This window comes from Paenibacillus sp. FSL H8-0283 (assembly GCF_045040675.1).
Lineage (GTDB): Bacteria > Bacillota > Bacilli > Paenibacillales > Paenibacillaceae > Paenibacillus > Paenibacillus amylolyticus.
This window is the reverse complement of record NZ_CP150295.1, coordinates 865,071-922,741: the sequence shown is the minus strand read 5'-3', so window position 1 is coordinate 922,741 and position 57,671 is coordinate 865,071. Positions and strand designations below refer to the sequence as shown.

Below are 57,671 nucleotides of genomic sequence, written 5' to 3'. Positions count from 1 at the left end.
TAAATTCTGAAAATGGTAGAGAATATTGTCTGTATTCTGTAATATCATCAACCGTATATATTTCCTCGTTCGTAAGATTGAAGCCATAGACAAAAACAGGGTGCAGTCCATGTTTTTTGTTATAGTAAAAGTCTCTCCCGCGTTGATAAAATAAATCAATAAATATGGAAATCGGATGACCACTTGAAATAGAGTTTATGATCTCATCTTGTAACGTATCTAGTTCAGGGGATTTTTTACGAATAGAGATCCCCATTTCCTCAAGGATCTGATCTCCCTCCTCAAGATCCAACACCTTTAACTTGAAATATCCTCTTGTTTGTATTTTTTGTTTATCAAATCTATAAATACTAATAACATTATTCAAAATCGGCAACTCATCTTTTTTAAAATATCTGGCAAGCGTTAACAACAAGTTGTAGCCGCAATTGAAATAAGGAAAATTATGATGAGGATACATTTTTGTCATGCCGTCGAAGGGCTGAAAGGTGTCCAGGGAAATAATTTCTTCCATAAAATATTTCTCCTATACTAAAATTATTGTTGATATTACGGCTATATTACCTCTTAACAAGGTTCATCATACGGTATTGCCGCGTTCCAGCCTTCATCTCTTCATATTTCTTCGAGCCGGGCAATGCGATGAATTCATTGATATCTCCAATATTCGTGCTCGCTTTGGCATTGCTCGCAATCCCTTGTGTGCCAGTACGCTGCTTCGCACTCTCATCACATGATAGAAGAACATTCGAAGTCACATCCTGATTGCGGATTACAGACAGGCCTGCTTCCTCTAACAGCCTGATGTTATGCGCTACCTGATCTCCCAGCATCAGCTCCGTATACAGAAATACGCCGCCAACTCTCATTATCCGGTACACCTCTTCATAGAATCGAGATCGGTTCGGATAGGCATGTGCGGATTCTATATTTAACACCACATCGAAGCTCTCGTCTGCAAACGGTATATTCTCCGCATCGCCGACGAGATACAAAGATTCACCCCCTCGGGATTTGGCATTGCAATAGGCAATATTCGCCGGGCAGATGTCGAGACCGACAATAGACAGCGGCTTGAAATATTTAGACAGAGCTGCTATGTTCCCTCCCCTGCCGCATCCGATGTCGATCACCTGCCGCTCCCGAATCACCGTCCTGCCCACTGTCTCAAGCAGCAGCTTGACCGAGTTTCTATTCCATGCATCGTCGGGCTCGATCACCGCATGTTGCTCATTCCCGTGCGGGACGTAACCATAATTTAAGAAGGTGGCGAATCGGCCTATACCGGACAGCGCAAGGGAGTGCGAAATCTCGCTATAATCTCGAATTTCAGCCTCTTTCCGGTTCCATTCGGAAGGGTGAACAAACTGCTCACGCCGATCGAGCATCGATACATAACGGTCATCGTTCGTATATACCGCATCGCAGCTGCAGCATTGCAGCAATGCCTCCGACTGGACCAGCACGCCCTTGCAGCTGGAGCATACCAACCTTGCATGTAGATGTTGTAGCATGACTATCACCCAGCCGACGTATGCATTTGATTCAACGCGTACACATTATAGTAATTTGGGATATTCAAATCTTCGTAGTAATCGATCACGGCATAGAAGCAGTTGGTTTGGAAGATGTTCTCGAGCCTGCTGATCTGCTCTCCGTCCAGTCCGTGTACCTCCATTACAATTTGCCTGATTTTGCCCCAATCTTCCGGTTGGATTCCTTCCAGCACCTCGAACTCACTTTTTTCCACGTCGATTTTGAGCAGATCAATTTGGTTCAGATCATAAAAACGGATCATTTCGGAGATCGTAGTTAGCTTGCAACGATAGATTTGTTCATTCAGAAGCTTCGGCGACATAAGATGATCGACAAAGCGGTTTAGCATTCGCCGGTCAGCGAAATTATCTTCGTAATGGTTGATTAACCCGTATCGGAGATCTTGATCGTGGTTCTCCCTGTATTTGATCTGGACAGAGTCCGTGGACATCGTAGGAAAATAGGCAAACTCCGCTTCCTTGATCTCATTGGAAAGCCCGACGTTAACCGTCGTTACGCGAGGCAGCGAGCTCGTATTCATCTTCAAGAGTTTAAACGTCGGAGGCAGTGGCTCAAAGGCATACACCCTGCAGTCGCTCTTGCTGCTGACATATAGGCTAAACATGCCGATATTAGCCCCGACGTCCAGGACCGTGCCATGATCCGGAAGCGTAATCCCGTGCTTGAAATACATCTCCTTGTGGAAAATCTCGTTGTAGAGAAACTCGGTCTCTCCTTCGTTGTTTTGATAGATTTCAATCCCGTTGTGCAGCCGTTTCTTTGTAATGGCGTCTGTCTGCAATGGATGACGCTCATGCTCCGTCTTGCTCATTCAATTCACCTTCTCAACAATTTGTTTGTAGGGCATTTCTCTAACTGCTGGCGCTTTCATAGCGTTTGACGGCCAGCTTCCAGAACAGCCTGACCACTAGAAGCGATATAACGGGAGCTACAAAAATCCATATCCCAAGGAACAAGTCCAATCGATCAATCAAATAAACCGACGGCATGTTGGTGATGAACAAGATCGGCACGACATACAACCCAATTCTTCGCAGCCATTTGGGGTATATGTACATCGGCATATTGTTTAAATCCCAACATTTGTCAAGTATTTCGAAGATCGAACCGGACTTCACCGTCCAGAAGGCAAGGATTTGCGGAAGTAGAAGCACCGAATAGGTCACGATCGTGCTACTCAAGATCACGCCGATATATCCGGCCACATGGATCAAGCTTGGCTCGATGTCAAGACGCCGCCAAGCCAGTACGATCATCGTGATCCCGGCGATCAGGTTCGGGATCGGAAACGCGAAGTTAACATGCCGGAACGAAATCATGAACTGCAGCGAAAGCGGCTTCGTCATATACAAGTCCAGCGTCCCGTTGCGGATATGGCCGGCGAATCTATAAAAGTTATCCATAAACAGTCCTGTATAGATTGCGATCATAATCGTATAGGTCCCTGTGAAGATCAACATCTGGTCAGGAGAAATGCCATTGATTTCGATCCCGAGCTGGAAAACGAACAAGATATAGATCAGCTTGGAAAACAGAAATACGGTCTCCATGATCAAACCGGAGTAGAAATTCGCTTTGTATTCCATGTAACCGACCAAGCTGTTCTTTGCGAAAATAAAGAACATACGTACATGCTTCCGAAACTCCGTCAAGCTGATACTCACAGATCTAACCTCCAACGGCTACATATTTCCTCATCCCGGAATCCCACGACAACTTCGAAATCATCATAAGCACAATTACCCAGACCGCTTGTAAGAGGAGTCCGCGCACGATTTCATGAATCGCCATGCTCCCATTGATGATGTTAACCGGGAAGAATACGACATATTGAAACGGTAAATAGCTGGAGATTCTGGCAAACGTATCTCCGAAAATATTAAGCGGAAAGATGGCACCACTTAGCAAATAGACGCCTTGATTGAACGCGATATAAACGCCCCAAACCTCGGTAATGATGAACGCGAGAGCGCTAATCGAATAAAAAAGCAGGAAGTTGATGAGCAGTCCGAACAGAATGCTGACCAGGAACATAACGATCTGCACCCCTCTAAGCTGAAACCCCCAAATCTGAGTAAAAACGATCATCAGTATGACGAATAAGACAAGGACGACCCCGATCTGAACCGTTTTCCCACCGAAAAAATTGCATATCCGATAGCTGAAATAATGAATGGGCTGAGCGATAAATTTGCTCAGTCCACCCGTCTTGATATCATTCGCGATTTCCCCTTCGAAGCCGGCAGAAACCAGCTTGGAGACGACGCCGGACAACACGGAATAAATGATGATCTGTGAATAAGTATAGCCATTAATAATCTCTTGCGGCGAACTGCGAAACACAGCCGTCCAGAGGAAGCATTGGACGAGAATGATGAAGCCGCCGCTGATGATACTCATAAAGAAATCGGTCCGATACTCCATCGCATTCTGAAGCGCAAGGATGTACGTCCTTTTATACTTCTGTAAGGCTTTCATGTCTGACCCCATCTTTCTGATACAAGCTTTCGATGCCTCGCTCGACAGGTATATCTTCAACTGTGAAATCAAGGATCGGGAACCGGTCCAGCATCATCTTGGAAAGCCGCTGGAGGTCATGCTTATCGATCTCCATGACGGCATTCATGCCGTCATGTTGCATGATAGCGCCATACTCGCTTAGCGCTTGCCTCGGCACTTCGTCCGTAAATTGCAACTTGATGATCTTTTTTGCATGAAACAGCTCGTTCACACGCCGAAGATCGCCGTCGTATACGATCTTCCCTTGATTGATGATGATTGTTCGTTTGCATAAATCCTCAATATCCGCCATATAGTGGCTTGTCAGAATGACCGTTGCTTTTGTCTGCTGGTTATAATACTTCAGGAACTCCCGAATGCGCTTCTGCGAAATCAGATCGAGTCCGATTGTAGGCTCATCCAGAAAAATTACCTTAGGCCGGTGGATGAGCGACGCAATTAGCTCCATCTTCATCCGTTCCCCCAGCGAAAGCCTACGTACCTGAATATTGAGCAGATCTTTAACATCAAGCATCTCCGTAAGCTCATCCAGGACAAGGTTGTAGGGCTTATCCTCGACCTCATAAATGCATTTGTTCAGGTACAACGATTCGTTCGCCGGTAAATCCCACCACAACTGCGATTTCTGCCCCATCACGATCGAGAACTGCATCTTGAATTCTTTTTTTCGCTCCCAAGGGACATAGCCTAATACCGTCGCTTGCCCGCTTGTCGGATACAAGATGCCGGACAGCATCTTAAGCGTAGTTGTTTTGCCGGAACCGTTCGGGCCTAAGAACCCGACCATCTCGCCTTGCTCGATTACAAGTGATATCTCGCTAACCGCTTCTTTGATCAGTGATTTCCGCTTCACTAAATTTTTTAGCGATTTTTTGAACCCCAATTCTTTTTCGTAGTAATTGAAGCTTTTGGATAAGCGTTCCACTTGGATAATACTCACTGGTTCACCTCATTTATGCTCATGTAGAATAGTTAAACACCGTGCAAATGCAAGACACTGCACTTGGAACATGCCGGTGTCAGTCGTTCATCCATCATTTCCCTTATCCTTCTGTAGGTCATGCCGTGCCATAATTCCTGTACGGACGCTTCATTTAATTTGCCGATCTCGAACTCTTTGAAAAATTTGCACGCAACAATCGTTCCATCGGGCGTAATATCCATCCGGTTCGAGAGAGCCAGGCACTTCTTGTTCATCGTGCCTTTACTCTTCACCTCTTTGCCGAGCACGAAATCTTCGATCTGGTCATAATCCAGATTCGGCTGGTAGCGTAAACGCATTTTCCAGACCCGATTATTCACCCGGTCCAACTCGCTCATCAAAGCAGGGATACGCTCCGGATCGAGCTTGTAGTTAAAGGCGTGCCAGCTTCGTTCGCCCTTGTGCTCGCTCGCCGCAAGGAAGTCGAACTTCTGGTCAAAGTAATCGTCCATTCCCTGCGTGCACTCGTCCGAGATGTACCACGGGAAACAGACCATGACCATATCTACACCGACGCCCTCCAGAAAGTCCAACAGATCGTACAGCTTGTCGGTCATAGCATCGTTAACGACGGTATGGATCGTAATTTTGCCCTTGAATCGGTTTTCCTTGCGCAGCTCGACTAGCATCCGAATAGCATCTATCGCCTTGTTGAATACCCCTTTGCCGCGAAGCGCATCATTCTCTTCTTCGAATCCATCAAGTGCAATGAGCAGCTCCAGGTTGTCGGAGATTCTCAGCAAGGCGTCCAGCTTTCGCTCGATCAGCATCGCGTTCGTGCAGATCGTCGTCTCGCGAGGATGGGCTTCAAGCAAATCGGCCAAACGGTCGAAATGGCTGTATACGAGCGGCTCGCCGCCCCAGATATAGAGTCTCGACTTGGCTGGTTCCGTCTCGAGGATCAGCTTCTCCAGCAGCCCGTAGTCGAGCTGTTCCCGCTGCTGCTCCGGTGTCATAAAGTGATGATAGCCGGTGTCGTTCCATTGATAGCAATGCTTGCAGCGCAAGTTGCATTGGTTCGTCAGTTTAATCCCGACCGACTCTGGCAACGGTGTCGCGTAACCCGCTATTTTCTCCATGTTCCGCTTGGTTTCCACCGTATTCTTGATAGTACGTTTCAATATTTGCAAATCCTTTGGGGAACGTTTAATCTCTGATTTCGGATTCATATCAACACCACCCTTCTTAAACCTATTAGGTCATTCACATGAATCAATAGATATAATACCTTGAACAAGCCGTACAAATCGGAAGCATATTTTTTTTCATATACGCGCGATAATCTTTGTACTTGTCACTACTCCAGATATCCAGCAAACTCTCTTCGTTCACGTTGCCAAAGGTCAGATCATAGAAGGCATGGCAGGGAGAAACGTCGCCCCTTGCCGTAATCTCCGCATAAACCCATGGAAGGGAGCACCGATTCCGTTTATCAGCCATCTGATGGAATTGCCCCGAGAAATAGTTGCTCAAATTTTGTTCATCTATCGTCTTCGGATAGGTGATCACATGGATGCTGTTTTTCAAGCAATACGCTTTAACATTATTGAGCTGTCTCGTCAATTCCGGAATATCGATCTGGCTGAACGAACTGGTGTCCCGCCAGACCATCCCCTTGGCATAAGGAGCTTCATGCACGTCGAATTTGTCACTAAGAACCTCCACATATTGGGCATACTGCTCTTCCGTTGCATAGAGCTGCACTTCCATGCTGATATGGTCCAACATCGACAAGTCGATATGCTTAAAGAAAAATTCCTCAACGTACATATAGTTCAAGGGCGTAATGATAAAGGATACACCCATTTTCGGAAATTGCTTGCCCTTGCTTTCCCGAAGCTCATAAAGCTTCTCGATCCCCTTGATTACTTTCTTGAATACGCCTTTGCCTCTCTGCTTATCGTTGATTTCCTCAGGGCCGTCGAGCGACATCCAGATCTTATTTGGAGCAGTCTCGACAAGCATCTCGGCATGCTGCTCAAGCAATGTGCCGTTCGTGGGGAAGTCCGCTTTACTTCCATAGTGATTGATCATGGCGAGAATGTCGCTCAGCCAAGGGTACATCAGCGGCTCGCCGCCGAAGAAATCGTAATACGGCTTGCCCGGGCTGCACTCGACGATGATCTTTTTAATGAGATCCGGATCCAGATGCGCTAACGTTTTTTTGCTTTTGTAGGGCCCTTCGAGTCCCCACTCATAGCACATCTTGCATCGTAAATTACACTCCTCCAACAGCTGCATGACGATCCATCTCGGATAGCTTGTCTTTGTCTTATCTTGGGCGACACTCAATTTGTTTACGCTCATCGCATAACCCCTTCTGCCATTGAAATCTTACCCCTTCGTTAACGCGACTCTCGCACAATAATGATCCACATAATTCGTCCGTTCTCTGGGTCTGTTCATGATCGCTTGATGCATCTCCCTAAGGACCTCTACGGAAAAATCCATTTCCCGCCACTTCTCGTAGCGTATTCCGAACCCCAGTGATTCCCACAATTCCAAATTGCTAAGCTCGTGACTTCCGAACGGCTCCAGCAGAATAAGAGGGGTTTCGGATGCAAGCGAGTCGATTAATGTGCCCGCTCCCGGCTTGGCCACGATAGCCATCGCCTCCGAAGCGATATCGAATAACCAATGATGATCAACCTCAGCGGCGTATGACTTCGTGTCTTCTCCCGTTATTTCGATGTATGGCGGAAACTCGTGCAGGCCGTTCGCACTCTTCACCCATGCACACCATTCCGGATCATTCATCCAATATCGGTGATCGGGATCGGGCTTCGCTTCCTTCCAATCGTAAGCTACGATATCAAGCCCATAGTTATGGGAGGCAAGCTCTGGAATTGTACTTTGATAAGTGCCCATCCCCCAGCCGCCGCCATGAACAACAAGCCGCCGCTTCCTTGAGTCGAAGGGCAGTGCCGTACGATGAAGAATCGGGATTTCGCATCGAATCTCCATCTTGTCGGTGTCATAGAGACAAGCATTGTAATAATACTCGTCATAGCTAGGATGAAACTTCTTCAAGCTCTTCCAAGACGGGGCCAGATCTGAATCGACGTAGAGCAGGTCTACATGAATTTGATTCGGCAGCATCTTCTCCCTATACAAATCCAGAATATAGATCCAGTGTCCGGATAACGATATGAATTCGTACCGCTCTTCCGCTTTCCACGCCTCCAGCAATAGCTCGACCTGGGCATAATCAATGCTGCCCCGGATATCCATCGGCATTCGGGCCGATAAATTGGCAAGTGCGAAATTATTGTGGTAAGCCTTTCTGCTGTCTACAATATGATCCATCTTGTCTTGCTCTAAATAGCTTTCGAACACGAGCACTTCCGTCGCGATATCCCTTTTCTCGAAATCACTTGCAGCTAACAGGCCGGGAATATAGAAACCCAGACCGAAACCCGAGCATAGAATCGTCACTTTCCGCTCACCCATAAAATTTCTTCCTCCATTCATGGCTTCAAGCGCTTCGGACTGCATCAGCGGGCGATCTTGAAGGATAACGACGACAGCACCTCATTAACCTTAGTGGTCAATCGTTCGTTATCCCATTCCCCTTCGATCAACGAATAATATAATCTGCCTTTCACCTGCTTATTCCGGATCCCCTTGCACTCGCTGACGACTTTGTTAATAAAGAGCGTATTCGCGCTTAAAGGTAAAATACCGAATCCTCGATCAGGCTTATATAGAACACCCTCGCGGTCCAGCGATTCAAGCAATTGATCGAATGATACATCGCATGCAAACTGTAAAGTCGCATGTGTCATGCTCCCGGCCGTGTCGTGCTTCTTCAGGTAGCGGTCAACGTAATGCTTGATCAGACTCATCGATCTTCTTGCATTCACCTCAACAATCGGAACGATGCGGCCGTCTGTCAACAGCATAGAATCGACGCATACGTCGCCGTGATAACCCGACCGATAAAGCTCGCGAGCCGCCCGTTTCATTACATCAAAATACTTCGCTTCCTGCAGCATATGAAGCAACCTATCGTCTGCTGTATAGGAGCCTTGGTAAGCGAAATTGTGATTGACCAACTGCTGCACTGAGATATGTCGGTAAGTGCCGTCCGGATCGATGTGGAATTGGCAAGAAAAATCCAATTTCTTGCGGAGGAACGGCTCAATAATAAACCGAACCGTTTTTCCCTTGCTGCACTGATCGGCGACATAGGATGTGACTCGCCGCAAAATCGCTTCCGACTCGATCAGCAAATTGCCTTTCCCCGATACCCCAAACTCATCTTTGATCAGGAAGGGTCCTTGATTCAGCAAAGTCAAGCCGCTTGCCAGCAGCTCTTCGGGAGAATAGACCGTCTGGCTGTCACACCGAAGATCAAGGCGACGGTTCAATTCGGTTGAATACAGCTTCGAATTGACAGTCTGAACCGTTTCGATAGCTGGAAAATCCTGTTCCAGCCCGTAACGCGTTGCAGTACGATCCACCCCCGGAATGACGGCAAAGGGCGACAACCGGGCGCCGTCCAGCAAGTAGAGATCCATGTCACCCATTCGATCGGCTGATGTGAGCAGGTCGAATATATTGGCGGTTCTGCCTACGCTTCCTACATCAGGACTCTCGAGATCGGTTGAATTGGAAAGAAATTTAAATCCGATCTCATGCAAATACTCTTTATGGCAAACGTTCATTCGATAGCGAGTAATGAGCTTATCCTGCGCCTCGCAAAATGGGAAGAGCAGCTCATCCATGGCCATCACGATATTCTCCATTTCAGGATCGTGAAACGACGGCAGTTTGGCTAGATTAGGGTCGCGCCAGAAGCGTTCCGCGTCAAATGTCCCGATAATGAGCTCGAACTTGCGTCTATCGTTCATACAGGCGCTGTTTTCTGCAGCTCCGAGATATAATTGCAGAAGGTCGTGACCGACTCCATAAGATTGAAGTCGAATTGTTCAAAATCGATTTCAATACCGAAACGCTCTTCCACCTGTAGTACAAAAGTAATTAGCTGTAAAGAGTCCAATCCCCCGTCTTCCATGATGTTCGAATGCTCGTTCAAACTGTTTGCCAGTTGGGCGTCTTCCTTGATTTCGCATATCATCGCTATGATCTGTTCTTGCATAGGTACCTCCCGTTTAATGGATATATTGACCCTGGTAATAATGGATCGTTCTAGCGAGTGCATCATGCAAACTGATCGCCGGTTCCCAGTCCATAATCGTCCTTGAAATGGTAATATCCGGCTTCCTTCTCCTTGGATCGTCTTCCGGCAGCGGGAGAAACTCTAACTGCGCGTTGGACTTCATTAGCTCCTTCAATATTTGGGCGACTTCAAGTATGGTGACTTCCTCCGGATTCCCCAAATTGACTGGCTGTTCATACGTGGTGCTCAGCAGTCTCACAATCCCTTCCAGCAAATCGTCGATATACTGAAAGCTTCTCGTCTGTCTGCCGTCGCCATAAATCGTAAGGTTTTGCTTGGACATGATTTCATTAATGAAATTGGTAATGACGCGTCCGTCATTTAAATCCATCTTCGGGCCGAATGTATTGAAGATCCGAATGACCCTTACCGGTATACCGTATTTCCTGTTCATCCAGTAGGTGATCGCCTCTGCATACCGCTTCGCTTCGTTGTAGCAGCTTCTTGCTCCAACCGAATTTACGTTGCCATAGTAGGTCTCCGGCTGAGGGTGAACAGTTGGGTTACCGTAGATCTCGCTTGTTGAAGCCAAGAAGAAAGCAGCCTGCTTTTCTTTGGCCAGATACAGCAGATGCATCGTCCCTTCGCTGTTGACCCTCATCGTTTCGATCGGATAGGACAAATATTTAGGCGGACTGGCAGGACTTGCAAAATGCATCACCCAATCGACAGGGCCTTCAATTGCGAGCGGATAAATGACGTCATGCTCGATAAACTTGAAATTGGGCGACCGTAAGAGATTGTCTATATTGACAGTAGACCCGGTCAGAAAATTATCGACGCCGATAACGGTATGGCCTTCCCGCAGCAGCCTCTCGGCAAGGTTGGAACCGATGAAGCCTGCGACTCCTGTTAATACAATGAATATTATGATCCCCACCCTTACTTAAGGTTTGTGAAGCCACTATTAATTCAATCGAACAGGTATGGTTCTATGCATGAATCACAAGTTGTCGGGTCAAATAACAGGAGAGATTCTTGAGGTGAGTGGATTCGCTGTGGTTGTGCCGGAAAAAGCGCTTGAAGCAATGCGGATCGTTGAAAGACAAGAAGGCAATAGGCTGTCAGCAAACGGATCTTTAAGACAAGAGCAACGGTTTGGCTTAATCAATACGCTGTATCGCAACGATTATAATCCCGGCATCACTCCCTCCATAAATATGCCCGGATCACCACCGGCTTCGGGCTAAGGCTTCTATTCAGGTACAAGAAGAGATATCCACAACTGACATCATCTGCTCCCTCAACATTACTGAATGCCTACCTTCTTCAGCCATCGTTCAAGGAATATGGATTCTTCATTTTCTATATTCGTAATCAGCGTTTGTACGCTTTCGGAAATACTCGTATCCCTAGTCAAATTATATTTAATCGCTACATTCACAAGTATCCTTGCCTGAAGTTCTATGGCTGTGAATTCATCTATATGCTCTTGATTTAATTCAATTAAATGCCGATTATGGTACAAGTACTTGAGTCTTAGCGTCATCATCTTCTTATGATCATAAAGTAAATGAAAGGGTCTTATATCAAGCATAGCCTTATGTTCCGATGTTTCTTTCACATAATTAAATAGAGTTGTGTATATTTGCATGCCGAAGTCAAGATTATCCTTGTCACCCCCGTAGTTGAACATCTCCCAATACTCCGGCGTTTGCTTAGTGAAATAATTTCTTATAGAATTCAATAGGGTATCTGCACTGAATTTATCCTGATTTTGATCATTGAATGTATACAGATAAACCATTTCTCTAAGGTAATCATGATTGGTTGTTAGATGATTTGTATCGAACGCAAGATTGAAATCATTAAATGATATCTCAGCCTGACTATACACCCCGTTCTTAAAAAAATCGGAAACATACAACATCTCTCTATCCAAATCATAGCCATAAACAAATATGTCATGATGCAATTGAAGTTTATTGTAGCGATCGCTTAGGGGCACGTAGAAATAATTGATCATGGTGTGGACATAGTTATTAGCATTAATATTTTCTACAATAAAATGAATAACAGAGTCCCATTTAGTTGTTACAGTATCTCTATGTATCTTTTGAGTAGTAATCCATTTGCACGCATCCGAAGGCCGTAGCTCATAAGTCACAGGAAAATAAAAATCTCCCCAATGATGTTTATAATCTTTGTTAATAAACAATTGGATATAATTGCTAAATATCCATGGGTGTGCGCACTCGTAATGGGTAAGTATGGACAAGAGATGAGCATGTTGCGTATAGGTTGTAATCATCGGATAACTGACCGGCAATATTTTTCTGCCTAACGTTTGAGTTGAATTCTTCAACCTTTCGTTCACCCCTGGTTATTTGGTTAAATAGCTTAAGGATTTCGAATCAGTATATCTCATTTAGCAATAAGCGCTTCGTGCTTGCCCTGTCCAGTTTTCCTGTTTTTGTTTTTGGAATGTTATCGATAATCCTCCATTGTCTAGGCACTTTATACGTTGACAAATGCAAGTTGCAATGTCGTGTCAGTGCATCTATATCAATCAGGCATTCATTAAAAACTTTCAGAAATGCGATAGGCACTTCGCCTAACAGATCATCGTGTACACCAACAACCATGACCTCCTCCACTTCTTTCAAGCCGTACAAAAATTCCTCGATTTCTTCCGGATAGATATTGATACCGCCGGATATAATGATATTCTTCTTTCGGCCTGTGAGTATAAGACACCCTGATTCATTCCAATATCCCAAATCTCCTGTCTTTAACCAACCCTCAACAATGGTAGCGTTCGTTAACTCCGGGTTTTTGTAATAACCGAGCATCACATTCGGGCCCTTTACCCAAATTTCTCCGATAGCAGCTCCTTCTACCTCATTCTCTTCTTCGTCAACAAGACGAATAGAAACGTCATTTATGGGTGATCCACAGGATAAGTAGCGCTCTCCCCGTTCCATCATGCTTACCCGAGGAGAAGCTTCGGTCAATCCATAGGTTTGAATAATGTCCGCATGAGGAAATACAGTCTGAAGATGGTCTACTAATTTCGCGGGAGTCGCCGCACCGCTAATTACAATAAATTCAATGGAATCAAAGGCACTCCAGTTCTTTGTCTGATGGAAATCGGAAACAAAGTGCATCAATTGCGTAGGCACCGCTGAGAATGCCGTGACCGCCTTATTCTGAAACAGTTTAAACGCGGTGCGCGGCAGAAAGGGCAAGCTGATAAGTTTAATTCGGGTTCCATATAACATACAAGAAATTAATTGCGTGACAATCGTAGAACTGAAATGAACGGGCATAGTTACAAGAAACGAATCTTGATCCGTATACCCCACCTTTCCGCCATGTGCCAACGCATTCGTTAATACATTCCAATGGGATAACATAACGATTTTAGATTTTCCGGTTGTGCCCGATGTAGGAAGGAGAATCGCACATTGATTGGGATCGGACTGATTGGTTAACGAGATCGATTCGAACGAAGGCATTGGTTCTTGCGATAAATCCTGAGCGGTAACCCAGGGAATGTCGCAATTTAAATGCGCAGGTTGTGCATATTTGCTGATAACCAATTTGGCGTCACTGGCATTTAAAATATTTTCAATTTCAGTATTGGATGCCGAATAAGGAACCGGTACTAACACATAACCGCAGAATTGAATGCCCAGCGCCGCAAAAATGAACAAGGGCTCATTATTTGTGTATAATGCAAGATGGCTTCCGGACTCAAGCTCAAAATTCTTGTGGATATATAGAGCAATCAAGTAAGCTTCTGTCATCACTTCTGCGTAAGTCCATTGCTGCTTTAGATCTTCAAGGATAATATGATCTTGGCGATCAGAGGCCTCCAGAAATAGACGCTGAATGATCGTCATCATAGCGTTTTCACAGTCAAATAATTAAGGATTAATCCAGCCGTGGAGAACTTCTCAAATAACAGATCTTCATCAGGGATCGAGATGTTAAACTTCGATTCCATTAAAACAATAAGCTTGATGAAGCCTACTGAATCGATCCCTTGGTCCAACAAACGGGTATCGTGGCCTTCTGGATACTCGATGTCCAGCTCAGCAAAAATTTCATCTCTCAAGATAGATTCTATTGATTTAGACATCATATTCCCCCGTTAGATAATCTTTAGAAAGGCTGATTAAAGAGGATAGTATACGTGATGAGCAAGTGAAAGTGATTTTGAAAAAGAATAAGTTCATAATGATGGACAAGGTGAATTTGCACTGAAAGAGTTGTTTGCAGAGATGCTGCAATTCATGCTGGAGGTGGAATATGAGACGGTGCAGGACATAAAAAGCTTGACGCGATGAGTACAACGACAGAAATACTTGAGGGTTCCCTCGTCAACATCGCAAAGCCTAAAAAAAAAAAAAAGCATTTCCCAAGCAATGAAGCGTTGCTGAAAATGCTCTACAAAACTACGATGAATGTCACTCGTAAATGGACAGAGTGTATATAAAACTGGGAGTAAGTCCCCAATCAACTCTCCATTTTCTTCCTCGACGGGATCGAACTATACTGCGTAAAGTTTTGCTTGGAGAGCGTTTACAATAGTAGATTTACAGCACCAAGCGCTCGATATATTAAATATAATTACATATATGCCAATTGTCAACAGTTTTGAAAAAGCCCGTTGATGCCAAGGAGACGTTCAACGCACGCTGTTGGTCTGTCAAGAACGAACGTCAATTATTTAAGGAGAACGGCTCGACTTCAAACTGGAATCGCTCATGAACACGATACAGAATCACGTGTATCAGCGTCCAAAGCTGAGTTAATGAAGTTTGCCTCGCTTTGACGTCCAATCGAAATCAGTTATAACTCTAGCACATGGGTAAACACGGTTTCCAGTAACCTCTTTCATCCGTTCGGAAAGAAAGAGGTTACTGGTACGAAAGTATGGCTGTTGGCCAGCGGCGAGCCAAGCGGCAATCCACATGAAGATGATATTTTCACGAACCGCCCTACAAGGCTTCTCTACCCACATTTGGCTACAAGCGTGATGATAAGAAGCTTCTACTTGATGAGATCTATGCCCCTATAGTTCAAGAAATTTCACCTCTATCTGTATTAGGTTTAGGGTGGGTACAAAATCAGTAATTACTTTATTATTACAGGTACAAAAAAAGACACGGAAGAACAACTCCGTGCCTATATAAAGCAATTATCCCGCTTCACCGAACTTCAAATTGAAGTTATTAAAGACGGTTCAATCAAAGCCATACATTATATATTTCCCGTCCTCAATCCATAAGGAAGTTGGAACAACGAGAGGCGTAGGAATTAATCCTGCCCCTTCCATTTTAACATCGCCACCGATTCCACATGCACCGTATGCGGGAACATATCCACCGGCGTTACCTCCACGGTGCGATAGCCGCCATCTTCCAACACACGAAGATCACGTGCCAGCGTACTCGGATTACAACTCACGTAAACCACGCGTTCCGGCTTCATCTCCAGGATGGTATCGAGCAAACGCGGGTCGCAGCCTTTTCGTGGTGGGTCGACAACGATGACGTCAGCTTCGATGCCTTGTTCTTTCCAGCGCGGGATGACGTCCTCAGAGGCACCAACTTCGAACTTGACGTTGCGCATCTCGTTCAATAGAGCATTGCTCCGCGCATCCTCGATCGCTTCAGGCACGATCTCTACCCCATACACCTGATCTGCATGTTGCGCCAGGAAAAGAGAGATCGTTCCGATGCCGCAATAGGCATCAATTACGGTTTCTTTGCCGGTCAGTCCGGCGTACTCTACAGTTTTCCCGTACAGCACTTCCGTCTGCACCGGATTCACTTGGTAGAACGAACGCGGAGAGATCGCAAACTGCACATCGCCAATAAAGTCATAGATTACATCACGTCCCCAGAGAACGCGGGTCTCATCGCCAAAGATAACGTTGGTCTGTTTTTTGTTCACGTTCTGGCAGATGCTCGCCACATGCGGAATGGCTTCACGGATACTGCCAATCCATTCGTCTTTGTACGGAATGTCTCGACCATTCGTAACCAGAACAAGCATCATCTCGCCTGTACGGAACGCCTTCTTCACAACCACATGGCGCAGCAGGCCGCGACCTGTCTCTTCGTTATAGGCACTGATTCCAAAATGACTGCCGATCTCTTTCACCTTCGCAACCACTTCGTCATTGTGCTCATGCTGAATAAGACAGCTCTCCATATCGATGATCCGATGGCTTCCTTTAGCGTAAAATCCACCTACCAAGCCACCCTCGGCTGCACCGATAGGTACCTGTGCCTTATTCCGATAGCGCCATGGCTCGTCCATACCCATCGTAGGCAGTACGCGAATCGCGTGTTCTGTATCTTCTGCATCCTCCACCATCACGTTCAATTTGCCAATCCGCTGCAAATTATCGACCACCAACTGGCGTTTCCATGCAAGCTGTCCAGCATAGCTCATATGCTGGATCTGACAGCCGCCGCACTGATCGTAGATTGGGCATGGCGCAGACACACGATCCGGGCTTGCCTTCACGATCTCCAGCATTTTGGCATAGCCATACTGCTTCTTGGTCTTCAATACGCGCACACGTACGGTTTCACCTGGAAGCGCACCCTGCACAAAGAGCGTGTATCCATTCGCACGACCTACACCCTCACCGTCATGGTTCATGCCAATGATGTCGATGACGGTCTCTTCATTTTTGCTAACGGGCAGACCTTCGATTGGTGCAGATTCACGCGCTCTCCCCTTAGGACGAACGGCAGAAAGAGATGCGCCTTGTGGCCGCACCTCTTTTCCTTGCTGACGTGGTGATGGACGAGATGATTGACTTGGCTGACGGGACGCTGAAGCGTTCCCTTGCCCCTGAGAGGCAGCCGAATTCCGGCGGTTTTTTCCACGACCGCTGCGGTTCGTATTAGACAACGTACATTCACTTCTTTCTTCTTATATGGTATCACATCAAAAATAACGTTCCGAATTTCTAATGAACTTCAGAAACGTTATAACATCCTCGGATGGTGTTTTACGACCTTATTAGATCATTTCCTCCAAAATAACGACGTTGAAATTCGTTAGATTCGCAGCTTAGGCGATTTAGCCACATTAAGGCTTCCTGAGTTCGTTAAGCTCAGACGCATGTTGCCACATGAGATTATACGCGATCCCACCATACACGGCAACTGGAAAATCCACTTCCATCTCACCTTACCGCAGAGCTGAATCCAACTCTCCTCAACAGTTATGCGATACTGTGCAACCACCGCTGCAGCATCATAGCTTTTCTGAAGCGATCAACATTGCTTTTCGCAAGCGACCCACACTGCCCCCAGCACCCACATTTTCAACGATACAATTGCAGATGATGCTTGAGGTTCGTAAATGTGGCTGGCAGCGTGCCGCCCAACTCTCCATCAAGGTTCAGTTGCACATAGCCTGGCGAGGTAACTTCCATATGACTCGTCTGGAAATGAACCACTTTCTTGTCGTTCAGATGCTCCCCACGCAGCGCGAGCGTTACGAGTCGGATCATGTCAGCCAGATTACATTTGCGGACACCGATCACATCGAACAGACCATCGTCAATGGTTGCACCTGGAGCCAACTTCTCAAAGCCTCCAACTGAATTGGTATTGGCGATGAGGAATAACATGAATTCATCATGAATCTCTTCCTGACCGTCGGCGCGAATAATCAGCTCCTGAGGAGACAGGCTCGCCATTTTCTCAATACCCTTCATATAATAGGCCAGTTGCCCAATCATCGTTTTCAGACGACTCGGTACTTCGTAGGTCAGTTCAGTTAATGATCCGCCACCGGCGATGTTGATAAAATATTTATCATTCGCTTTGCCCAGATCGAGCGGACGAAGCTGCTGGTTAATGACCAGATCCACGTAATCTTCCCACTGTCTCGGAATGCCGAGTGCACGCGCAAAATCATTCGTTGTTCCCAAAGGAAACACACCCAGCGGAGGACGGTTCTCCCGTTCGGCCATACCGTTGATCACTTCGTACAACGTACCATCGCCACCAGCAGCAATAATCATGTCATAGCCGCGTTCAATCGCGAGTTCAGCTTCGCGGGTTGCATCACCTTCACCTGTTGTTGCATGACATGAAGCTTCAATACCACCTTGATCCAAACGCTGCAAAATATCAGCCAGACGTTTCTTCATTTCTTCCCGGCCTGAGGTCGGATTATATATTAAGCGAGCTTTTTTCATCTCATACGCCACCTATTCCACATTATCCATGAGTCTATATGACCTCATAATCTTACCTTGCATCAGTCCACCAAAGGGCATATTTTTAACACAACAATGAACTTCCGTTCATTCTGCTCTAATCTTTCGTCTTACTTATATCTATGCATCAGGAATTCCGTCTCATTCCAAAGCCTTTATCTCCTATCATATCATCAAATGTAAAGATGTCCTAGCCTTTGACACTCCCATCCCTAAAGGGGCAAGATCACTAAAGTGATTGGGATTCTTAGCTAAGCTTAACGTCCTCATTTCATTTCTGCTTTGGACAGATGCTAAGATTAGGGTATGCCATTACCCCTCCTAAGACAGTGCATATAGCACCTTAGGCTGATTGACTGTTACCGCCAATCACAGTTGCGTAGCGAATATTCATCGCCCCAACGATATCACGATGTTTTTTGAATCCACATGGGCACTTATATCTTCTATCTTGCGCCTTGTTCTTTTTTGAACATTCTGGACAGGTTTGACTTGAATATGCAGGGTTCACATATTCCACTTTGATCCCTGCCATATTTGCTTTGTATTCAATGAATTGTGCCAAACGGTAGAATGACCAACTGTGTAGATTCTTTTCGTTTTTACGACTTGTTCTTGTCGTCTGCCTTATATTCGTTAGTTGCTCTAAGCGAATGACAGAAGTCTTATTTTCGACTGCGAAATTAACGATTTCACGACTGACTTTGTGGTCTTTGTCTTTCATCCATCGTTGTTCTTTATCATCTAACTTGCGAATAGCGTCCACTTTCTTTTGTTTTCCTAGCTTTTGACGAACACTACGAAACTTCCGTTTCTTGTATTTGTTTTCTCGCCCATTCCCAAAGAAGCGAGCGTGATCATTATCTGTGATGGCTACGGCAGGGACTTTCAGCCCTAAATCAACGCCCAAAATCCGCATACCCGTTTTTTCAGTTGTTGGCATGGTGACAGCAATTTGGGCTATCCACTTACCTGAGCTTTTCGTGACACGGAGCGTACCAAGTTTATGCTTCAAAAGGTCAACGTTTCGATGATCTTTGTCGATGAACAATGCACGAATTTTTAAACGCTTAGATTTTCCCTCTACCATGAATGGAATGGAAATGTGCGTGAAGTCAAGAGAATAGTTTTGGTTATTCCATACGCAAATCGGTTTCTTTAGGATCGGTATGATTGCGTATTTACTTTTCTTAACTTTGTTAGAGAAGACACTATTCGCATCTTTAATCGCTTGATTTTTTACTGCACTTGGTAGATTAGCAGGAATGTCTTTTGTTGTCTTCTTCAACCTTTTCTTTTCTTCTACCATCTCGGCTACGAGTGTATTAACAACTCGGATATATTCATGACTACTTTGTTGCAATAGTTGGATCTGCTCTTTAGTCGGCAGTAGCTTTACCTTAACCGTTAGGGTCTGAGACATATACTTCACCCCCTTGTCTTTTGTTGTTCAACATAACGCTTAATGGTCTCACTTGATACATTTCCAGCGGTAGAAACAAAATAGGAACGTGTCCACAAACTGGGCAAATGCAGAAGGTGTGGAAACTCTTCTCGTAGTTTTTTTGATGTGACTCCTTTTATTTTTGCCATGATATCAGCAGGGCTTAATGTTGGAAGTGCATTGAGAAACATATGTGTATGGTCTTTGTCGCACTCCATGGCAACAATCACAATTTTAAGCTCTGCACATACCTCATGCACCAGTTCCTTGAAGCGCTGTTCTACCTCTAATTTGAGAAATATCTTTCTTCTGTATCGTGGGCAGAACACAAAATGATAGTTCAACAAAGATACGGTTGTGTTTGTTCTTCTATATTCATTCATATCTATATTGTATCAGTTCAATAGATGAATTGAAACAAGCTGAAAAAATTAAGAACGCAGACATTTCGGATACTTGAAGCATCACAATAGTGATACTCCGTATCCGACCTCACTTTCATCCCACATCTAAAGAATTGGGCTTTCTCGTTCGGGAATTCTGTAATCTATAAGTATATTTTTTCATATATGTATTCACTAAACCATCCATTACCCAATAAACCTCACGCACCGATCCTGAATCTTCTCCACTACCTTTTATGTAAAATAGTCTCATTAATCAACCATTCTGCCCGCTTGGACAGGAATTAGTCTTCGATTTCGATGATCTTTATATGATTATGACATAGATATGCTACAAATTTACAAATCTTAAGATGAAAAGATAAATAACATAAACCTTTTTCCAATATAGTTTTAGTGAACCCTCGACTTAGCACTACATCATACCCTTGAAGGAGATGTGTAAATGAAAAAAATCATGTTAATGCTCCTGGTCTTTCTTATGGCATGTATTCCTTGGCTCACCGTTGTTGAAGCAGCAGAAATCAATCATGATCAGGTTGTCGGATTTCAGGAAGTCTCCCCAGTCACCGTAATGCAACAAGCAGCCAAGCGTTTTCAGCCATTTCTAAAAGTCTATCATGGTTGTGTACCTTTTCCCGCAGTGGATCAACAGGGCAATACCAGCGCTGGCTTGAATACGTCCGGGTCATCGAATGGGAACTGTAGCTCAAATACAGGGCAGATCTACTCCCGCTCCGCATGGCACAATGGGGTGTGGGCTATCATGTATTCGTGGTATTTCCCCAAAGACTCCCCTTCCTCTGGACTCGGCCATCGTCATGATTGGGAAGGAATCGTCGTGTGGGTCGATAATCCGGCAGCTGCCAATTCCAAAATCCTCTCTATCGCATATTCCGGTCACGGCCAGTTTACCAAAGTTACACCGAGCAATAACAATACACAAGGTAACCATCCGTTGATTTCCTATAATAGTACCTGGCCGCTGAACCATGAGCTCGGGGTCACCAACGCTGTTGGCGGAACTCAGCCTTTAATCGGATGGGACGATCTGACTTCTGCGGCACGAAATGCACTCAACACGACAAACTTTGGTAGCGCCAACGTGCCTTTCAACGATAACAATTTTACCAACAATTTAAATAAGGCCTGGTTCAGATAAAAAAAAATCCCCTTCAAGTGGCAGCTCACTTGAGGGGGATTTCGTTATGAAGTTATCGTAGTATCCCGGATACCTGTATCACTTTTTCAACCAACCTCAAAATCCGATTTTTCTGCCTGCACGCAGCTGTTTATACAAGAAATAGACGGTGCAGCCTACACAATAACCCAGCAGCGCCGCGCTTGCAGCCGCGAGAAGCATGACGGAGAATACATAACCTGCGGCTACCCAGCCAAGCGAGAACGAGATGAGTGCCAGAGACAGGAAGAGCACGGCCAGAATATTGTTGAATCGCTGCAGCTCCACCGCCTGCGTCTCTGTACCTTTACCAGTCAACACAGCTTTCCCAATCTGCACAAACAGATTAAGCTTGCCACTGGAAGCCAGACCAACCACCTGAATGCTCCAGAGCGCTCCCAGAACTACAATTGGATTGAACACAAACGAGAGTAAAACAAACAATACAATACCGACCTGATTTGCTTTCACATAACGCATGGGCACTTCCCGCATCTGTATATCTCCTTATCCCCATTTTATTAGTTGGTTTTATTGTAGTCGGTATTGGGTTAATGAGCAACACTTCATTTAAGGATAGTAAAATCTCTTTTCAGCACGTCCCAATGGGGAGTCGGGATGCCTGTTGTCTTTTTCCAATCGGTAAATGCATTATTTAACGCCTCAATCTCTCCAAAAGAACCCGCAATCAGCTTATGAATTGGTAGCACACTATAGATCTTCAACAGAAGGTACAACATCCGTTGATGCTTGCGGATCATTTTAGCCTGAATCTCCGGTATAATCGTTATGCCCATAGCCTCAAGTACGCTAAAGCCTTCATCCATCGCCCTAATCATATGTTGGATTTGCTTTCTATTCCCGTCCAACTTGATCAACTCACGCTCCTCATTAAAGCTCACCGCATTAAGCATCAGAATGGGGATGATATGGCTTTTCAGCCAGGCATCAATATCGCTCAGAACATTTAACCTGTATTTCACATGTTGGAAAGCTTGATCCAGCAAAGGTTTAAAGCCTATTTCACCGTCCAGACTACCGATCACCATTTGTCCGTTGCCTCCACCGACCGATAACATGCGGTCCTTTTCCCGCTTCCCTGCACTCACATGAAATCCAAACGCGACCTTTTTTGGTGCCCGGCTGTTTTCCTCCAAAAAGTTTTGCATGCTTCGTGCATCTGCGTTGTTTCCCACAATCACAATATTACTGCTCTGATTGTCTGCCAGGACAGGCAAGACTGAAGGAAAATCGTTATATTTCATGACAACAAAAATCAGATCATATTGGTCATCCACTTCCAACGTTCTAGCTACCCGAACCTGATCAACTGTCGTTTTGAATTGAAAAATATGCCGGATGACGATTCCATCCTTCTCCAGCTCCTCTGCCCGCTTCCCTCTAGCCAGAATAGTAACATCATTGCCGCCGCGCACCAGAACCTGTGCCAGTTGACTGCCCAAAACACCTGCACCATACACTAATATCTTCATTGGTTATCCCTCAATTTCATGGTTTATAAATAATCGTTGTTTTATCAACATTTGTTGATAAAATAAGAGTAACAAAGCACCTACTGTGCTTCAATCGTTAAAATATCCGTTTTTGTTGAATAATCAACGAATGATTCCTTATTGTTGAAAACCATCATAGGAGGGGCCATGGACAGACGAGTACTCAAGACACGAAAGGCGATAATCGAGGCTTTTGTGGGGTTACTGGAAGAACGGGATTTCGAGCAAATTACGATAAACGATATTGCTGATCGGGCTAATGTAAACCGAGGAACAATCTATTTGCATTACGCTGACAAGTTCGACCTGTTGGATCAATGCATTGAGACCTATTTGCAGCGGTTGTTGGATGCCTGTATGATCGAAAGCCCTACTACAACACCCGTTACGGCCAAGGATGCGCTGCTCAGAACTTTCCGTTATCTGGAACAGCATGCCTCTACCTATACCACACTTCTAACCAAAAAAGGTATTCCGGCATTCCGTAGTAAGTTGATGACATTGTTGGTCCAGGGAGTGGAGGAACAGATGGATGCCTGTGGCATCCAGGAAGGTATGAAAAAAGAGATCACCATACAGTTTCTTGCTTCCGCTGCTGTGGGCCTCCTGGAGTGGTGGATTATGAATTCCATGCCTTATCCGGCCGAGGAGATCGTTGACCAATTAATAAATTTACTGGAGCTACATCTGCAATTGCACGCACCCATTAATGGATAACTGAATCCTCGCTCAAGTGATCTACAACAAACAAAAACCACGTCCTTCGACGTGGTTTGATTGTTTATGAAGCTATGGAGTTCAAATCAATTGATACTACATTACTACGAGCGATGCGATCACACACCTATGCCAAAGCGATCACTTCAAGAAGAAGCTTTAACTTCATTACATCTCTCCAGCAAAATCTGGATCTGGCGCTCCAGCCACTGCCCAAGCAATGGATGTGGCAACAATGTCTCACCGCTGTACACATAGTTCAGTTCTTGCAACCGACCCGGAATCACCTTTCTCGTGAAATAACCGGCACTCAAAAACAGCGGCGCCACAATGACTCGGTTCCCCCGCTCTTCGCTCCAGTACTTCACTTTGTCGTACACACTCTCCGGATTCAGCAATGCATAATCCGTATGGGCTACATCACTAACTTCCTGCACACGCTCTGCAAGGGAAGAAATTCCGGCTTCCCAACGCTCGCGAAAACCATCATGAATACTCCCATGGCCAACCAGCAGAATCGTTTCTTCCTCCGGTTGCTGCGACAGTACTCGGACTTTGTCCCACACCATCACGGCAATATCCGGATCGTTATCCACCGGATAACCGAAGTGAACCCGAGCCTTTACATCGAACGGTTCCAGATCCGTTTCGCGATCAGGTGTTTCCTTTGCACCAATGGCATATTCAATTTCATCCACATGTGTACTCCCGGACGAAACAAATAGAGGTACGACCAGAATATCGGTTACGCCTTGTGCTTCCAGTCGGTCGATACCGTCCTGGATCAGGCGTCCTTCCACAAGTTCAAGAAAACCGGCTTCAACCGGTAATGGAACAGGCAGATTCAACCGGGAGATCGCGTCATCGACGGATTCCACCCAGGTCTGCTCCTGTGAACCGTGACTGATGATGAGTACACCCGGCTTCTTCATGTTAGCGTCCCAGGCGTTCCAGCGTCATTTTATAACCATCATTACCGTAATTCAGGCAGCGTTTCACACGTGAAATTGTAGCTGTACTCGCACCTGTCTCTGCTTCAATCTGGTTATACGTATTGCCTTTACCCAACATACGAGCCACTTCCAGCCGCTGGGACATGGATTGGATCTCGTTAACTGTGCAGAGGTCATCAAAGAAAACATAACACTCTTCAATATCTTTTAGCGTCAAAATAGCCTCGAATAGTTGTTCAATGCTTTTATCATTTAGCTTTTTCAGCTGCATTTCATCATCATCCCCTAGCGGTTACTGTGTACCTACATTGTACTCACCCTGAGTTGGTATTTCAAGCGTTACCGATTTCACGCACTACAGAATAAAAATACATGTTACCGCTTACAAAAGGTACTATTGTCCTCCCCTCGTGTACATCGGGCGAAATTTCCGCGCTTTTTCCCAGTTTTCACCTGTATATATCCGATTACTTATGTAGGATTTCAATCCTCCTAAATGTTACAATTTTGTGTCTAAACTTCATTTTACTCTTCGTGAACCTGCCATCTTACATGCGCCCAAATCCGCAAATATCCCGTTTTCCGGGATACCCGCCTACGCCGTCTCTCCGCGAATGACATACAGTATAACAAAAGGGAGTTCCACAAGGGTCTATGATGTACATCTGTCATGCAACTCATGGAACGCAATTCCGAAATCCAATAGAAGGAACGTGATTGTTCATGCCACAGCATTATTATCACCGCCAGCCAGCACCAGGGCAGCGTCCGTCTTCTCATGCTCATCGGCAGGCACATACTTCTGCCTATATGCCGCCCGGTGTGGTTCCGAGGTCTTTAAATGAAACTCAGATTCAACCGATGTATCCTGGAGTAGAGCCCCATTACCCGGGCTTTGGTGAAGTCGAAGCTTCTGCAGTCGTACCCTATGGGCAAGGTGTGGCTGGAGGGAACTTTTATGGAGGTGCAGCTCAGGTTCTTCCCCCAGCTCCGGTACCGGCGCCTGCTACTGGCAGTTCCGGCTTTTCATTAGCCAACATCGGTGAGTTAAAAGGAATGATCGACCGCTTCGGCGGTATTGATGGAATCATGACTGGAATAGGCAAAATGCAAAAGGTCGTCGGTGGTATCCAGCAGATGGCTCCGATGATGAAACTCGTTATGGGCATTCTGCCTTTTGGAAAAGGAAAAACGGATAACAGCGCGGCCGATGCAGACTATGAAGAATATAAGCCGTCCCGCAAACGCAAAAACAAACGTCGGAACAAAGCAACGAATGTTCCACGTCGCCGTAATACGACTCCAACCCGTCGCAAATCCAATTCCACGAAGCGCCGTCCCAAAAGTCGCAAAGGTTAAGAAAATCCAGGCACCCCCATACAGAAGGTGGGTGCCTTAACACCGTTCATCCGTATAGAAATAAATTTCAGGAACTCACGTTCTTATTTCTGTAATTTGAGGTATACTGGATAGTAACTAAAGGAGGCGGACCATGGAACTTATCAAAGACAAATACACTCCCGCATTAATCGATCGGACCGGCGAACATTTGCGTCAATTCTACCCGAAGCTGGATACACAGCAATTTCATGAATTGGTTTTCGCTGAAGGCTGGGAACAGTTGGAATTCAAAGCGCGCATTCGCAGAATCACATTGGCTTTGACCCAGGTACTGCCGGACAATTATGAGGAAGCATTACATATTATCGAACAAGCCGCCCCTACGATGAGAGGCGTTGAATATCTGTTTGTACCGGATTTTATCGAAGTGAACGGACTTGACCCAGAGGATTACGAGTTATCCATGAAGTATCTGACCCTCTTCACACCTTATTCCAGCTCGGAGTTCGCGGTACGCCCGTTTATTGAACATTATCCAATCCAAACGATGAAACATATGATGGCGTGGGCAGAGAGCAACAACGAGCATATCCGCAGACTTGCCAGTGAGGGCAGCCGGCCACGTTTGCCCTGGGGCGCGAAACTCCAGAACTTTATCACTGATCCAACACCTGTACTTCCGATTCTGCATGCATTGAAACAGGACGAGTCCCTCTATGTTCGCAAAAGTGTCGCCAATCATCTGAATGACATCTCCAAGGACCACCCTGAACTGGTTATGGATCTGGCCACGACCTGGTACGGACAACATGCACACACAGACTGGATTGTCCGGCATGCCAGCAGGTCATTACTGAAGAAAGGACATAGCAAAGCACTGAGTCTTTTTGGTTATAACGAGCAGGATTCGATTCACATTGAGCAGCTTCAGCTTGTCCAGGATACGATTAGCATTGGCGAGGATCTCCATTTTTCGTTCGATGTCGTTAATGAGAGCGGCGAGTCCCAGATGCTGCGAATTGAATATGAGATGGGTTATATGAAGGCAAACGGCAAGCAGGCCCCCAAACGGTTCAAATGCTCCGATAAAATGTACCCGACAGGCAGAACCAAGGTAGCCACCAAACAATCCTTCAAAGTCATCACAACGAGAAAATATTATGCCGGTCTGCATACGCTTACCATTCTTGTGAATGGCAAAGAAGCAGCTACAACTTCTTTTGTTCTTGAAATGGAGTAAAAGGAAGTCATCATAAGTTATACACAGCTTGTTGAAGCGGAATAGTTATTCACATGTGGATACATTTTTTCAAAACTTCTAATAGAAGAATCAGAAAGGCCACCTGGCAAACATCATCTCCCGACATTTATTACTGCCCGAGATCATGGCCCAGTGGCCTTCTTCATATGTAGTTCAAACTGCAATTCCCCTTACCCACCCTCACCGCTATCCAAAGACCTGCATATGGTCGTAACAATTAGAAAGATACACGATACATCCATGCTGCGCATTCTTGTAACAATATTGGGCTAAATGATAATATGGGTTAGACATGGCCCAGCGTCTACCAGGTTTCCAACTTCCCGTTGGTGGGTTATGCTCGCTTCATTTGGATAGGGTTACCGACGCAGTTTTATTCCTCGATTAAGTCTATGGTCCAGTTCTTCTCCTGAATTTTAAAATCCAGTTCCCGGTAGGATTTCGAAAGGCTATCCACTTTTTGTTGAATATCTGCTATGTTCACGGTTCGCTCATACTTCACTTCAGAACGACTGTACCGATCCTGACGAATGGACGCATGCTGCAAAACCTCGTTAAACGATGCTCTTTCTTGCATGATTCCATCCCGCTCTGCAAGGGCATCAGCAAGCGTAACTCCAGCTGTGAAGTCAGTCTGTGCATTGGTCTTATTAATTTTCTTAACCAATACCGTCAGGCTCCGGATCGTGTTCTCCAGGTCAATCATAAGCAACTGTGGGTCCTCTGCTGGCTGTTCACCTTCCTGAACTTTAACTACGCGTTCCAGACGTTGCTTGAGCTGAGCTATCTTCTTCTGCTCATCTGCACGCAGTACAAGAGCCTCTGCCAATCTCATCGTATCCCATCCTTCCACAATGATATGTATGGATAATTCATCCAGAATCTATTCACATATCGTTATATTTTACCTGTGGATACACGTTATTACAAGTTTATGTTACTAACATCTGATTACACTCGTTCTCACTTAAACCAGCCCCGTTTTACAAACCAGGCCACCATGCTTCCGCCAAGCACAAACATCAACAGCAGCACCGCACCATACCCAAACTTCCATTGAAGCTCAGGCATATAGGCAAAGTTCATGCCATAAATACCCGCGATCAGTGTGAGCGGCATAAATACAGTCGTAATCACCGTGAGTGTCTTCATGATCTGATTCATCCGGTTCGAGTTCAGGGAAATATAACTGTCGCGCAGGTCAGCGGTCATCTCCCGATCGGCTTCAATCATGTCCGTCAGCTTCAATAAATGGTCATAGATATCGGTAAAATAAGCCGTATGTTCACCTGTTCGCTGCACATGCTGGGAGTTCACCACCCGATAGAGCAGGTCCCGCATCGGTACTACGGTTCTTCTAAGCTTCAGCAATCGAGTCCGCAGATCAAACACCTGGTTCATCAAGTCTTCCACCGATTCTTGTCCACCCCGGTTCTCCAGTTCAGCCAGTTCATCCTCAATCGCAAATAGAGACGGAAAATAATGATCGACCAGCTTGTCCATCACCGTATAGGCTGCTGCCACCGGACCTCGCGCCCAGATGGTTCGTTCATGTGCATGGTGCAACAAGCGTTCCCACGCTTCATCCACTTCCTCCAATACGCCATGATGAAAAGACACTAGGAAGTTTGATCCGAGAAACAAGTCAACCTCCTCGGCTTCCAGTGTGGACGGGTTCAGTGCATGGAGCACAAGAAACTGAAGATTATCATAATAATCGAGCTTAGGCCGTTGCAATACATGCAGACAGTCCTCAATAGCTAAAGGGTGAAAATGAAAATATGTATCCAGCAAACGGCTTTCCTCTTCCGTAGGCTGGTTAAAATCTGCCCATACCCAGGCATAATCGTTCAGATCCAGCTGTGTAAGTGGTACGTTAACGGAGACTTGATGTTCTCGTGTAATGGCGAGTGTACGAATCATAAATTAGACCACGTCCTTGTCCTGTATCTTTACGTCATTGTACAACTTTAACCATAGGTACGTCTCCCACGTGTCCAAAATATCCACAGACGCATTCAAACTCGACAACAAAAAAAGCCAACCCTGTTGGCTTCTCTCATTTCCCTATCCACAGTTCCCTGTATCCACAGGAATATCTTCTTTTGGTTTATCATTCCACGGATGGCTATCCACATATCCAGCCTGTCCACACGTTCATGCACAGGCGTCTCTTGATTTTGGTTGTATAATTGTCCACATATCCCGATATTCACACAGTTATGAACAGATGGTCTGGTAACCCCGAATTCGTTCGGGATAACTTCTCTTTTTAGAAAATAATCCAGTAGAGCAATCCTGCCAGTCCCGCAGTAATCGGAATCGTAATGAACCACGTAATAATGATACGTCCAGCAAGTCCCCATTTCACAGCAGAGAAACGTTTCGCGGAACCCACACCCAGAATAGCTGAGGTGATCGCGTGCGTTGTACTAACTGGAAGGTGAAGCAACGTTGCTGTGAAAATAACGGAAGCAGCTGAAATATCCGCGGCAAAACCATTAATCGGTTCAATTTTAAAGATTTTGGTACCCATCGTTTTGATGATTTTCCAACCACCGATGGACGTACCCAGAGCCATCGCTGTTGCCGCTGAAATTTTAACCCACAGCGGAACATCCAGATTATCCTGCACACCTGCTGCAACCAAAGCAAACGTAATAATACCCATCGCTTTCTGTGCATCATTCGTACCATGCGTGAATGCTTGCAGTGCTGCCGTGAAAATCTGTACCGTACGGAAACCTTTGTTCACGTTATGCGGACTGCGTTTGGCGAAAATATATTTGAGAATCGTCATGACCACATAACCGATGGCAAATGCGATCAGAGGTGATAATAGCAAACCTCCGACGATATCAATGAATCCGCTCCATTTCACTTTATCAGATCCTGCGCCAACGAGTACGGCACCTGCAAGGGCTCCAATAAGTGCATGTGAGGAAGAAGACGGAATACCAAACCACCATGTAACCAGGTTCCAGATAATCGCTGATATCAAGGTGACTATGACGACCTCTATCCCGTTATCCAGCGTGGTGGGGTCGGTCACACTCCCCCCAATCGTCTTCGCAACACCTGTGAACATCATCGCACCGACAAAGTTCATCACCGCTGCCATAAGAATAGCTCGACGCGGCGTCAGTGCTCGAGTTGAGACCGAAGTCGCAATGGCATTGGCCGTGTCGTGAAAACCGTTGATGAAGTCAAACGCCAGTGCAAGGAAGACGACTATACCCAATACCCAAATCGTTGTTTCCATTATTCTCTGGCTCCTTAAGAATTACGCATAATGATGGATTCAAGCACGTTCGCCACGTCTTCACAAGCATCCGTTGTTGTCTCAAGACGTTCGTAAATTTCCTTACGCTTGATCAGTTCAATCGGATCAGACACGGTAGCGAAGAGATGTTTGATACACATGCGTAGCACTTCGTCGCCTTGGTTTTCCAGATCATTCAAACGAATGGTATACTCACGGATCGCGAGCAATTTTTTCTGGGACAGCAGATGGATCGCCTTCTGAATTTCGTAAGCCGATTGGCGCAAAATTTCAGCAAACTGTATGACGAACTCATCATCTGGATCTGTCAGTTGGTACATATAGAAACGGGAAGCCGTTGCTTCAAGTCCGTCCAATACGTCATCAAGTGTTGTTGTCAGCTCCATAATATCATCGCGTTCGATCGGCGTGATAAATGTTTTGTTGAGTTCTGTAATGATCGTATGCACGTAATCATCACATTTCGACTCGTACTTCTTCATTTCATTAGCAAAAAGAGTCACATCCTGAAGGTTGGAAACATGCTGGGAGAAATAATCTGCCGCTTGAACAACCGTATCTGCCATATTCTCCAGTGTCTCAAAAAATATATCCTTCTTCTTCTTAAGCTTCATAGCTCTATCCCCTTTACGAGAAAAATTGCCGACAACCGATGAAACATGAAATGACAACCTTTGATATCTTATCATATTTGTTTCATGGTTTGTACAAAAGGTGTGATCCTTTTTTATATTCTTATCACATTAATCTGAAATGAATCTTAATTATTTGGAATAATGGTAAATTCAAGTCAAGATTTTACACTGCGTTTACAATTCGACATCAAAATTCAAAATCGACACGATTCTACTTTTCACGCTAAGGACAAATATAATGCCTTTTCGACAACAAAATGAATACATGTTTCATTGTTTTCTTTCATTACATCCTTTTATTGCTGCGCAGCCAGCTTCACATGACTGGAAAATTCCGGTTGATTGGGAACAATGCTGATAAAGGTTTTACCCGGTACAAGAGCAACTTCACTGCCACCTTGAACAAAACGTATAATATCCCCCTGCTTCTTCACCCACTGCCCACGAATCATCTTGCCCTTCTGAAAAAGCATGGCTTCCCCGCCCTGTTCCAAATTAACGGACAACCGACCTACACTATCGAGCACCTTGTGATCTGCACCTGCCACAATGATGTTCGCTGCACCAAGTTGAGTCCCATTATCCAGATCCTGATCTGCCTTGCCATTCACCATTCTCATATATCGTCCGCTAACTTCATCATAATCATACGTCACCAGGTAACTATCCAATAAATAATGGATATCGAATTGCTTTACTGCCTCTCCTGCGGATGTCGCGCCTTCTTCGTTATAATTGTATACCGGCGACTTGAAATCATGGCTGTAACCCTTGATATCTGACCCTTCTCTCAGCTTGTCCGCTGAAGTATACAGATTATGTGGGGCTTTACGATCCGAGGAACGCCAGAAGTAAGGTCCACCATTCGAGATTTCATCCATATGCTGTTTCTGCTGCCTTTGCAAAATGGAATACGCCTCCGGACTGCCTCCGGCGTGAACAAGTACCCCATCATAACTCTCGCCGAGCTCAATTAGATATGGACGTATACTGCGAACGGGTCCAACCGTCTCAGCACCGCCTCCACTCTGGAAGATGGCTATGAAACGGGTAATGCCTCCCTCAGCGAGAACTTCAAGAATGATATCGGCTGAACTTAGACCTGATTGGGGCCGAGCTGCGGGTGCATTATTAATCATTACGGCGAGTGGTCGACGCGTAATCGCTTCATCTACAGGCAGACCCGTCAGAGGTGCTGTATAGAGAGACGTGTTGGTTTCCTCCACGTGTTCTTCTTGTACAGGTGCAGGTGTCGGTTCTGGCTGAACTGGCATCTGCGCCACCTCCTGGTTTTGGCAGGCAACAAGACTTAATGAGAGAATAAACAGAGATGCAACCGATGCTGCTTTGTTCCATTTAAAAAGCTTCAATATAGGACCTCCTGAACGATATGGCCTGGTTCTAAGTTGTGATATATGTCTCATGTGGGCAACCATTTCACGTATTTCTTTCCATTTAATCACACCCCATCCGATTTGTCTGCGCCTAGAAGGCCTTGATACAGCTTGAAATTCACATTTGAAACAGCATATAGCTAGAAAAATATGTCCTAAATGTGAACTTCTCAAACCTTACTTAAAATTTGAACTAGATTGTGATTTTAATCACAAACAAAACGACTTTTGAACTATACAATAAAGACATCAAAGGTGATCACTTAGAAAAACAAAAACAACACACACTAGATTCCATGAAGGAGTGGTTCATATGTTCAGCACAAACCAATGGCTTAGAGAAAACAAAGTAGCAATGTGGATTTTGACAGTACTTCGGGTGTATATCGGTTATGATTGGATGACTCATGGATGGAGCAAATTGACTGGCGGATTCCAAGCTGGCGGGTTCTTGGCCGGTGCGGTAGAAAAAGCAACAGGTGATCACCCGGCTGTTCAAGCTTGGTGGGCAACGTTCCTCGAGAAATTCGCAGTACCAAACGCAGGACTGTTCGACTTCGTTATCCCATTGGGTGAATTCCTTGTAGGTTTGGGTCTCATCCTCGGTTGCTTCACTACACTAGCAGCACTGATGGCTATGGTCATGAACTTCGCGTTCCTCTTCTCGGGAACAGTAAGCACGAATGCTCAACTGGTTGTAATGGAAATCTTCCTTGTCGTTGCTGGTGCAAATGCAGGTAAAATCGGTCTGGATCACTGGGTACTGCCTTACCTTCGCGGATTGTTTACTCGTAACAACAAAGGCAATCTTCCTAAAGACACACCAACGATTAGCCCTACTCAAAAAACAGCTTAAGCGATCATTCATAGAATTCTCGGCCCTGCTCCCAATCCCCCTGGAGAGCAGGGCTTTTTACTTTTCAAAATCAGCCTGAATGCCTGACTGACTTGCCCATCCACAGAAAATCGTATTATGATGAAATAAAGTTGAACTTCAAAGGAGTACACGATATGCCGACCCAGCGACGTCTCGAGACCGATGCGGACTTCCAGGAAGCCATGAATATGAAGTATAAGGTTCGAGTTTTTAAAGATAATCACCAGATTGACTCCGGTGGCATCATTATCCGTTTTGACAGCAACACCGTAGTAGTACAATCCAGTGTCAGTGAGCTCGCTTATCATTCGCGTACAGACTGTGAATTGTTCGAAATCCGCAAATAAAGATCTATTGCATGAATAAGTCCTCATATTGAAAAAAGGTTACTGTAGCCCTTCAAGGGTGTACAGTAACCTTCTTTTGTTTATATATTGTAATTGTATGCATTAATACACGTTATGTTATCCGTACCAAACTGGCTTCAAGCACCATAATCAGGCTGTTGTCTGTTCCAAGTTACACGCCGTCTCCAAACTGCCAGCAGTTCAAACTGAGCGTTCCGTAAGGGTAAGACTGGAATAGACGCTTCGCTGATCGGGACATATCCGCTGTACCCATGGCGTAGAACAAAGGTGCAATGTGTTCTGTACCATACGACGGAACCGCCGTACGTGCATGAGGAGCTTTTTTCTCATATTGAAACAGTTCTCTTGTGTTCCACTGTTGCAAGCGCTCCCCGATCCAGTTATCAAATTCCACCGCCCACTCTTGCGGTTCATCCGTATTGCCCAGCAATCGCAAATTGTGAACCGTTCCACCGCTGCCAATGATTAACACATCATCATGACGTAGCTGTTCCAGCATTCGGCCAATATCATACTGTTCCTGCGGCGTACGCAGCGAGTCTACAGATACAGCAATCACAGGAATGTTAGCCTCGGGATACATATGGAGCAACGGTACCCATACGCCATGATCCAGCCCTCGGCCTCGAATCGGCTGATGTGCCAGATTGCTACGGGTGAACAAAGCACATATCTCGTTCGCTAAATCCGGCTGCCCAGATGCAGGGTATTCCATCGTATACATCGTAGAAGGAAATCCGTAAAAATCATGCAAGGTCTGATGTGTATCATCCATCGTCACGGACGGTTCAGGACAATCCCAATGCGCCGTAAATACGACAATGGCTTTCGGAGCCGGCAGCCTGTCTCCAAGCTGGTTCAAGAAGTGAGTGTAGTCATTGCTCTCCACCGCCAGAGCGGGAGAACCATGCGCAATGAAAAGTGCGGGTAATGTCATTGCTGCCAACCTCCAGACACGGATAGAATGCTTACTCCTCTATTTTACCCTTAAGAAGGCGCTTTTCCAAGCTGACATCCCCAAACAGTTGTAATCCTGCCACTTATATCATCCAGTGTTGCCAATCCTGCTCGATCTTCTGACGTTCACCCAGCCACTCTCTGGTACGCGTAATCAGCTGTTCCCGCTCTTTACCTGAAGAGAAGGTGTGATCACCCTGGAAGATGATCTCCTTGTCGCAACGGCCTTCCTGGCGCATCCAGAATACCTTTTGATACAGGAATGCATAGTCTACAGGGATAATCTCATCTGACGTGCCGTGCACGACTAGAACATCGCCGCTAAACTTGACTGCTTCCTGGAATGGCTGTTGTTCAGCGAGAGATTCGAAAAAGGTCGGTGTGAATTTGTATCCCAGATAATCAGCCGCACCCAGTTTCACGCCTTCATCGTATACTTCCCGCCCCGTAATCTTCACGATATCATTGAATGGATAACCCACGGAGGACCACATAACCAGGTTTTTGACACGTTTGTCGCGCACAGCAGTTAGTAATGCAACGGCACCACCCAGACTATGACCAATTAGTGTAACACGCGTAGGATCTACATCACTGCAATTCACCGCGTAATCCAGCACCGAACGGGTCTGCAGCACCATGGACTCCAGTCCCTCCGCTCCGTACTCCCCACTGCTCTCTCCGCAACCGATATAATCGAAACGCAAGACCAGATAACCGTCTTCAGCCAGCTCCCGTGCAGTCTTTACAAACAAACGATCCACGCCGATCCGGCTACCAACGAAGCCGTGGCAGATGACCGCCAGAGGGACCCGTTGCTGACTCTTCTCCTCCTTGATATCTTTCACGACCGGATAATGAATCGTGGCTGTTAATTCTTCCTGTCCATGACGGATACTGATCTGACGTTCCATACCGATTTCCCCTTTCCACCCTTAGCCTGTTAACTTCCATTTATTAAATATATATATAATCCGATAAGTTTAGTGTGTATTAAGATGTTATTCATATATTATCATCCCGTAACCTTCAAGTCAACGTAAGTAAGAACCCTTTCTGCGTCGACTACCAATCTACAGTTTATCGGATAATAAGCGCAAAAAAATGAGCCACGCTGATGACAGCTGGCCCAGATATCATTTGGAATTCAAACCAAGTGTTGCAGGATCGTTATTCGTAGCTTCTACGGAACATCTCGTGAGTCTCCACCCGTCCATTCCACTCATGCTCATGACCCGAATCAGTATTGTCCCAGAAACTTCTTCCCTTCAAATTGCCATCTGTCAGTTCTTCTGCATACTCCGTATCCTCCAGATTCTCCTCAAAGGATACAACCTCGTCCACGACTCCACGGGAGTTGCTGTTCAGTAGCAGCTTCCGGGTCAATTCTGTTTGTTTATCCATAACAAGCACACTCCAATCTTGGATTTCTGTTGGAAATGCTACTATTGTGATGGAATCGGCTGCTCTTTATGCATACTTCACACAATCGTTAGATCTGGGAGGCGTGAGGGTATTTTTTTACATGAACGGGGGAAAATAAACGAACAAACATAGGTAGCATATGCCTCGGAATCCTTCTGCCGAAAGGAATGAATTCATGGAACATCTACTGGAATGGATTCAACATCACGGTAAACTGGTGCTGTTATGCACCTGTGTTATACTGGCCTGTGTATGGATATGGGTCCACCATGAGCAGCTTTTTTATAAGGAATGACTTTGCGAAACGAGAGCCCTTCCCGTATACTAAAATACCGTCAGGGTCTTCAGTCAATTGGAAGATCAGAACGTGTGTAGACAGGGGGAGCAATCATTGGGGATTTCCTATAAGAAGCTTAAAGAAATACAGAATCGGCAAATAACTGAGATGAGTCGAATGACACCTGAACATGTGAAATTGTATGACGAGATCAGCACAATTGCGCGTCATGCGCCAGCGGACGAGAGAACACAGGAAGAGTGGATACTCTCCGCCGGAAAAGCAATCGTACAGGCTCAGCGGGATAACAAACCAGCTCGCGAGTTATACGGACCTGATCTGGAACAAGACATCCATGCACAGCTCGGGATTACAAATACAGCACCGGAGAAGTCGGCTGCCGTTGAGGTGGGTAAATCCAGCCCAACCCGTGATAATAGTTCAACAGCTTCATCGAAAAAGAATGCCAACGCTGTAGAACCACAGCCAACTGAGAATCCAGAGCCTGTGAAACGGACACCAAAGTGGTATGCCATGATCGCTTGGGCGGCTTTGTCTTTTGTCATGTTGATTCAAGGATGTGTGGGATTGTTCGTGGGTTGGACTGGCGGAGATACGGAGCCGTTCCAACACATCAGTCTGTTCTCTCTGATCGTTGCGGCAGTTGGCGGTATTGCATTGGTGGAGATGCTTCGCCGTCTTGCTGAGCGACCAGACGATGAAGGAGCGGACAAGAACACCGTACCTAAGGTTAACCTTAAGGGAATCATCATTTACATCGTCATCGTGGTCCTTGTGCTCTTTGTAGGGTATCCACTGCGTGATAAACTTCCGGTATTTGCACTGGCTCCGTGGGTGAGTGCAGTGATCGGAGTTGTGGGACTTGCAACGGTAAGGCCTTTATTTGGACAAAAGAAAACAGCATAACACGTTATATAAGCGATTAAGGGGCTTCACGAATCCGTGAGGTCTTTTTCCATTTGGAGCTGGTTCCGATGTTTGATTCCTTTGCCCGGTGTCTCTCCAAACTCCCGCTTGAACATCCGGATAAAATAGTTCACTTCCATCCCTACGGTCTCTGCCGCCTCTCGCACACTTGCTCGTGGATGCTTGTCCATCCAGTCCGAAGCCTTCTGCAAACGTAATCGTTGCATATATTGATGTCCTGTCACGTCATAATGCTGGTGAAATAATCGGTTGAGATGCTGCACCGAATAGCCCACTGCGTCAGCGACATGCTTCAATAACAGATCGTCCTGATAGTGCGTATGCATCAATGCTACTGCTCGGATGAGTGCATCCTTGCTCGGATCGGGCTCCCGATTAGAGTGTTTTACAGTGCCATCCTGTGCCCTAGATGTTCCAATACCTCCTATGCCGACATCAGATGGTATTTTCGATTGTGCTATATCTAAAATAAGCTGGTAGATAAGGGCTGATGTGTTCCACATCTCCGTTGCTCCTCGATCCAACGCGTGCCAGAGATTGGTCATGCGTGACCAGATGATTTCAAAACCGGAGATATGGCACGGCTCGTTCTGAAGCAAACCCGTGGATTGTAGTACCGATCCAGCCGATGTACCGCCAATACCGATATAACCCAGTTCCCCTTTGGATTTGTAATGAGGCACATACTCATGCGCAACCTCGGGTTCCACGATGAATAACTGCCCTGCTCCTATCGTCCATGTCCCTTTTCCCGTTATCTTGAACTGCCCTTCACCACCGCGTGACAAAAACAACTGATACACCGGAAATCCATCCGGTCTATGCAGAACTTTCTCTTCCTGTGTCCCCACACAATACAGGTACAGCGGCAACCGGGAATCCGGCAGGCCTGTCAAACGAAATGCAAGCATTCCATCATTCCTTTCGGCTCATAGGCTTCTAGCTTATTCCTTCTATTATCCATTTGTTTGTCCTGTTCCAGCAATGGTCTAAGGGACCTTTTTGGCGACAAGATTTTCATAAAGCGAGTTGCCGCCAAAATGTTAAGAGGTGTCTACTAGGGAATGTTAAAAACTCCCTTTCCGTATGGAAGGGAGTTAATTGATTCGAATTCCTAAAATTCAATTATCCATTATGAATTTCTTTCAACCACGTTTTCCTATCTTAATACATGAACCCTGTATAGAGGATGGCTCGTAATGGCAGTTCACTGACCAGTCCCAGAAGGAGCCGGTAAAATCTCAAATGCTTCTGATGTACTGACGGAAGTATATTTCGTCGGCTCACTTACCACTGAGACTACCAAAACTTTGTATTTTCCTACTCCAAAAGTTGCATCATCTGAATCCTTGGCGGAAATTCCAATATCCACTGTTGCTAAAGGATTACCACCCGTACTAACATCTTTTAAAGCTTTCCCAGTAGTTCCTGAGCTTCCCTCTTCTTTAACGATATACACATCGTAGCGAGCAATGCCTGCTTCATTTGGTTTAGTGAAACTTACACTAATGGAAGAAGCACTTACAGTTGCTTTTAGATCTTTTACACTCTCAACAGGCGTAATTGTCTGTTTCTTCGCATTAATCGTGAATGTAGATGAAGCCAAACTTGATTCACGATTATTGTCGTTTGATTCAGATAAAATATACACCGTGTATGATTTGCCTGCTTCAATTTTTTGACCATTGATATCAGACAGTACACCCGGAAGTATGGCATTTCCACCAGATGTTTCCACGTATTTTATTGTAGTGGAATTGTTTTCTTTCGCTATATTCTTCGCTACATTGAGCCCAAATGCGCTTCCTGTCGGAGCAACCATAACAACATAACGTCCAATGCCTGCTTTGGAAGCTGGTTCCGTATATCTCAAAGTCACATCCGTTACATCACCAGCTGCTTGCTCTTCTTTCTTAACTTCAACGTTAGTAATTGTAACTACTCCTACTGCACTAGTTACCGACAATTTAACATCTGCATAGGCCGTTGACAGCACATTGGATGAATTACCTGTATTACTTACCGCAAGTACAAATATGCGATAGTTCTCATCATTGCGAATAGTTGTACTATCTGTTGCCTTGGTATCGTCTAAAGTCACCGTGTAATCTCCGCTTCCTCCAGCTTTATTTACCACCTTAAAGTTGGAGTTCCGATTAGCTTCCGACAAATCAAATCCACTCAAGTTGGAAGTTTTGACTACAAATACACGGTAATGGTACACGTTCGTCTCATTCGACGATCGATTAAATGTCACACGCAAATCACGTCCATCTCCGTTATCCGCGATGTCCTTCGCAGTCACACTGGTGGGAGCGGTAACAGCCGTGTTCGCAGTCAGTGTGATCTGAGAAGAATATGAAGACAACGCATTTTGACTTGAGTTTCCGCTATTGCTTACTGACATAACGAATACACGATAGGAAACGTTATTGGAAATAAGGGAACCGCTTGTATCATATGCATTCGGAAGCGTAACGGACAGGTTACCACCCGTTTTGTTCACCTGCGTATAGTAGTTCGACGCATTAGCTACACTTAGTGTGAAGTTGCCCGCATTACCGGAGCGAACAACGTATACTCGATATCCAGAGATTCTGGATTCATCCGCGGCCTTGTTGAAAGACACCCGTAGATCACGCCCATCACCGTTGTCACCAATATCCGCAACAGCCAGGTTGCTAATGACTCCCGCGTTACCGGTCGTTGTCAGTCTCAGAGCTGTGGAGGAAGCTGACAGCGCATTGGTGTATCCATTTTGCTGATTGCCCACCGCCATCACAAAGATGCGATAATCTTGCAGATTCGTTACATTATAACCACTTGTGTCCTTCATGGATGAAGGTAATGTCGTTGTAATGTTGTTGCCTGTTTTATTCACCGTATAGTACAGACTGGAGGACAGGTTACTCGCCGTTGTCAGATTGAAGTTGCTGGCAACCGAGTTGCGCACCACAAAGACGCGATAATTCGCCACCTTGGACTCATCTGATGAACGGTTGAAGCTCACCTGAATGTCACGACCATCTCCATAATCCGAGTTATCCTTCACCTGCGTAATTACTGGAGACGTTGCTGTGTTCACGGACAGCGTAAGTGAAGATGATGCTGCGGACAGCTTGCTGTCTGTTGTTGTATTAGTGCTTACCGACAAGATGTAGACCACATACGCTGTGCCACTTTTAATCATTTCGCCAGACGTATCCCGTGTCGAAGAAGTCAGCTGGCTTTTCACTGCGGTACTGTTTCCTTTGTATATGATCGTGGAGTTTGCACTGGACACTTTATTCGCTGCAGTCAGATTGAACGCAGAAGAGTCCTTCGCTTTGACTACAAAAGCACGATAATACGTAATGTTCGATGTTGTGCTCGGCTGCGTGAAGTTAATCTCCAGATCGCGGCCATCGCCATAGTCACTAATATCTGCGGCACGCAGACTTGTAACCGCCTGTACTGTGGATTTCACATTATTGAGCTTCAATGCTTGGGAAGACCAGTTCAATGCATTTTTATAATTATTGCTGCTGTTACCAACAGTCAGTACATACAGACGATACGTTTCATTACTATTGAGCAAATCCCCGTTTACGTCACGCGTCTGTGCATTAAGTGTCAGTTTCGGGTTGTTGCCATTCGGTGTAACAGATGTATAGTTTGCAGAAGGTACGGCCGTGGCTGAGGACTCCGTAAAGCTATTCACATCGCGAGTTTTTACCAGCATAATCCGGTAAGCAGATACCGCCTTCTCTGAAGTTGGACGTGTGAAGCTCACGGTCAAGTCACGACCATCTCCGTTACTTCCGGATACCGAACCATAGATGTTCCATGCAGCATATTGTGTCTCATCCACTGGAGGTGTTGCCGTTGTCTTGATATCTACACGCTGATTGCGTGAGTTCCAGAACACTTTTTCTCCAAAAGCTTCACTGACAAAACGAATTGGAACCATCGTGTTGCCCTTAATCGTGTTTGCAGGTACATCCAGCGATATCGCTTCCCCGTTGATGTATGCCGTTTTGGAACCAAGTTTCAAAGTAACTTCCTGATCATCGCGAGTTGCAACAATCGTTTTGGTTCTGTTCGTGTATTGTACCTTCGCATCCAATCCTTCAAAAATCGACCGAAGCGGAACGAGTACGCGTCCACCTTTCATGACAGGTGCCTGAGCAGATGATAACTCTGCATCATTGATGTATATGCTGATTCTCGCGGCTGCATCCATAACCGACGTTGGAAGTGCGGACATCAGCATCGCCGATACAGCCAGCGCTGACATTACCTTCTTCACTTGTTTTCCTCCCGCTTTCCTCATATCCCATATCCCCATTCTCGCATTTAGTTAACATCGAAATAGATTCGCTGTTCTTTTCATTAATTCCTGTATTTACCTATGCACAACTAAGACGTTCCGATCGGCTCAAAAGTTTCCAGTTGTACAAAAAATATTTTCTCAGAAATCTTCCTCTATCTTCCACCCTCCAAAAGTTAAAAATAACAGAAGAATTTGTCACCATTCCGCAACCACATCCTGCACCAATTGGGTTAATGTATAGTGACTAGTGAACAACACCTATCATTTTCTCAACTACGGGAGGTTCATATCTATGACATCATCGTTCCAATCTGCCAAACGTAAAGGCATGCGCACCTTCATTACAGCCACCGCCATCCTCATGCTGCTCCAAACGGCTGTCGCTCCATTATCCGGAGTCGCTGCTGCCGCTTCTTCCAGTACAGATACCAAAGTCACAACTGCCAGTTCAACAACGATATATAAAACATTTCAGCCCATGCTCTACAAAAAGAACGACTTGCCTGCCGCGGATACTTATCTCGAATCTCATATCAATCAAGTCACCACTTATCATGCAACTCTGATGGTCTTACAACTGGAGAATGCCCGCAACAAGGCGTTAACAGCCATGACGGACCGTCTACTGGTGCCTAATGTTCAAGACAAGATGATCAAAGCCTACAAGTGGAATGATAGCTTCACCCAACTGATGAGCCGCACCAACGACACCAGTCTGCGTGCGTTGCTCCAGCAAGCACGGGATAGCGGTTATCGCCTGGTTATGCTGGAAGGTTCCCTCTATCCGATCATGAATTATATGGCTTTTCAGAAATATATCTCGTACGTGAAACCAGACATCAAACAATACATTAATATTATGGCAGTTGAAACCAGCAACCTTGCCGCCGATGATGGTGCACTGGTCATTGGCTATCAGGAGATACTCAATCGCGCTCTGAATCAGGAACGATTCCTGAACGAATATCCGAAGTCCAATCGGGTACAACAGGTGAAGAACCTGATGAATAACTATACCTTGTATACCTTTTATGGCCTGAATAATACGCCTTTATTTGACTATGAAACGAACAAAATGACAGCCAATGCCCAGAAAGGTTACAAAGCTGTCTTACAACGTAACTCATCCGAAGACAGTGCCTTCCTGACCAAACTCGAAAAGTTCATGGACATCGTAACCGAAGCCAAATTCGAGAAAACGACTGCTGTCGAGAAATGGCTGGAGCAGAATGTGCCGGTCAGCGACTACGCGAATTATTGAGTTAATCCGCTTCCATGGTTAATATCCTGTTCGAATTCAGGCTAAATCCCAACAGATAACCACAACAAAAACCGCGACAGGGTTTGCTCCTGTTGCGGTTTCTTTTTGCTTCTATAGTCAAAACTGACTCAACCCGTCAGCTCCCTGCACTATTGAATCGGTTTGACCATATGATTATACTCATGTCCTGCGATGACAATCACATCGTCTTTGACATATCCCTGCCGTTCATAGAGCATTAGCGCACGGCCGTTGTCCCGTTCTACAATCAGGGATACCTGTGAGTGACCCAGATTTCTGCCCTGCTGCTCAAAAGCAGCCATCAGTGCCCGGCCGATACCCTGCCCCTGATATGCTTCACTTACCGAGAGAGTATCCAGATAATACTCCCCCGGACGGGTCTCTTTGACCAATGCATACTTCTCATCCCGGCTTCGTCCAGGTCGATCCAGAATCGGCTGGTCCAGACGATCTGCTTCTCCGCCATCATAGGCCACAAGAATCCCCGCGATCAGCCCATCCTGCTCCATCACTGTCACATGACGATAGCTAATCCGGTTGTCTTCCTGTACATAGAACTCCTGCAAAATCTGCATCGCCTTCTCATGATCCGCCTCACCCGCAAGCGCGTATGCAATGTCCCCGATCGCCTGATACAGTAAAGGAATGACCTGATCAGCATCTTCTATGCGTGCAGGTCTGATCAGAGGAGATGTTTCGTGGTGATCTGACGGCATACTGGTATGTTTCATCAGATTAACATGTTGAACAGATTTAGATTTTTGTTCAGTTCGGTATAGGCGATACCTTTGCGGTTCATGCGTTCAATGAGCGGGTGGTAATCTTCCTTGTACATCAGCTCGATACCCACCAAGGCAGGACCATTTTCCTTATCATGCTTTTTCGTATATTCAAACCGGGTGATATCATCATTCTTCCCTAGAACTTCCTCCAGGAATTCACGTAAAGCTCCTGCACGCTGCGGGAAATTAACCATGAAATAATACTTCAGACCTTCATAGATCAGGGAACGTTCCTTGATCTCCTGCATCCGGTCGATATCGTTGTTCCCGCCACTAATAACACAGACCACCGTCTTGCCCACGATTTGCTCACGATATTGCTCAAGCGCCGCAACAGCCAAGGAACCGGCAGGCTCGACAACGATCGCATTTTCATTATAGAGTTCCAGAATAGTTGTGCAGGCTTTGCCTTCTGGCACTTTCACAATGTCATCAAGTATACTGTTGCAGATATCAAAGGTGAGATCGCCAACCCGTTTCACCGCTGCACCATCCACGAATTTATCAATATCATCCAACGTCACAACCTGTTTGCGGAACATCGCCTCACTCATGGAAGCTGCCCCAAGTGGCTCAACTCCAATGATGCGTGTCTCTGGACTCACGGTCTTCATGTAGGTTCCCACGCCGGCTGCCAGCCCTCCGCCACCAATTGTCACGAACACATAGTCGGCATTCTCATCGAGACTTTCCATGATTTCCATCGCTACCGTACCATTACCTGCAATTATCTTCGGTTGATCAAAAGGATGGATAAACGTCATGCCCTGTTCGTCACATGCACGCATCGCTTCAGCATAAGCGTCATCATACGTATCCCCGATCAGCACCACTTCAACGTTGTTTCCACCAAAGCGACGCACCTGCTTCACCTTCTGGTTCGGTGTTGTACTCGGCATGAAGATTTTGCCGTTAATTCCAAGGGCATTACAGCTAAAAGCAACACCCTGAGCATGGTTGCCCGCACTTGCACAGACAATACCCTTCTCCATCTCGGCTGGTGTCAGACTGCGAATCATATTATAGGCGCCCCGAATTTTGAACGAACGCACCACTTGAAGGTCTTCCCTTTTCAGATACACATTACAGTTATATTTGGCCGACAATACAGCATCCCGCTGTAACGGCGTTCTTACAATGACCTCACGCAGCACATGATGTGCGCGTACGATATCTTCCATGCCAACACTGGCACGACCGGGACTTGTGGTTCCCGTTGGTTCTTGTTCAACTGGTTTCATGTTGTCTCCACACTCCGCTTTTATTGTCTAGCAATGTCGCGCACTGCTTTTCTTTGTATTGTATCACTTTTGATCTATTCTTGCGCCTGAGCTCTCATCATTTATCATTCGTAAAATCTCATCAATAATGACCTGAGGGTCTGTATACATAACCATATGTCCCGATTGATCGGCTCCAATCCATCTCGCATTGGACAGCTTGCTCACCGTCTGACGATGCGCCGTAATGAGGGCAGGTCTGATTTTCCCCTCTCCCTTGCCCGGTTTCGTACCCGAGATCACGCTAACTTCCAGATCACCCAGAGCCGGAGGATGTTCCAGCAACGCTGCCATGTCATCCAGAAATGTTTTGCCTTCTGCAAGCATCGTGCTGGCTGCCCGTACAGTGAAATCCTCCTTGAGGTGATCCGCTGCCACATCGTCAGGCTGAACACTTCCAGCTTTGCTGCCAAGCATCTTATATAAGCCAGTCCGCGCCATGATTGGAATAATGAAACCATTGATGGCAAAGCTCTTTTTAGTAAGCTTGGAAAAATACATTTCGCAATGCTCGTCTGATGGATCTACCAGAATAATGCCACGTAATCGAGATAGATGTGCAGCTGCCGCAGCCCGTACAATCGGACCACCCCAGCTATGTCCAACCAGAATGAATGGGCCCGGGCCCAGAGCTGTCAGCAGTTCTCCAAGATCCCCTGCAATGCGTTCAAGGCTGCGGGGAGCCGAGTCGACATCACTTCGTCCCGCCCCTGCCCTGTCATACACAACTGCACGTGCATGCTCAGCAATGGCTGGTGCAACCAGTCCCCAGTTTGATCTGGAGACGCCCATACCGGACTCAAATACAACCGTCAGTTCTCCTGTTCCCCTGGACATATAATGTAGTTTGCGACCATCGCGGGTCTGAACAAACGCACTTGAACCAAATGTATGTAAGCTAGGGTTAGGATTCATATTCCCCTCCTGATTACGTGCATAATCATCTATCACCGAATCTAATTGAAAATGATTATCAATTACTTCATTATAGATTAATCCATCCTTTACGACAACCATGTTGCTTCAGCAAGTTACAGCAGTCCTGTCACCTCTGTCACGTTGCTAGAGTCATCCTCCATCCCACCGTCCCGTTAACCCTCCTTTTTCCTTATGCAAAAAGAAAACCCGATCCATGATCGGATCGGGTAACTGTCCCAGCCACTGTGCCGCTGAACCTCACAAACACCTTCTTGTTGCTTCGTGCGCAGTTCCTGCACGTATCGCTTAATCGTAATCGCTTAATCCAAGGATGGACGAATACTCGGTTTAAGGGCTCAGCCCCTTATCCCCGAATACCATGATCCTTGTTGTTCAACTGCTCCAGAAGTTCATTCATCGCATCTTCCGTCATGGCCCCACCACTAAACGCAACAAGTGCACGCAGTGGCATATATTTCATCATCGCATCCATCATATCTGCGTGACCCCCGGCATCATCACCGCCAAACCCACTGGCTTCCTGGAATTGTTGCAAAGCCTGGTCCAACAGCTGTTTGTGAGTAGGATCACGCTGGATATCCCCCAATGTACTATTACGCGTATAGGTTGGCAGGAATGTCGCTGTAGACTCTACATTCACACGTGTGTACACATGAATGTCCCGTGAGGAGCTGCCTACCTGAATCTCGAACTCTCCGGTTTCCACATGCCAGTCCTTCATATCTACGTTGTAATAGGCGAATGAACGTTTGTTTAGTGTGAAGCTCACCACTTTGGACTCTCCAGGTTCAAGGGCCACCTTCGCAAATCCTTTCAATTCTCTTACAGGACGAATAACTGTGCTCTCTATGTCGCTTACATACAACTGTACAATCTCCTTGCCCGCTCTGTCACCGGTATTGGTGACCCTTACTTGCACATTCACCTCATCCTGATCCGTCAATTCTGTGCGATCTACCTTCAGATCAGCATATTCAAATGTCGTATAACTCAGTCCATAGCCAAACGGGAACAGCGGCTCCAGCTCTTTTTTGTCATAATAGCGGTAACCAACAAAAATACCTTCCCGGTAATCAACTCGATCCCCTTCACCCGGAAAATTTAGATAAGATGGATTATCGCTGAGTTTGGCAGGGAATGTCTCTGCCAGTTTACCGGACGGATTCACCTCACCATACAGCAGATCAGCTATCGCTCCACCAACCGCCTGTCCACCAAGATAAGCTTCAAGTACCGCTTGCACCTGCGGCAGCCAAGGCATCTCCACTGGAGATCCGTTGCTCAGCACCACGACGACACGTGATTGGACTTTTGCAATCTCTTCGATCAGACGAATATGATTGTCAGGCAGACGCAAATGGGCACGATCATAACCTTCGGATTCATAACGATCTGGCAATCCAACAAACACAACAGCGGTATCCGCCGACTGCGCTACCTGCACAGCCTCATGCATTAATGTCTCATCCACATCATCCGCTTCAATCCGATAACCTGGGGCATACGAGAAGGTTACACCTTCGCCAGCCACCTGGGTCATCTCTTCCACAATATCATCCACTTTGGTCGGATTAATATGGGAACTGCCGCCGCCCTGGAAGCGAGGTTTGCGCGCAAATGCCCCGATTAACGCCACTTCGCCTTCACGTCCCAGCGGCAGGAGACCTTCTTCATTTTTCAGCAAAACCATACTCTCGGCTGCCACCTTGCGCGCAAGTTGGTGATGCTCATCCTTGTTATATGTAGCCCCTTCTTGCTTTTGATCAACGGTATTAAAGATCAGCGTAAGCAGACGCTCCACCGCCCGATCCAGCTTGTCCAGCGGCAGTTGTCCGCTCTCTACGGCATCAATCACTTTACGCTCACCGATTCCACCGCTTGTTGGCATCTCCAGTTCCAGTCCTGCTGCAAGGGCGTCTGCACGTTCATTGACCGCACCCCAGTCTGATACCACAAGACCTTCGTGACCCCATTCGTCTTTCAGAATATCCGTAAGCAACCATTCATTCTCACCTGCATACGTACCGTTCACCTTATTGTAAGAACACATCACCGTCCACGGCTGTCCATCCTTCACTGCACCTTCGAAGCTCGCCAGATAAATCTCACGCAGCGTCCGTTCATCCACCACCGCATCAATCGACATGCGCCGTTCTTCCTGATTATTAACTGCAAAGTGTTTGAGAGACGTACCTACACCCTGGCTCTGCACACCCTGAATATGACCGGTAGCCATCTGCGTAGATAACAACGGATCTTCGGAAAAGTATTCAAAATTACGTCCGCCCAGCGGGGAACGTTTAATATTTACACCCGGTCCAAGTAATACCGCTACATCCTCGGCCTGACATTCCTCTCCCAGAGCCACCCCGACCTGACGCGCCAGCTCCTTGTCCCATGAACTAGCCAATCCTGCCGCAGACGGGAAACAGGTTGCAGGCACACTCGACGTTAGTCCAAGATGATCCGCACTCCCATCCTGCTTGCGTAGTCCATGAGGTCCGTCCGTCACCATGATGGATGGAATGCCAAGACGCTCCACCCCTTTCAGATGCCAAAAGTTCAGTCCCGAGCACATGCCCGCTTTTTCTTCCAGTGTCATCCGCTGTACCAGTTCCTTGATGTTACGTTCCACATTAACCCCTCCAGTTCATGATGTTGATACATAGCTATATCAATAAGCATACAAGGTTATCTACCACACATTCAAATGTTTACCCGGTTAGTAACGGTTACATAACACCAGTCATTCCGATTATAGGTCTATATTACTGATAACTCAGAAGACTAATACTTTAAGACTATTAAAATCATTGTCATACCATGTCTAAAGTAATATAATTACAATGAAATCATATATTTACTTTAGGAGGAAGAAATTGTGAAGAAAAAGTTTATTATTGCGTTATCTAGCTTTACACTTCTTGGAGGTATGGCTATCGGCGCCGGAGCTGCACCAATCTTGGAGAAAATCACGGCCAATCTGAATTGGGGAATCAATTATAACATTTCAGGTAAAGCATGGAGCCCAGTAGATCAAAATGGTAAGAAATTAGCTGCAATTACATATAACAGCACGACATACCTACCTGTTCGTTCAGTAGGCGAAGCACTTGGAGTAGCGGTAGATTATAACGGCAGTAGCCAAACTCTTATGCTTGGTGAGAAATCAGATAGGACACCTATAACATCCGAGAAAATTGTAACTGAATATAGTTCCTATGTTACGAAGGATAAACAATTCACTGTTCAACAAGGGAGAGATTATCTCTCTGGAGTTGTTATAAAGGAAATTAATAGTGCTGATAAAGGCTTCAATATTTCTACCGAAGGAAAATATCAAAAACTTGAAGTTTCTGTATTCCCAGTTGATGTAAAGACAGATATTAGTGTTAGAATTTTAGATGGAGATGTGTTGCTTAAAGAGATTATTATTGGTACATCTGATAAAATTCAAACTGCTTCATTCGACATTGGAGCAGCTAAAAAGCTGACTGTCGAAGCTGAAACTCTCAACATAACCGGTTCTGAAAGTTCTATTTTTGTTACTGGTAATCTAAATTAGAAATAAAATTTCAAATCTAGAAAAAAAACGTTACTCAAATGAGTAACGTTTTTTTCTTATAGAGACATTAAAATAATTTATCATTTGAATAGAGGATGTCTATCCACCCAATTTACGCCTGAGTCTTAAACCAAGCTGCCGCAGCTTCTGCCTCAGTACGAGTCAACTGATGACCCTGACGCTCCCAATGCGTGTTTACATCGGCACCTGCACCGCTGAGCAGCGAAGCAAGTTCCTCGGTTTCACGTCTTGGTACAATCGGATCGTTCTCGCCCGCACCAATGAACACAGGCAGACCTTTCAGATCCGGCAGTTCGAGTCCGCGCAACGGTACCATCGGGTGATGCAGAATTGCACCTTTGAATACATCTGCTTGATGGAAGATCAAGCTTGCCGCAATGTTGGCACCGTTAGAGTAACCCAGTGCATACACGTTGGACCGATCAAAACCATATTCCACCGCAGCTGCATCGACAAAAGATCCCAGCTCTGCCGTACGAGCAATCAGATCTTCTTCATCAAAAATGCCTTCGGCCAGGCGGCGGAAGAAACGGGGCATCCCGTTCTCCGATACATTACCCCGCACCCCAAGTATGCCAGCTCCTGGTGCGATCATCTCCGCCAGACCGATCAGATCATTCTCGGTTCCGCCTGTGCCATGAAGCAACAGGATTGTTGGCGCATCCGGCTGAGCACCTGCTTTATAGATATGTTTCATTGTATTGGTTGTGGTCATGATTTGGACTCTCCTTTCCATTCACGTACTTCAATTCGTGGCAACAATTGTTCAATCTGCTCACGCTGTGGTTCATACCATTCAGGCAACATCAGTTTCTCACCCATGCTCTCTGCTGGTTCATCCCGTGCAAATCCCGGAGGATCCGTAGCCAGTTCGAACAGTATACCACCCGGCTCCCGGAAATACACAGCGTTGAAGTATTGACGGTCAATGACTGGCGTTGGATGATATCCGGATTGTTCAAGATCCTGCTGAATTTGTTCATGTTCCGCGTAATCTTTGGCACGCCATGCAATATGGTGAACCGTTCCGGCTCCGCCAATCCCGCGTTGGATACCTGTGGACTGAATATCGATGATCTGACCAATATCGCCGCTTGCCTGAAGACGAAGGAGTCCGTTCTCTTCACCGACTTGCTCCAGACCCAGTTTGCTCACCAAGACGTCCATGGTTTTCTCAGGAACGTGGCTGAACAATACGGCTCCGCCAAATCCTTTGATGGCATGCTCCGGTGTCACACCGTTGAAACTCCAGTTGCTTGGCTGACCGCCTTCACGCTCAACCAGTTCAAGCAACAGACCGCCTTTGTCGAAGAAACGAATGTACTGCTCACCAAATCTGGTTTTATTTTCATATGGAATATCGAAGGAAGCAAGACGTTCTTTCCAGAAAGGCAGGCTTCCTACAGGAACCGCATATACGGTAACTCCAGTCTGACCTGACCCAATGACACCTCTTCTTGAATTCTGCTGTGGGAAAAAGGTAATGATTGTGCCCGGTGCACCCTGCTCATTCCCGTAATACAAGTGATACACGTCCGGTGCATCAAAGTTTATTGTTTTTTTCACCAGTCTGAGCGCCAACACACCTGCATAAAAATCAACGTTTTTCTGCGCATCGTCAACAAAAGCTGTAATATGATGAATTCCTGAAGTTCTGAACATAATCTCCACTCCCTTGGTTTATTTACACAGACACTACGATGACAGAATAACCTTCCAATCGCTGTTATCCCCAGATTTTTTTGATTTCTTTTCCTAAGGGAAAATCCGGGGATAAAGGCAAACGCTTCGCTTTTTCAGGTTTTTTCTGTCCTCTTCGTTACGTGTAAGTTATTAGTTCGACTTATTTTGCTTCTTTTATTTATTGGTTTCTGTTATTTATCTTTAAATTAAGATTCTTTAAATTTATATTAATCCATTGGACCTCAATATGCAAGCTTTTATTTTAAAATTAAGATTTAATGCAAAAAGCAGGCCCCGATCACTCCGGGAACCTGCTTAGCGTTATAACGATTGATTAGGTTGCTTCTTATTCCTGTATTACTTTTGTATTACTGCTTCTTAGACCAGTTTCATTCTTTTTGGTGGATTCACCAAATCTTTATGCTCGTATTCATCCTTGATATCTCCGACAATCTCTTCAAGGATATCCTCCATCGTAACCATACCTACCGTAGCACCTGCCTCGTTTTTCACGGTTGCAATGTGTACACGGCTTTGTTGCATCTGGATCAGTACATCCTTGATTGGAGAACGCTCGGAGAAACTCGGCGTATTGTGAACAAATGTCTCCATATTGAAATCTCTACCCGCAGCCACACTCGTCAGCATTTCTTTTGTATTAATAAAGCCAACAAAATGAGCCTGATCCCCATTTGCAATAACAGGGTATCGCGTGTATTCATGTCGATTTAGCGTCTCAATGATCTGATCAATCGGCATTTCCTTATTCAGAGTAACAATTTTATCTCGTGGAATCATAATCTCCTGAAGCAGACGCTCATCAAAAGCAAAAATGTTTTTGAGATAGTCCAGCTCCGTCTGGTTGATCTCGCCACTCTCGTAGCTCTGTGCCATAATCAGCTTCAGCTCTTCTTCGGAGTGAACGGTATCATGCCCGGCAGGTTTTACACCAAATATGCCAAGCAACAGACGAGCAGCTCCATTTAGCGCGTAGATGAATGGATTCATGATTTTACCGAACCAATACAGTGGTGGTGCCAGCAACAGCGTCATTCTCTCTGCAAACTGAATCGCCAGGGTTTTCGGTGCCAATTCACCAATAACCACGTGCAGGAACGTAATGATCGCCAGAGCAATACCATAGGAAAGCACGGTAGACAATGCCGCTGGTACTTCCATGCGCTCAAAGAGCGGATGCAGCATTTTCTCAACAGTAGGTTCACCCAAGGCTCCCAATACCAGCGCCGTGATGGTAATCCCCAATTGACACGCCGACAGATAATAATCCAGGTTGTGCGCCACTTTTTTGGCCAGTACTGCCTTTTTGTTCCCTTCCGAGATCAATTGATCGATTCGGGACATCCGTACTTTAAGAATTGCAAATTCGGCTCCAACGAAAAAGGCTGTCAGACCTATAAATACGGCTACTAAAAATAAATTCAAGGCTATTATTCCGTCCAATGATTTCCCTCAGGTTGAGGGATTCACCTCCAAATAAAATTTATATTAAGGTTGCACAGACCACTCCGATGACAAAATAACCTTCCGACCGCTGTTATCACCAGATTTTTTTATTCCTTATATAAAAGGGGAAAATCCGGTGATAAAGGCGGACGCTTCGCTTCTTCAGTCTATTCTGTCCTCTCCGTTATCGCAAAAATATTTAAATTTTTAAAAGATTTCCGGACAAGATCACGCCAGATCGCTAGTAGCTTCCTCAACCTGTGCGCCGCTCACTCGTTCCAGAAGAACTTGTTTGATGTGATAGTTCTCGGTATCCACAACGGTCCAGACATAATCGCCGTGTTCTACCGTGTCGCCTTTTTCCACACCTACACCCTTCTGGTACTGGATCCATCCAGCAACGGTATCCATCTCTTCATTACCTTCAAAGCTAAGTCCGAACTGCCGCTCCACTTCATCCAAAAGTACCCGGCCATTAATGAGATATTGATTCTCTCCGGTTTCCTGGATATCAGCCACCTCATCGGCATCGAATTCATCGCGAATCTCACCAACTAGCTCCTCCAGAATATCCTCCATCGTAATGATACCCGAGGTACCCCCATATTCATCCACGACCACGGCCATGTGTACACGTTCCTGCTGCATTTTAATCATCGCATCCTGGATACTTGTAACTTCGGAAACAAATGGGATCTCACGAACGAATTCGCTTAGTTGATATGATCTTGCGGCTACCATGTCAGGCAAAATCTTTTTCACATTCACAACGCCGATAATGCGGTCCTTGTCCCCATCCTCGATGACAGGGTAACGTGAATAGTTATGTTCATCCAATATAGGAATAATATCGTCATAAGTCATATCCTGATCTAATGTCACCAGTTCCGTACGCGGCACCATGATGTCTTTGGCATCACGTTCGTCGAACACAAATACATTTTCCAGATACGAAAGCTTGGTCTTGTTGTTCTCGTCACCTTCGTAACTCTGGTTCATGATGATTTTGATCTCATCCTCCGAGTAGGCTTGATCATGTTTGGCAGGCTTTACACCGAATCCTCGCAGAAGAACACGTGAAGTTCCATTAAGCGCCCAGATGAACGGATACATGATTTTACCAAACCAGTATAGCGATGGGGCGAGCATTAATGTCAGTTTTTCTGAGAATTGAATCGCCAACGTTTTCGGTGCCATCTCACCAACAACCACGTGCAAGAACGTGACGAGGATAAAGGCAATCGCATAGGAAGCAATCGACGAGATTGAAGCAGGTACATCTAAATAATTGAATACCGGATATAACAATCTCTCAACCGTCGGTTTTCCGAGCGCTCCCAGTCCCAGAGCAGTGACCGTAATACCGAGCTGACAGGCTGACAGATAATAATCCAAGTCCGAGACAACTTTTTTAGCCAATACGGCCTTTTTATTGCCCTCCGCGACCAGTTGATCCACTCTTGATGTACGAATTTTGACTACAGCAAATTCCGATGCTACGAAAAATGCAGTCAATGCAATCAAGATAATAAGTAAAACGATATTCAATATGGTAATTATGTCCAATGATTTCCCCGGTTCTCAGGGATTCACCTCCAGAGATAGTTACAGCGTGATCCGTTAACTGTGTTAACCATTCATCAACTGTTAGTCTTTCAACACGACGTCTGCCTTATATAAAATTGATTTCAATGATATCTTTTGTATAAGTCTTACGTTTGACCTTGTAAAATTACAAAACAGGAATTCAAGATGAAGTCAATGACTTGCAGAAACTTCTTCATTCAAATCGGGTTACCCCTCATGCTGTCAATTGTTCCTCGCTTAACTCCACCTAGATTCGCCATTTGGACAATTTACAATATCGCCTACCCAATAGATATCCACCTCCCCTCGTACTCATTCCTGTTTCCGAAAAGTATACCATGTTTCCCGCTCAACCATCCAGTTGCACGTTATGGTTTGCCACAAGCTTACAGTATAATGTTCACAAATTAGTCTCTATGTATGTTACATACTTTATATAATATGATTGATATTACCTCGTAATGTGATATTGTTCACATGTTTAGTATAGTCCAATTTATAAAAATACTACCCCTTACTTTAGGGCATTAAACATGCCGGATCTCCCTGATTTAATCCCGTTTTGAATCTTCCCCATATTCTTTCCCGTTTGGACAAGTCCGGCCTTATGCACAAGATACATCTATATACGTATCAAAGAGCCCGCAAGATGCAAATACCTTTCCGGTATACATCTTTACGGGCTCTTATATTCATTCTATACGAGTGCTTTGGCAGCAATATCCGTTCGCTGATGTTTACCATCAAAGTGGATACGCTCCGCCTGTTCATAAGCTTTGTTTCTAGCTTCGGCAATATCCGCACCAAGGCCAACTACACCCAGGATCCGTCCACCATTCGTAACCCAGTCTCCTGCTTCACTACGTGCTGTACCTGCGTGGAATACCACGGCATCTTGCACTTGATCCAGTCCTTCAATGACTACACCTTTGGCATAAGGACCCGGATAACCTCCTGAAGCAAGCACCACACATACTGCGGCTTCATCACTCCATTCAATCTCAATATCAGCCAGCTTGCCATGAACGGTTGCCCAGAAGATATCGAACAAGTCGCTCTTCAGACGTGGCAATACAACCTGTGTTTCCGGATCACCAAAACGTGCGTTGAACTCAATCGTTTTGGGTTTGCCATCCGGCGAGATCATCAGTCCGGCAAATAATACCCCCTGGAACGGACGTCCTTCGGACACCATTGCTTTGGCAGTTGGTTTGATGATCGTCTCCACGGCTTCCTCAATAATAGAAGCAGGGATATGTGGTAATGGTGAGTATGTACCCATACCGCCTGTGTTTGGCCCCTGATCATTGTCGAATACAGGTTTGTGATCCTGTGCCGCCGCCATCGGGCGAACCGTCTCCCCATCAACAAAAGCCAGAATGGACATTTCCTGCCCTGCGAGGAATTCCTCGATAATTACTTTGGCTCCTGCTTCACCAAATACTTTGTCCACCATGATACTGCGAAGTGCCTGATCAGCCTCTTCACGCGAATAAGCTACGGTCACACCTTTGCCCGCTGCCAGTCCATCTGCCTTGATGACAACCGGAATTGCTTGCTCATTCAGGTATGCTTGAGCTTGTTCGTAGTTGTCGAATTTTTCATAGGCTGCGGTTGGAATGTTGTATTTGTGCAGCAGGTCCTTCATGAACGTTTTACTTCCTTCGATCTCTGCTGCATTACGACGGGGTCCGAATACCGGAATACCTGTCGAATCAAATGCATCCACAATCCCATCCGCAAGCGGATCATCCGGACCAATAACCACCAGACCTACTTTAAGCTCTACAGCAAGAGCCGTTAGTTTATCGAATTCATTCACCGCAATGGCATGACACTCAGCCAGCTGAGCAATGCCTGCATTTCCCGGTGCACAGTGAATCTTGTCTACCTTTGGACTCTTCGCCAGTGCCCAGATGATTGCATGTTCCCGGCCACCGCCGCCTACTACCAGAATATCCATTCGCTCTGTTCCCCTCCGTGCATAACTGAATTTGTTACGCTATTGCGTGTTGAAAAAACTAAAAAATAGGGGGTGTACCATAAGTCATTAGCATGACAGGCGACACCCCTTATTTAAACCTTTTTCGTTCTAGTGTTTGAAGTGACGAACGCCTGTGAAGACCATGGCAATTCCGTATTCATTGGCTACTTTGATGGATTCTTCATCTTTGATCGAACCACCAGGTTGGATCACTGCTGTAATTCCCGCTTTTGCTGCCAGTTCCAACGTATCACCCATTGGGAAGAACGCATCAGATGCCAGAATAGCACCTTTTGCTTGCTCGCCCGCTTGCTCAATCGCGATTTTGGCCGCACCCACACGATTCATTTGTCCAGCGCCCACACCCACCGTCATATCATTCGCAGCAAGTACAATCGCATTGGATTTCACGTGTTTAACTACTTTCCAGCCAAACAAGAGCTGTTTCAGTTCTTCTTCCGATGGCGCACGATCCGTTACCACGTTCAGTTCACTCGCTTCGATGGAGTGTACATCGGACTGTTGCACGATCATGCCACCGTCGATAGACGTTACCACGAATTGGCTCTCCCGTTTACGAGCAGCATTCAGTTCGCCTGTTTTGAGCAAACGAATGTTTTTCTTTTTCGTCAGGATATCGAGAGCCTCTTGTGTAAAATCAGGAGCAAGTACGATTTCCAGGAAAATCTCGCTCAACTTGCCTGCTGTATCGCTGTCGATAATACGGTTTGCTGCCACAATGCCACCAAATATAGATGTTGGATCTGCAGCATATGCTTTGCCGTAAGCTTCATAGATACTTGCGCCAATACCTACGCCGCATGGGTTCATATGTTTAACCGCGACAACGGCTGGTTCTTCAAACTCTTTGACGATCTGCAATGCTGCGTTCGCATCGTTGATGTTATTATAAGACAACTCTTTGCCGTGCAATTGCTCGGCTGTTGTCAACGTATCTTGAGCAGCCAGCGGTTTGCGGTAGAATGCCGCCTGCTGGTGTGGATTTTCGCCGTAACGCAAATCTTGGAGTTTTTCGTAAGTAACCGTTAGACGCTCTGGCAATGGATCGCCATTTACGTTGGACAGGTAGTCGGAGATGAGTGCATCGTAAGCCGCCGTATGACGGAACACTTTTGCCGCAAGCCGTTTGCGAGTTTCGAGAGTGGTATCTCCATCGTTGCGCACTTCCTCCAGCACTTGGCTGTAATCAGATGCGTCTACAACGACACTGACAAAGGCATGGTTTTTGGCTGCCGAGCGAAGCATCGTTGGACCGCCAATATCGATGTTCTCGATGGCATCTTCGTATGCTACGTCCGGTTTCGCAATAGTCTCTTGGAATGGATACAGGTTCAC

The 57,671-nt window shown here is 45.8% G+C and carries 53 protein-coding genes (2 of these 53 cut by a window edge); 10 read left to right on the top strand and 43 right to left on the bottom strand.

Annotated features, from left to right (window positions below):
- The 12 genes in view from MHI52_RS04295 to MHI52_RS04240 are tightly spaced (at most 53 nt apart) and all read right to left on the bottom strand, a layout consistent with a single transcriptional unit that may run on beyond the window.
- Positions 1-514, bottom strand: partial view of a hypothetical protein gene (locus MHI52_RS04295; RefSeq protein WP_405158527.1) — the beginning only. Its footprint begins 521 nt before the window's first position; the window shows 514 of its 1,035 coding nt (coding positions 1-514); it begins with the start codon at positions 512-514; the stop codon falls past the left edge of the window.
- A 46-nt stretch (positions 515-560) separates the two neighbouring features.
- Positions 561-1,466 (bottom strand): class I SAM-dependent methyltransferase, encoded by a 906-nt coding sequence (locus tag MHI52_RS04290; RefSeq protein WP_405158526.1) that lies wholly within the window; start codon positions 1,464-1,466, stop codon positions 561-563.
- A gap of 53 nt (positions 1,467-1,519) precedes the next feature.
- Positions 1,520-2,368 carry an FkbM family methyltransferase gene (locus MHI52_RS04285; protein ID WP_405158525.1) on the bottom strand — a complete coding sequence of 283 codons (849 nt, stop codon included), beginning with the start codon at positions 2,366-2,368 and terminating at the stop codon, positions 1,520-1,522.
- Between the two features lie 40 nt (positions 2,369-2,408).
- Positions 2,409-3,221 (bottom strand): ABC transporter permease, encoded by an 813-nt coding sequence (locus MHI52_RS04280; protein WP_017690645.1) that lies wholly within the window; start codon positions 3,219-3,221, stop codon positions 2,409-2,411.
- A 4-nt stretch (positions 3,222-3,225) separates the two neighbouring features.
- On the bottom strand, positions 3,226-4,035 hold the full coding sequence (locus MHI52_RS04275) for an ABC-2 family transporter protein (protein ID WP_017690646.1): 810 nt from the start codon (positions 4,033-4,035) through the stop codon (positions 3,226-3,228).
- On the bottom strand, positions 4,013-5,017 hold the full coding sequence (locus MHI52_RS04270) for an ATP-binding cassette domain-containing protein (protein ID WP_047840525.1): 1,005 nt from the start codon (positions 5,015-5,017) through the stop codon (positions 4,013-4,015). The genes MHI52_RS04275 and MHI52_RS04270 overlap by 23 nt, the downstream gene beginning before the upstream one ends.
- A 32-nt stretch (positions 5,018-5,049) precedes the next feature.
- A complete protein-coding gene (locus MHI52_RS04265) occupies positions 5,050-6,228 on the bottom strand; it encodes a radical SAM/SPASM domain-containing protein (RefSeq protein WP_076320024.1) in 1,179 nt (392 codons plus the stop codon).
- A gap of 43 nt (positions 6,229-6,271) precedes the next feature.
- Positions 6,272-7,366, bottom strand: a complete 1,095-nt coding sequence (locus MHI52_RS04260) for a radical SAM protein (RefSeq protein ID WP_340902075.1) — start codon at positions 7,364-7,366, stop codon at positions 6,272-6,274.
- 27 nt (positions 7,367-7,393) lie between these two features.
- On the bottom strand, positions 7,394-8,509 hold the full coding sequence (locus MHI52_RS04255; RefSeq protein WP_405158524.1) for a UDP-glucuronosyltransferase: 1,116 nt from the start codon (positions 8,507-8,509) through the stop codon (positions 7,394-7,396).
- A gap of 44 nt (positions 8,510-8,553) precedes the next feature.
- Positions 8,554-9,912: a hypothetical protein gene (locus MHI52_RS04250; protein WP_405158523.1), complete on the bottom strand. Its 1,359-nt coding sequence runs from the start codon at positions 9,910-9,912 to the stop codon at positions 8,554-8,556.
- Complete coding sequence (locus MHI52_RS04245; protein ID WP_036668367.1) at positions 9,909-10,160, bottom strand: acyl carrier protein; 252 nt, start codon at positions 10,158-10,160, stop codon at positions 9,909-9,911. The genes MHI52_RS04250 and MHI52_RS04245 overlap by 4 nt, the downstream gene beginning before the upstream one ends.
- Positions 10,161-10,173: 13 nt before the next feature.
- The gene (locus MHI52_RS04240) at positions 10,174-11,121 is read right to left on the bottom strand and encodes an NAD-dependent epimerase/dehydratase family protein (protein ID WP_244898284.1); all 948 of its coding nucleotides are present in this window, start codon (positions 11,119-11,121) and stop codon (positions 10,174-10,176) included.
- A 58-nt stretch (positions 11,122-11,179) separates the two neighbouring features.
- On the opposite strand from MHI52_RS04240, the gene MHI52_RS04235 reads away from it, so the two are divergent.
- A complete protein-coding gene (locus tag MHI52_RS04235) occupies positions 11,180-11,431 on the top strand; it encodes a hypothetical protein (RefSeq protein WP_282319425.1) in 252 nt (83 codons plus the stop codon).
- Positions 11,432-11,490: 59 nt separating this feature from the next.
- On the opposite strand, the gene MHI52_RS04230 is transcribed toward MHI52_RS04235, so the two are convergent.
- From MHI52_RS04230 to tnpA, 7 genes are all read right to left on the bottom strand, one after another.
- Positions 11,491-12,546, bottom strand: a complete 1,056-nt coding sequence (locus MHI52_RS04230; RefSeq protein ID WP_405158522.1) for a hypothetical protein — start codon at positions 12,544-12,546, stop codon at positions 11,491-11,493.
- A 49-nt stretch (positions 12,547-12,595) separates the two neighbouring features.
- Positions 12,596-14,089, bottom strand: a complete 1,494-nt coding sequence (locus tag MHI52_RS04225) for a class I adenylate-forming enzyme family protein (RefSeq protein WP_405158521.1) — start codon at positions 14,087-14,089, stop codon at positions 12,596-12,598.
- Positions 14,086-14,301, bottom strand: a complete 216-nt coding sequence (locus MHI52_RS04220; RefSeq protein ID WP_164783195.1) for a phosphopantetheine-binding protein — start codon at positions 14,299-14,301, stop codon at positions 14,086-14,088. Before MHI52_RS04220 ends, MHI52_RS04225 begins: the two co-directional genes overlap by 4 nt.
- A 1,205-nt stretch (positions 14,302-15,506) precedes the next feature.
- Entirely contained in the window at positions 15,507-17,117 is a 1,611-nt protein-coding gene (gene rlmD / locus MHI52_RS04215) for a 23S rRNA (uracil(1939)-C(5))-methyltransferase RlmD (protein WP_405158520.1), read from the bottom strand.
- Between the two features lie 418 nt (positions 17,118-17,535).
- The gene (locus tag MHI52_RS04210) at positions 17,536-18,417 is read right to left on the bottom strand and encodes a diacylglycerol kinase (protein ID WP_074093499.1); all 882 of its coding nucleotides are present in this window, start codon (positions 18,415-18,417) and stop codon (positions 17,536-17,538) included.
- A 364-nt stretch (positions 18,418-18,781) separates the two neighbouring features.
- On the bottom strand, positions 18,782-19,861 hold the full coding sequence (locus tag MHI52_RS04205) for an RNA-guided endonuclease TnpB family protein (RefSeq protein ID WP_074093498.1): 1,080 nt from the start codon (positions 19,859-19,861) through the stop codon (positions 18,782-18,784).
- Positions 19,862-19,866: 5 nt separating this feature from the next.
- Positions 19,867-20,265, bottom strand: coding sequence for an IS200/IS605 family transposase (tnpA, locus tag MHI52_RS04200; RefSeq protein WP_047840510.1), 399 nt, complete (start codon positions 20,263-20,265; stop codon positions 19,867-19,869).
- A gap of 466 nt (positions 20,266-20,731) precedes the next feature.
- Between tnpA and MHI52_RS04195 the strand changes: the two genes are divergently transcribed.
- The gene (locus tag MHI52_RS04195) at positions 20,732-21,448 is read left to right on the top strand and encodes an NPP1 family protein (RefSeq protein WP_253505625.1); all 717 of its coding nucleotides are present in this window, start codon (positions 20,732-20,734) and stop codon (positions 21,446-21,448) included.
- Between the two features lie 96 nt (positions 21,449-21,544).
- Here the strand turns inward: MHI52_RS04195 and MHI52_RS04190 are convergent, their stop codons facing one another.
- Together MHI52_RS04190 and MHI52_RS04185 are read right to left on the bottom strand one after the other, a co-directional pair.
- Positions 21,545-21,961 carry a DUF4395 domain-containing protein gene (locus MHI52_RS04190; RefSeq protein WP_282319430.1) on the bottom strand — a complete coding sequence of 139 codons (417 nt, stop codon included), beginning with the start codon at positions 21,959-21,961 and terminating at the stop codon, positions 21,545-21,547.
- 71 nt (positions 21,962-22,032) lie between these two features.
- Complete coding sequence (locus MHI52_RS04185) at positions 22,033-22,959, bottom strand: ketopantoate reductase family protein (RefSeq protein ID WP_282319431.1); 927 nt, start codon at positions 22,957-22,959, stop codon at positions 22,033-22,035.
- 168 nt (positions 22,960-23,127) lie between these two features.
- Between MHI52_RS04185 and MHI52_RS04180 the strand changes: the two genes are divergently transcribed.
- The gene (locus MHI52_RS04180; protein WP_047840507.1) at positions 23,128-23,697 is read left to right on the top strand and encodes a TetR/AcrR family transcriptional regulator; all 570 of its coding nucleotides are present in this window, start codon (positions 23,128-23,130) and stop codon (positions 23,695-23,697) included.
- A gap of 146 nt (positions 23,698-23,843) precedes the next feature.
- Here the strand turns inward: MHI52_RS04180 and MHI52_RS04175 are convergent, their stop codons facing one another.
- The gene (locus tag MHI52_RS04175) at positions 23,844-24,629 is read right to left on the bottom strand and encodes a sirohydrochlorin chelatase (protein ID WP_405158519.1); all 786 of its coding nucleotides are present in this window, start codon (positions 24,627-24,629) and stop codon (positions 23,844-23,846) included.
- Position 24,630: 1 nt separating this feature from the next.
- The gene (locus MHI52_RS04170) at positions 24,631-24,921 is read right to left on the bottom strand and encodes a YerC/YecD family TrpR-related protein (protein ID WP_017690665.1); all 291 of its coding nucleotides are present in this window, start codon (positions 24,919-24,921) and stop codon (positions 24,631-24,633) included.
- A 452-nt stretch (positions 24,922-25,373) separates the two neighbouring features.
- Here MHI52_RS04170 and MHI52_RS04165 point away from each other — a divergent pair, with 452 nt between their 5' ends.
- Complete coding sequence (locus tag MHI52_RS04165) at positions 25,374-26,009, top strand: tyrosine protein kinase (protein WP_282319432.1); 636 nt, start codon at positions 25,374-25,376, stop codon at positions 26,007-26,009.
- A gap of 133 nt (positions 26,010-26,142) precedes the next feature.
- A complete protein-coding gene (locus tag MHI52_RS04160; RefSeq protein ID WP_405158518.1) occupies positions 26,143-27,231 on the top strand; it encodes a DNA alkylation repair protein in 1,089 nt (362 codons plus the stop codon).
- 394 nt (positions 27,232-27,625) lie between these two features.
- Here the strand turns inward: MHI52_RS04160 and MHI52_RS04155 are convergent, their stop codons facing one another.
- The 5 genes from MHI52_RS04155 to MHI52_RS04135 all read right to left on the bottom strand — a co-directional run bounded on the left by MHI52_RS04155 (position 27,626) and on the right by MHI52_RS04135 (position 32,540).
- A complete protein-coding gene (locus MHI52_RS04155; protein WP_076329570.1) occupies positions 27,626-28,087 on the bottom strand; it encodes a DIP1984 family protein in 462 nt (153 codons plus the stop codon).
- 128 nt (positions 28,088-28,215) lie between these two features.
- Positions 28,216-29,175, bottom strand: coding sequence for a magnesium/cobalt transporter CorA (gene corA / locus MHI52_RS04150; protein WP_036668386.1), 960 nt, complete (start codon positions 29,173-29,175; stop codon positions 28,216-28,218).
- Positions 29,176-29,524: 349 nt separating this feature from the next.
- Complete coding sequence (locus MHI52_RS04145; protein ID WP_036606054.1) at positions 29,525-30,514, bottom strand: inorganic phosphate transporter; 990 nt, start codon at positions 30,512-30,514, stop codon at positions 29,525-29,527.
- Positions 30,515-30,528: 14 nt separating this feature from the next.
- The gene (locus tag MHI52_RS04140) at positions 30,529-31,149 is read right to left on the bottom strand and encodes a DUF47 domain-containing protein (RefSeq protein ID WP_017690670.1); all 621 of its coding nucleotides are present in this window, start codon (positions 31,147-31,149) and stop codon (positions 30,529-30,531) included.
- 317 nt (positions 31,150-31,466) lie between these two features.
- Entirely contained in the window at positions 31,467-32,540 is a 1,074-nt protein-coding gene (locus MHI52_RS04135; protein WP_405158517.1) for a DUF3048 domain-containing protein, read from the bottom strand.
- Between the two features lie 337 nt (positions 32,541-32,877).
- Between MHI52_RS04135 and MHI52_RS04130 the strand changes: the two genes are divergently transcribed.
- Positions 32,878-33,420, top strand: a complete 543-nt coding sequence (locus MHI52_RS04130; protein WP_036606056.1) for a DoxX family protein — start codon at positions 32,878-32,880, stop codon at positions 33,418-33,420.
- A gap of 155 nt (positions 33,421-33,575) precedes the next feature.
- Positions 33,576-33,788, top strand: a complete 213-nt coding sequence (locus tag MHI52_RS04125) for a hypothetical protein (RefSeq protein ID WP_017690673.1) — start codon at positions 33,576-33,578, stop codon at positions 33,786-33,788.
- A 172-nt stretch (positions 33,789-33,960) separates the two neighbouring features.
- Here MHI52_RS04125 and MHI52_RS04120 read toward each other — a convergent pair whose 3' ends face one another.
- The 3 genes from MHI52_RS04120 to MHI52_RS04110 all read right to left on the bottom strand — a co-directional run bounded on the left by MHI52_RS04120 (position 33,961) and on the right by MHI52_RS04110 (position 36,170).
- Positions 33,961-34,746: a class III extradiol ring-cleavage dioxygenase gene (locus tag MHI52_RS04120; RefSeq protein WP_017690674.1), complete on the bottom strand. Its 786-nt coding sequence runs from the start codon at positions 34,744-34,746 to the stop codon at positions 33,961-33,963.
- Between the two features lie 103 nt (positions 34,747-34,849).
- Positions 34,850-35,680, bottom strand: a complete 831-nt coding sequence (locus tag MHI52_RS04115; RefSeq protein WP_036606057.1) for an alpha/beta hydrolase — start codon at positions 35,678-35,680, stop codon at positions 34,850-34,852.
- Between the two features lie 256 nt (positions 35,681-35,936).
- Positions 35,937-36,170, bottom strand: a complete 234-nt coding sequence (locus MHI52_RS04110; RefSeq protein WP_036606058.1) for a hypothetical protein — start codon at positions 36,168-36,170, stop codon at positions 35,937-35,939.
- Positions 36,171-36,582: 412 nt separating this feature from the next.
- Here MHI52_RS04110 and MHI52_RS04105 point away from each other — a divergent pair, with 412 nt between their 5' ends.
- Complete coding sequence (locus MHI52_RS04105) at positions 36,583-37,395, top strand: DUF1129 family protein (RefSeq protein ID WP_405158516.1); 813 nt, start codon at positions 36,583-36,585, stop codon at positions 37,393-37,395.
- 26 nt (positions 37,396-37,421) lie between these two features.
- Here the strand turns inward: MHI52_RS04105 and MHI52_RS04100 are convergent, their stop codons facing one another.
- Complete coding sequence (locus tag MHI52_RS04100) at positions 37,422-38,327, bottom strand: AraC family transcriptional regulator (protein ID WP_405158515.1); 906 nt, start codon at positions 38,325-38,327, stop codon at positions 37,422-37,424.
- Positions 38,328-38,623: 296 nt separating this feature from the next.
- Positions 38,624-41,704, bottom strand: a complete 3,081-nt coding sequence (locus MHI52_RS04095) for a stalk domain-containing protein (protein WP_405158514.1) — start codon at positions 41,702-41,704, stop codon at positions 38,624-38,626.
- 316 nt (positions 41,705-42,020) lie between these two features.
- Here MHI52_RS04095 and MHI52_RS04090 point away from each other — a divergent pair, with 316 nt between their 5' ends.
- Positions 42,021-42,989 (top strand): hypothetical protein, encoded by a 969-nt coding sequence (locus MHI52_RS04090; RefSeq protein ID WP_405158513.1) that lies wholly within the window; start codon positions 42,021-42,023, stop codon positions 42,987-42,989.
- A 149-nt stretch (positions 42,990-43,138) separates the two neighbouring features.
- On the opposite strand, the gene MHI52_RS04085 is transcribed toward MHI52_RS04090, so the two are convergent.
- From MHI52_RS04085 to MHI52_RS04070, 4 genes are all read right to left on the bottom strand, one after another.
- Positions 43,139-43,741, bottom strand: a complete 603-nt coding sequence (locus MHI52_RS04085; protein ID WP_405158512.1) for a GNAT family N-acetyltransferase — start codon at positions 43,739-43,741, stop codon at positions 43,139-43,141.
- On the bottom strand, positions 43,741-45,033 hold the full coding sequence (ilvA, locus tag MHI52_RS04080) for a threonine ammonia-lyase IlvA (RefSeq protein WP_036606060.1): 1,293 nt from the start codon (positions 45,031-45,033) through the stop codon (positions 43,741-43,743). The genes MHI52_RS04085 and ilvA overlap by 1 nt, the downstream gene beginning before the upstream one ends.
- A 63-nt stretch (positions 45,034-45,096) precedes the next feature.
- Positions 45,097-45,987: an alpha/beta fold hydrolase gene (locus MHI52_RS04075; protein WP_282319441.1), complete on the bottom strand. Its 891-nt coding sequence runs from the start codon at positions 45,985-45,987 to the stop codon at positions 45,097-45,099.
- Positions 45,988-46,354: 367 nt separating this feature from the next.
- Positions 46,355-48,646 carry a beta-glucosidase gene (locus MHI52_RS04070; protein WP_282319442.1) on the bottom strand — a complete coding sequence of 764 codons (2,292 nt, stop codon included), beginning with the start codon at positions 48,644-48,646 and terminating at the stop codon, positions 46,355-46,357.
- A 246-nt stretch (positions 48,647-48,892) separates the two neighbouring features.
- Between MHI52_RS04070 and MHI52_RS04065 the strand changes: the two genes are divergently transcribed.
- On the top strand, positions 48,893-49,576 hold the full coding sequence (locus MHI52_RS04065) for a stalk domain-containing protein (RefSeq protein WP_282319443.1): 684 nt from the start codon (positions 48,893-48,895) through the stop codon (positions 49,574-49,576).
- A 112-nt stretch (positions 49,577-49,688) separates the two neighbouring features.
- On the opposite strand, the gene MHI52_RS04060 is transcribed toward MHI52_RS04065, so the two are convergent.
- From MHI52_RS04060 to purH, 6 genes are all read right to left on the bottom strand, one after another.
- Positions 49,689-50,294 (bottom strand): alpha/beta hydrolase, encoded by a 606-nt coding sequence (locus tag MHI52_RS04060; RefSeq protein WP_036668429.1) that lies wholly within the window; start codon positions 50,292-50,294, stop codon positions 49,689-49,691.
- Between the two features lie 14 nt (positions 50,295-50,308).
- A complete protein-coding gene (locus MHI52_RS04055; protein ID WP_047840500.1) occupies positions 50,309-51,259 on the bottom strand; it encodes a ring-cleaving dioxygenase in 951 nt (316 codons plus the stop codon).
- A 399-nt stretch (positions 51,260-51,658) separates the two neighbouring features.
- Positions 51,659-52,741, bottom strand: coding sequence for a hemolysin family protein (locus MHI52_RS04050; RefSeq protein WP_036606063.1), 1,083 nt, complete (start codon positions 52,739-52,741; stop codon positions 51,659-51,661).
- 231 nt (positions 52,742-52,972) lie between these two features.
- Entirely contained in the window at positions 52,973-54,310 is a 1,338-nt protein-coding gene (locus MHI52_RS04045) for a hemolysin family protein (RefSeq protein ID WP_076253832.1), read from the bottom strand.
- Between the two features lie 718 nt (positions 54,311-55,028).
- On the bottom strand, positions 55,029-56,294 hold the full coding sequence (gene purD, locus MHI52_RS04040; RefSeq protein ID WP_405158511.1) for a phosphoribosylamine--glycine ligase: 1,266 nt from the start codon (positions 56,292-56,294) through the stop codon (positions 55,029-55,031).
- 129 nt (positions 56,295-56,423) lie between these two features.
- Positions 56,424-57,671 carry the 3' portion of a bifunctional phosphoribosylaminoimidazolecarboxamide formyltransferase/IMP cyclohydrolase gene (gene purH, locus MHI52_RS04035; protein WP_036606066.1) on the bottom strand. It continues 300 nt past the right edge of the window, so the window shows 1,248 of its 1,548 coding nt (coding positions 301-1,548); its start codon lies beyond the right edge, outside the window; it ends in the stop codon at positions 56,424-56,426.

Excerpts from the sequence above, each read along its gene's own strand:
- purD (WP_405158511.1), bottom strand. The coding sequence starts at position 56,294 with ATGGATATTCTGGTAGTAGGCGGCGGTGGCCGGGAACATGCAATCATC.
- MHI52_RS04205 (WP_074093498.1), bottom strand. The coding sequence starts at position 19,861 with ATGTCTCAGACCCTAACGGTTAAGGTAAAGCTACTGCCGACTAAAGAG.
- MHI52_RS04165 (WP_282319432.1), top strand. The coding sequence starts at position 25,374 with ATGCCACAGCATTATTATCACCGCCAGCCAGCACCAGGGCAGCGTCCG.
- MHI52_RS04250 (WP_405158523.1), bottom strand. The coding sequence starts at position 9,912 with ATGAACGATAGACGCAAGTTCGAGCTCATTATCGGGACATTTGACGCG.
- MHI52_RS04090 (WP_405158513.1), top strand. The coding sequence starts at position 42,021 with ATGACATCATCGTTCCAATCTGCCAAACGTAAAGGCATGCGCACCTTC.
- MHI52_RS04235 (WP_282319425.1), top strand. The coding sequence starts at position 11,180 with ATGAATCACAAGTTGTCGGGTCAAATAACAGGAGAGATTCTTGAGGTG.
- MHI52_RS04155 (WP_076329570.1), bottom strand. The coding sequence starts at position 28,087 with ATGAGATTGGCAGAGGCTCTTGTACTGCGTGCAGATGAGCAGAAGAAG.
- MHI52_RS04195 (WP_253505625.1), top strand. The coding sequence starts at position 20,732 with ATGAAAAAAATCATGTTAATGCTCCTGGTCTTTCTTATGGCATGTATT.
- MHI52_RS04085 (WP_405158512.1), bottom strand. The coding sequence starts at position 43,741 with ATGAAACATACCAGTATGCCGTCAGATCACCACGAAACATCTCCTCTG.
- MHI52_RS04245 (WP_036668367.1), bottom strand. The coding sequence starts at position 10,160 with ATGCAAGAACAGATCATAGCGATGATATGCGAAATCAAGGAAGACGCC.
- MHI52_RS04185 (WP_282319431.1), bottom strand. The coding sequence starts at position 22,959 with ATGAAGATATTAGTGTATGGTGCAGGTGTTTTGGGCAGTCAACTGGCA.
- MHI52_RS04265 (WP_076320024.1), bottom strand. The coding sequence starts at position 6,228 with ATGAATCCGAAATCAGAGATTAAACGTTCCCCAAAGGATTTGCAAATA.
- MHI52_RS04140 (WP_017690670.1), bottom strand. The coding sequence starts at position 31,149 with ATGAAGCTTAAGAAGAAGAAGGATATATTTTTTGAGACACTGGAGAAT.
- MHI52_RS04225 (WP_405158521.1), bottom strand. The coding sequence starts at position 14,089 with ATGATGACGATCATTCAGCGTCTATTTCTGGAGGCCTCTGATCGCCAA.
- MHI52_RS04180 (WP_047840507.1), top strand. The coding sequence starts at position 23,128 with ATGGACAGACGAGTACTCAAGACACGAAAGGCGATAATCGAGGCTTTT.
- MHI52_RS04260 (WP_340902075.1), bottom strand. The coding sequence starts at position 7,366 with ATGAGCGTAAACAAATTGAGTGTCGCCCAAGATAAGACAAAGACAAGC.
- MHI52_RS04190 (WP_282319430.1), bottom strand. The coding sequence starts at position 21,961 with ATGCGGGAAGTGCCCATGCGTTATGTGAAAGCAAATCAGGTCGGTATT.
- MHI52_RS04115 (WP_036606057.1), bottom strand. The coding sequence starts at position 35,680 with ATGGAACGTCAGATCAGTATCCGTCATGGACAGGAAGAATTAACAGCC.
- corA (WP_036668386.1), bottom strand. The coding sequence starts at position 29,175 with ATGATTCGTACACTCGCCATTACACGAGAACATCAAGTCTCCGTTAAC.
- MHI52_RS04160 (WP_405158518.1), top strand. The coding sequence starts at position 26,143 with ATGGAACTTATCAAAGACAAATACACTCCCGCATTAATCGATCGGACC.
- MHI52_RS04255 (WP_405158524.1), bottom strand. The coding sequence starts at position 8,509 with ATGGGTGAGCGGAAAGTGACGATTCTATGCTCGGGTTTCGGTCTGGGT.
- MHI52_RS04120 (WP_017690674.1), bottom strand. The coding sequence starts at position 34,746 with ATGACATTACCCGCACTTTTCATTGCGCATGGTTCTCCCGCTCTGGCG.
- MHI52_RS04125 (WP_017690673.1), top strand. The coding sequence starts at position 33,576 with ATGCCGACCCAGCGACGTCTCGAGACCGATGCGGACTTCCAGGAAGCC.
- MHI52_RS04170 (WP_017690665.1), bottom strand. The coding sequence starts at position 24,921 with ATGCAGCTGAAAAAGCTAAATGATAAAAGCATTGAACAACTATTCGAG.
- MHI52_RS04275 (WP_017690646.1), bottom strand. The coding sequence starts at position 4,035 with ATGAAAGCCTTACAGAAGTATAAAAGGACGTACATCCTTGCGCTTCAG.
- tnpA (WP_047840510.1), bottom strand. The coding sequence starts at position 20,265 with ATGAATGAATATAGAAGAACAAACACAACCGTATCTTTGTTGAACTAT.
- MHI52_RS04110 (WP_036606058.1), bottom strand. The coding sequence starts at position 36,170 with ATGGATAAACAAACAGAATTGACCCGGAAGCTGCTACTGAACAGCAAC.
- MHI52_RS04100 (WP_405158515.1), bottom strand. The coding sequence starts at position 38,327 with ATGCTTGCATTTCGTTTGACAGGCCTGCCGGATTCCCGGTTGCCGCTG.
- MHI52_RS04210 (WP_074093499.1), bottom strand. The coding sequence starts at position 18,417 with ATGAAAAAAGCTCGCTTAATATATAATCCGACCTCAGGCCGGGAAGAA.
- MHI52_RS04060 (WP_036668429.1), bottom strand. The coding sequence starts at position 50,294 with ATGAAACATATCTATAAAGCAGGTGCTCAGCCGGATGCGCCAACAATC.
- MHI52_RS04075 (WP_282319441.1), bottom strand. The coding sequence starts at position 45,987 with ATGAATCCTAACCCTAGCTTACATACATTTGGTTCAAGTGCGTTTGTT.
- MHI52_RS04055 (WP_047840500.1), bottom strand. The coding sequence starts at position 51,259 with ATGTTCAGAACTTCAGGAATTCATCATATTACAGCTTTTGTTGACGAT.
- MHI52_RS04145 (WP_036606054.1), bottom strand. The coding sequence starts at position 30,514 with ATGGAAACAACGATTTGGGTATTGGGTATAGTCGTCTTCCTTGCACTG.
- MHI52_RS04285 (WP_405158525.1), bottom strand. The coding sequence starts at position 2,368 with ATGAGCAAGACGGAGCATGAGCGTCATCCATTGCAGACAGACGCCATT.
- MHI52_RS04175 (WP_405158519.1), bottom strand. The coding sequence starts at position 24,629 with ATGAAGAAGCCGGGTGTACTCATCATCAGTCACGGTTCACAGGAGCAG.
- ilvA (WP_036606060.1), bottom strand. The coding sequence starts at position 45,033 with ATGAAACCAGTTGAACAAGAACCAACGGGAACCACAAGTCCCGGTCGT.
- MHI52_RS04130 (WP_036606056.1), top strand. The coding sequence starts at position 32,878 with ATGTTCAGCACAAACCAATGGCTTAGAGAAAACAAAGTAGCAATGTGG.